Raw genomic sequence first — 41,518 nt, 5'->3', positions numbered from 1 at the left:
GAAGCTAGAAGCTAGAAGCTAGAAGCTAGAAGCTAGAAGCTAGAAGCTAGAAGCTAGAAGCCGAGAACGATTCTGTTTCCCTGGGGTTTCTTCCAGCCGCGTAGCGGCGTTCTTCCTTCTTCAAGACGCGTAGCGTCGTACTGACGTCTTCCCTCTCAGTAATTCGGCCAGACGCCGGGCGTGGCCAGTTCCAGCAAATGGCCGTCCGGGTCGCGAAAGTAGAGGCTTTCACCGCCTTTCGGCCAGTGCGTGCGGCCTTCGATGGGCACGTCGTGCGCGGCGAGCTGGGCCTCCCAGTCATGCAATGCATCGCGGGCGATGGCCAGCGCCAGATGCACGCGCCCGGTGCCGTCGTGGGGCGGTATGGTGCCCATGCCGTGCGGCAGGTTCACGGTTTCCTGGGTGCTGCCTTGTTGAAATAGCAGCAACACGCTGCCCGGCCCGGCCTCGTACGCGGTGAAGCGATGATCGGCAGTGAAGGCCGTCAGCTCCATCACGTTCTCGAAGAAGGCCCGGGCACGGGCCATGTCGGTGACGTAGAGGGCGGTTTCGAGAACACCTTGGATGCGTGGCATATCACTCCCCGTTTACCGCGACGCAATGCCCCCAGCATAGCCATCACACGGCAATGATCTCAACGTGGCGATAGCCAGAACCACCAGACGATGCCGGCGATCAATGCCAGCCCGATCAGGTTGACGAGGAACGTCATGCGGCCTCCTCAGACGTTTTGGCACTGTGTGCAGTGGATTTGAACAGCCTCAAGCGGTTGGCGTTGCTGACCACGGTGACCGAGGACAGCGACATGGCCACGGCGGCGACGATGGGTGAGAGCAACATCCCCGTCAGCGGATAGAACACCCCGGCGGCGATGGGAATCCCCAGGCCGTTGTAGCCGAAGGCGCCCCACAGGTTCTGTTTGATGTTGCGCAACGTGGCGCGGCTGATCTCGATGGCATCGGCCACGCCGTGAAGCGAGTTGCGCATCAGCGTGATGCCGGCCGATTCGATCGCGACGTCGGTGCCTTGACCGATGGCAAAGCCCACGTTGGCCTGCGCCAGGGCCGGGGCGTCGTTGATGCCGTCGCCGGTCATGCCGACGAGATGCCCGTCGCGTTGCAACTGCGCGACGATCTCGCGCTTTTCCTCCGGCAAAAGTTCGGCCTCGACGCGCGCGATACCCAGCGCCTTCGCCACAGCTTGGGCGGTATGCGCGTTATCGCCGGTCAGCATGACCACCTCGATGCCGTCGGCCTGCAAGCGTGCCACGGCGTCGCGGCTGTCCTCACGTAGCGGGTCGCTGATGCCGAAGACGCCCAATACCTGTCCGTCGGCGGCCAGATAGAGCGGTGTCTGTGCCTTGTCTTCGAGTTCGGCGCCCCAGGCCTGGGCCTGGCCCAGTTCGACATCGCCCTCGCGCATCAGAGCGGCGTTGCCCAGGCGCAACGACTGGCCGGTGTCGGTGACGGCGGTGACACCACGTCCGCTGAGCGCTTGAAACTCGCGTAGCTCGGGAAGCGCGGCCTGCGTGGCACCCTGCTGTTCGGCGTAGTCACCGAGTGCCTCGGCGAGGGGATGCTCGGAGCCACGTTCGAGGGCCGCCACCCAGCTCAATGCGGTGTGGGTATCCTCGGTGGCCCACTGGGCGGCGGTCACGCGCGGGCGCCCCTCGGTCAGGGTGCCGGTCTTGTCGACGACCAAGGTTGTCAGTTTGCTGGCGGTCTGCAGCGCATCGCCGTCGCGTACCAGGATGCCGTGCTCGGCGGCCTTGCCGACGCCAATCATGGTCGACATCGGTGTCGCCAGCCCCAGGGCGCATGGGCAGGCGATGATCAGCACAGTGGTGGCGGTAACCAGCATGTGGACCAATTGCGGCGCGGGGCCGAAGTTGAACCAGACCAAGGCCGTGAGGACGGCGATGATCAATACGCTGGGGACGAAGATGGCAGAAATCCGGTCGGCCAGGACACCGATGGGCGGGCGCGAGTTCTGGGCGCTGGCCACTTGCTCGACGATGCGCCCCAGGCGGCTGTCGGCGCCGATACGGGTGGCGATATAGACCAGCGTGCCACGACCATTGACCGTGCCCGCACTGACCTCGTCGCCGGAATGCTTGGCGACGGGCTGAGGCTCGCCGGTCAACATCGATTCGTCGACATGACTGTCGCCTTCCTCGACGCGGCCATCTACGGCCAGGCGCTCGCCGGGCCGCACGCGAATGCGGTCATCGACGGCGACGTCGTCGAGCGGCACGTCGCGCTCGTCGCCGTCGCGAATCACTCGAGCGGTGGGTGCCTGCAGGTCGAGCAGGCGATTGAGCGCCCGTGAGGTGCGCCCTCGGGCGCGCAGCTCCATGGCATTGCCGAGGCTGATCAGACCGATGATCATTACCGAGGCTTCAAAATAGAGACCGCGCGCGGCGACTGGAATCGCCTCGGGGATCAGTACCACCGTCATCGAATAGAGCCAGGCGGTGCCGGTGCCGACGGCGATCAGGGTATCCATGTTGGCCTGATGATGACGGAAGGTTTTCCAGACATTGACGAAGAAGCGACGCCCTGCCGTGGCCATGATGCCCAGCGTGACCACACCGATCAGCAGCCAGCCCCAGCGTTCCGGTCCGCTCAACTGCGGATGGTGGAACAGCATGCTGCCCATCAGCAGCGCCCCGGGGATGAGTCCCAGTGCGGTGTCGCGAAGTCGTTGACGGTATTCGCGCGCCTCGTTTTGTTCGCGAGTGCGTGCCGCCTGGCCGAGATCCTCGATGGGCTCGGCGCCGTAACCGACCGCCTCGACGGCTTCGACCAGTTGCTGGGCGCTTGTGTCGCCGACGACCTCGGCGGTATGCGAGCCGAAGTTGACGCTGGCCGAGCGCACGCCGGGCGTGGCATTCAGAGCTTGGGTGATGGTGTTGACGCAGCCGGCGCAGGTCATGCCCGAAAGCGATAGACGTACCGGCGCTCCGTCGGGCGTTGTCTCGGCGTCTGGCCGGTCGCCGCTCGAGGCCGTCGCTGATGCGCTGTCGTCAGCGGTACTGGTCGTCGTTTCCGATGGGGACGTTTCCGGTGGATAGCCGGCTTGCTCGAGCAATGCGCTCAGACGCGCCGCGTCCAGAGATGACTCGACGTCGAGACGCTTTTCATCGGGCTCGCCGGTGACTTCGGCCTGGGCGTCTTCAGCTCGAATCGCCTCGCGCATGCGTTTGACGCAACCCTGGCAGTTCATGCCGGGTACGCTGAATGAATGGGGAGCCGTTGTGCTCATCTTGCGTTCTCCGTTGGCTGCGCTCATGGCGACTGGCGTGAGAAATCGTCGTCACCTTCCATGGGCAAGCTCTCGATCAGCCGACACAGGCTATGGCCGTCGGGCGTGCCATCCGGCATGTCTCGCCAGGAGGACAAGGCGTGTTCCATGCGCGTTGCCAGGGCCTGCAACTCGCGGATGCGCGCCTGAATCTCCGGCAAGCGTTCGGCCAGCAGGTCGCGCACCATGGGGCACGGGGAGTCGCCGTGGTCGGCGTGCTCAAGAATCTCGCGCACCTCGCGAAGACTGAACCCCAGCGTGCGTGCGCGCTGTATGAAACGCAGGCGATTGAGGTCGTCGGCATCGTAGAGCTGATAGCCGTTGTCGGGATCGCGCTGCGGATGCAATAGCCCCTCGCGCGTGTAATGGCGCACCGTTTCGCCGGTGACGTCGGTGGCTCGGGCCAGATCGCTGACTTTCATGGCGCCCTCCTGAGTAGTATGGGAAGTTTAGAACCTTTGGGTAACACAAAGGTCAAGGTGATCCTGGACTCTTCCTGTGCTCTCCAGGCAAGAGACTGAAATGCATGAATAAATGAGGCTACTCCCCGGAGAGAGGCTAGGTGAGAGACGACTAATAAGACTAAAGGATGAGCGGTTTCAAGATTAAAACAAACGTTTGCTCTTGACTTGCAAACGGCCATCAGCCAAAACGAAGAGGCACGCCATTACTCGGGCAAGGGTAAAAATTCTAAGACGATTTTCGCCTCCACGTCTCCGCAGAAGAGGACGTTTTCATGCATAACAAGATCAACAAGCTCACGCTTGCCGTGACCCTGGCATCCGCCGTAATGGCGTCTGGCCATGCGGCAGCCTCGGGATTCCAGGTTCGTGAACAGAGTGCCAAGGTTCTGGGTAATGCCATGGCAGGTGCTGCGGCTGGCGCCGAGGATGTCAGCTACATGACCTTCAACCCAGCGGCTATCGGTAATGTCGAGGGCACCCAAGTAGCGGGCGGTATTTCCTATATCGATGCTAACTTCAAATTGACCGATGCGTCGGCGAGCCCAGCCGGGTCACCCTTGAGCTATGATCGTGGTGGCTCGCGCGAAGGCGGCGAGGAAGCCTGGGTGCCCAGCTTCGCCTTCAAGACGCGCTTGAATGAACGGTTCGACTTGGGGCTTGCGATCTCCGCGCCGTATGGCCTCTCGACGAAGTATGACAAGGAGTGGATCGGCCGCTATCACGCCGTTGAAACCGAGCTCGAGACCATCGATATCCAGCCGACGCTGAACTACCGCGCCACCGATCGTCTCAACTTGGCGGTGGGTCTGCGTGCTCAGTATGCTGACGCTACTCTGTCTAATGCCATCGATCTGGGGGGGCAGGGAGTTCGTGCGGGCCAGTTGCCGCCTTCGGCGATTGGTAATGCCGATGGTATGGCCGAAGTGACCGGCGATGACTGGGGATATGGCTACACGCTGGGTGCGCTTTTTCAGGCGACCGAACGTACCCGCCTGGGCATCAGCTACCGCTCGGAGGTCGAGCTGACGTTGGACGGTGATGTCGACTATAGCTCCGGCGATCCAGTCGGCCAGCAGGTTCTGGCAGTCTCGGGTCTGCAGGACGCTGGCGGCAAAGCGGATTTGACCACACCGGCCAACCTCAACCTCGGTATCTACCACCAATTGACCGATCGGCTCGCCTTGATGGCCAATGCCGAATGGACGGAGTGGAGCAGCTTCAAGGAGCTAACCGTCGAGTCTGGTGGCCGCGAATTGAGCACCACGACCGAAAACTGGGACGATACCTGGGCCTTCTCGGTCGGGGCCAACTATCAGCTCAACCAGCAGTGGTTGTTGCGCGCTGGCCTGGGAGTCGACGAATCGCCGGTGCCGGACAGCGAGCATCGTACGCCGCGCGTGCCGGATGCCGACCGCCGTTGGGCGACTCTTGGTGCGACCTGGATGCCGACGTCGGAGTTTGGCGTGACGGCGGGGTATATGCACGTCTTCGGTGATGATGGCGACATCGATCAATCCGGCACCAAACCCGAGAATGCCCGCCGCGGTGACCTTTCCGGAACCTATGAAGTCGATGCCAACGTCTTTGCGCTCTCGATGGATTATCGTTTTTGAGTCGAGAGTGGCAGCGCCCAAGTGAGTTATATAACAACGCACCCCGGCATTTGCCGGGGTGCGTTATTTCAGGCCGAGGGGCCAGCCTAAGGCAATGTCAGTGATAAAGGTGACGCTCGGCCTTTCTTTGAACCCCTTACTTGAGAGGCTTCAGGGCGCTCCAGTCCTTGCGGTTGGCCAGGAACTCTGGCCGCGGGCGGTTGCCGCAGTATGGGTCGTGCAGCGTGTTCTCGACACTGTTGTAGACGAAGAACAGGTTGCTGCGTGGCCAGCACGACATGTTGATGTTCGAGCCATGCATAGTGTTGCACTCGAACATCACTAGCGAACCGACAGGCCCCTTGGGCGCCTCGATATCGCCCTTGAGCATCAATTCGCGCAGGCTAGCATCGTCCGGTACGCCGATTTCCTGGCTCTTCAGCGACTCTTTATAGTTGTTCTCCGGCGTGCGGCCCACGCAGGGAACGAAGTAGTTGTGCGAGCCGGGCACTAACATTAGCGGACCGTTGAATTCACCGTTTTCGGTGAGGATGATCGAACAGCTCACCGAGCGCATGCGGGGCATGCCGTCCTCGCTGTGCCAGGTCTCGAAATCGGAATGCCAGTCGAAGCCCTTGCCTTTGAAGCCGGGCTTGTAGTTGATCCGCGACTGGTGGATATAGGCATCGCCGCCGAGGATCTGTTGAACCATCGCCAGCAGGCGCGGGTCGCGGGTCAGGCGGCTGAAGCGCTCGGATACCTCATGAATGCCGAAGATCGAACGAATTTCCTGCTTGCTGGGCTCGAGGATGGTGCCTTCCGAGAGTTTGAGGTCATCGTCGTTCTCGTAGTCGGCCAACTCATCCAGGAACGCGGCCATCTCGTCTTCGTTGAAGAAGCCCTCGAAGGAAAGGAAGCCCTTGCGTTCGAATTCGTCGAGCTCGGCTTCGCTGAGCGGCCCCTTGCGTTGCTTGCCCTCGCTATGCACTACCGGGTCGATGCGCTCGAACATCCCCAGTTTGCGTTCCAGGCGCGTCGGGAATAGATCTTGAGTCTCTTTCATTGCAAACTCCTCCATTAGTCTGCTGGGAACGGTGTTGTTGCCATCCCCCCTGTAAACGTAGTCGGAGAGATTAACGCCGACAACACAGTCGTATACGGTAGTAGCCTTCCTGGCTACCGTACCGAGGCTACGCCCCAATCCTGAGCTTGTATTTAGCGTGTGTTAAGGGGCGCCCATTCATTGCCGCCGCTGCAAGCGCAAGATGTTGGCAGCGGACTTTACGAGGTCGGGGTCAAGCGGCGTCGTTGGCGAAGGCGGCTCTCATCAATTCCTGGGTGTAACGTTCGCGCGGGTTGGCGAAGATATCCTCGGTGGTGCCCTGCTCGACGACCTGACCCTCCTTCATCACCACTACAGTGTCGGCCAAGGCGCGTACCACCGAGAGGTCGTGGCTGATGAACAGGTAGGTCAGGTCATGCTTTTGCTGCAGATCGCGCAGCAGGTCGATCACCGTGACCTGAACCGAGCGGTCGAGCGCCGAGGTGGGTTCGTCGAGCAGCAGGAATTTCGGTTTGAGTACCAGTGCCCGGGCGATGGCGATACGCTGACGCTGACCGCCGGAGAACTCGTGTGGGTAGCGGTTGCGCATCGCCGGGTCGAGCGCGACTTCCCCGAGCGTCTCGATCACCCGTGCCTCGCGCTGACGGCGGTTAAGCTCGGGGTGATGCACACGCAGGCCTTCGCTGATGACCTCGCCGACGGTCATACGCGGCGATAGCGAGCCGAAGGGGTCCTGGAAGACTACCTGCATGCGTGAACGCAGCGGGCGCATGCTGCTGGTATCGAGGGTGGCGATATCGCTGCCGTCGAAGCGAATCTCGCCGCGACTCTTGAGCAGCCGCAGCAACGCCCGACCCAGCGTCGACTTGCCCGAACCGGACTCACCGACGATGCCCACGGTCTGTCCGCGACGAATGCTCAGGTTGATGCCGCGTACCGCCTCGAAGTACTCGCTGGCGCGGAACAAGCGCTTCTTGAGCGCGAAGCGCACACGCAGGTCCTTCGCTTCCAGCAGCATCGGCATCGTCGCGTCGACGGGGGGCTTGCGACCACGCGGGTCGGCATCGATTAGCATGCGTGTGTAAGCGTGTCGGGGATTGCCGAACACTTCGCCGGTGGTGCCGGATTCGACGAGTTCGCCGTGGCGCATCACGCACACCCGGTCGGCGAAGTGGCGCACGATCCCCAGATCGTGGGTGATGAACAGTATCGCCATGCCGTAGCGCGCCTGCAGGTCCTTGAGCAGCGCCAGGATCTGCGCCTGCACAGTGACGTCGAGCGCGGTGGTCGGCTCGTCGGCGATCAACAGCTCGGGCTCACAGGCCAGCGCCATGGCGATCATCACCCGCTGGCGTTGGCCGCCGGAGAGCTCGTAGGGATAGCTATCGATACGCCGAGAAGGTTCGGGAATGCCCACTTGCTCGAGCAATTCGATGACCTTGGGGCGCGCTTGGCGCCCATTGAGGCCGAGGTGCTTTTCCAGCACCTCGGCGATCTGCCGACCGATGCGCTGCAAGGGGTTGAGCGAGGTCATCGGCTCTTGGAAAATCATCGAAATGGCGTTACCACGGATGCGGCGCATGCGTTTGGGCGTGACGCTCAGCAGGTCTTCGCCCTTGAAGCGAATGGCGCCGGACGTTTGCGCCAACTCGGGCAACAACCGCATCGCGGCGGTCGAGGACACCGACTTGCCGGAGCCGGACTCGCCGACCAGCGCCAGCGTCTCGCCAGGCTGGATGGAAAAGCTCACTTCCTTGACCGCCGAGACGATGCCGTTGGGCAGTTGGAAGTCAACGCTCAAGTTGTCGATTTCAAGCAGATTGTCAGCCACGGTCACCTCAGCGTGTTTTCGGATCCAGGGCATCGCGCAGCCCATCGCCCAGGAAGTTGAGACAGAACAGCGTCACGGCGAGAAATAGCGACGGCACCAGCAACAGCCACGGTGCGCTCTGCATCATGTCGGTGCCTTCGGAGATCAATACGCCCCAGCTGGTCAGCGGCTCCTGCACGCCGAGACCGAGAAAAGACAGAAAACTCTCGAGCAGGATGACCTTGGGCACGGTCAACGTGACGTAGATGATTACTGGGCCGATGGCGTTGGGGATCAGGTGGCGGGTGACGATTTTGCGGTCGCGGACCCCCAGTGCGTGAGCGGCTTCGATGAACTCGCGCTGTTTGAGCGCCAGTGTCTGGCCGCGCACGATGCGCGCCATGTCGAGCCATTCGACCGCGCCGATGGCGGCGTAGATCAGGAAGATGTTGCGCCCGAACACCACCATCAACAGGATCACTAGGAACATGAACGGCAGCGAGTACATGATGTCGACGAAGCGCATCATGAGGCTATCCACACGCCCGCCGACATAGCCGGAAATGGCGCCGTAGAGCACCCCGATCACCAGGCTGACGAAGGTGGCCACCAAGGCTACCGAGAGCGATACGCGGCCGCCATAGAGCGTGCGGGTCAGCAGGTCGCGACCGTTGGCGTCGGTACCCAGGAAGTGGCCGCTTTCGAAGCTCGGTGCGGCGTTGAAGGCGTTCCAGTCGACTTCGGCGAGTCCCCAGGGGAGTAGGTAGGGGCCGATCACACATACCGCGCTGATGAGAATCAGCAAGATCAGGCTGACCATCGCCGCTTTGTTCTGCTTGAGCCGTCGCCAGGCATCTTGTCCGAGGCTTTCGCCCGCCACGGGGTCGGGTTCGGCCGGCGGGTTGGGACTGCCGGGCGGCAGGTTGTGCCCGCTGTAGGGTGTTGTGTCCGTCGTCATGGTCATTCCTTGCCGGTCAGTCGTCATAACGGATTTGTGGATCGAGTGCGGAATAGAGCAGGTCGACGAGCAGGTTCATCAGCACGATCAGTGCGCCGTAGAACACCACCGTGCCCATCACCAGGGTGTAGTCGCGGTTGAGCGCGGCCTGCACGAAGTAGCGACCGATGCCGGGAATGCCGAAGATCTGCTCGATTACCACCGAGCCGGTGATGATCCCGGCGATCGCCGGCCCCAGGTAGGACGTCACGGGGAGCAGCGCCGGGCGGATGGCGTGGCGCCAGATCACCTGGCGCTCGGAAAGCCCTTTGGCGCGCGCCGTGCGAATGTAGTGGCTGCCCAGCACCTCGATCATGCTGGCGCGCATCATGCGTGCGATGTAGGCGATCTGCTGTATCGACAAGGCGATCACCGGCAACACCAGATTGGGCCATGCACCGCCGTTCCAGCCACCGGCGGGGAGCCAGGCAAGCAGGACGCCGAATACCAGCGCCAGTATCGGCGCGATCACGAAGTTGGGCACTGCGATACCTGCCAATGCCGTGCCCATGACCGTGTAATCGATCATCGTGTTGCGCCGCAGGGCCGCGATGATCCCCAGCGGGAGGCCGATCAAGAGTGCGAGAAGAATGGCCAAGCCGCCGATCTCGAGACTCACCGGAAAGCCTTGAGCAATCAGCTCGGTGACCGAGAAATCCTTGTACTTGAACGACGGCCCGAAATCCCCCTGCAGCAAATTACCCATGTATCGCAGGTATTGCTGGGGCAATGGCTCATCGAGGTGATAGGCCGCTTCGAGGTTGGCCTCGATTTCCGGGGGTAATTGGCGCTCGCCGTCGAACGGCCCACCCGGCGCGACACGCATCAGGAAAAATGAGATCGTGATCACGATCAGCAGAGTGGGAATCGCCATCAGCAGGCGCTTCAGGGTATAGGTCAGCATGGGGCATTCCGTACATCGTCTGCAGACGGGGCGGTATCACAGGGATGGACTGGTCCGATAGCAAGCCTGTGGGAGGGCGCTGTGAACCCATCCTTGGGCACTACATTCGTTGTCTGACCGCCATGGATGGCGGAAATGCCGGAAAAGTCGGGAACTGTTTTCCGGCCATGACGAATGACCCTCGCTTCGGTTCGCTCTCGGCGGCCACCTTTCACTTGTAGGTTGTGCAAAGGTGTCCTTACTCAGAGAACTTCACCCAGCGTGAGGGGTGGTCATCCTCGGCGTTATCCTGCCAACCGCTGATCTCGGGGTTTACCAGGTTGCGTGTCACGTAGTAGAGCAATGGCACCAGGGCGTAGTCGTCGAGGGCGACGTTCTCGGCCTTCTCGAGGAGCGCCTCGCGCTTGTCGAGATTCAGGGTGCTGGCGGCCTGGTCGAGCAGCTTGTCGTACTCGGCATTGTCATACCCGCCGTAGTTGTTGCCGACGCCGCTGCGCAGCAAAGTCAGGAAGTTTTCGGCATCGTTGTAGTCGGCGATCCAGCCGGCGCGAGCGACGTCGAAGTCACCTTCCTGGATGGTCTGGTAGTGGACGGTGGCTTCGGCGTTGGTCATTTCGACCTCGACACCCAGCGGTTTCCACATCGCTGCCAGGGCAATGGCGATCTTCTTGTGCTCGTCGGAGGTGTTGTAGCGCAGTTTCAGTTGCAGCGGATGGTCGGGGCCGTACCCGGCCTCCTCGATTAGCTGCTTGGCCTTGGCCAGACGTTTGGCATAGTCGCCATCGACGCCGTCCATTTGCTGGACGTCGTAATGGCTGGTGCCCGGCGGGACCAGGGAGTAGGCATCCTTGAAGCTGCCGGCCATGATCTGCTCGGAGAGCACCTTTCGGCGCGCCACCAGGTTCAATGCTTCCCGGACACGTTTGTCGGCGGTCGGTCGACCGTCGCGAGTATTGAGCACGTAGTAGTAGGACCCCAGCATCGGGCTCAGGTGGGTGGCCTTCGGCAGGTTTTCTTCGAGCCACTGGTAACGGCTCGAGGGATAATCGCGGATGATATCCAGCTCACCCGCGCGGAAACGCGAGATGGCAGCGTTGCGATCTTCGGTATTGAAGTAATTCACGCTGTCGAGGCTGACCTCGTCGGCATCGTAGTATTCGGGGTTTTTCTTGACGGTGATACGCGACTGCGAGATCCATTCCGCCGGCTCGAAGGCGCCGTTGGTGACGATGTTGTCCATCTTGACCCACTGCTTGCCGTATTCGTCGACGGCGTGCTTGGGCAGGGGATAGGCAGTGTAGTGGGTCAGTAGCTGTAGAAAGAAAGGGGTCGGCGAGTTGAGAGTCACCTTGAGGGTCTTGCCATCGTCGAGTGATTCCACGCCCAGGGCATCGAGCGGCTTGTCGCCAGTGCTGACAGCCTTTGCGTTCTTGATCGGGTAGAGCAGGTAGGCGTATTTCGAGGCGCTGGCCGGGTCGAGCAGATGTTGCCAGCCGAAGACGAAATCCTCTGCGGTGACCGGTTCGCCATCGGACCACGTGGCCTCGTCGCGCAGGTGAAAGGTGTAGGTCTTGCCGTCCTCGGAAATCTCCCAATCGGTGGCCATGCCGGGGATGGCCTCGCCCTCGGGGTTTTTCTTGAGCAGGCCTTCGTAGACATCCATCAACACCTGGGATTCCCAGACGCCGCCGGACACCTGCGAGGTGTCGAAGGACGCCAGCTCGCCCATTACGCCGATGTTGAGGGTATCTGCCTGGGCTGATGTTGCCAGGGCCAAGGATGACAGCGCCATGGCGCCGAGTAGGGTATGCGAGTGTCGAAGCATATTGTCTATTCCGCTTGTTGTTGTGTCGGATGCCGTGAAAGGCACCACATCTGTTGGATTACCTTCTCCCCGTCTGGTGAAACGTGTCTATTGCAAATTTCGTATATGCTTTTTCACATATTCGATAGAGCGCTATCCCATGCCGCGTAGCGCGGCATGGGATAGCCGCTCGCGCGTGCATTGGCTACAATGTGTCTCTTTTCTTCACCGTGTGCCGGCAAGCACGCCGCTGCGGTGCGAATCAGCGCACCTGCAAAGGATTCCCATGCAAGAGATCAACCCGATCAACCACCTCATCAAGGACCTGTCCGAACGGACAGACGTCCTGAGGGGGTATCTTTGACTATGCCGCAAAGAAAGAACGGCTAGAGGAAGTCACCCGCGAGCTGGAAAGCCCGGATGTGTGGAGCGATCCGGACTACGCGCAGAAGCTGGGCAAGGAGCGCGCCACTCTGGAGGCGGTCGTCGAAACCTTCGACGCGCTGGAACGGGGCCTGACGGATCACCAGGAACTGCTTGAGCTGGCGGTGATGGAGGAAGATGACGCCACCGTCGATGAAGTGAGAAGCGAACTCGAAAAGCTCGAGTCACAGCTCACCAAGCTCGAGTTCCGGCGTATGTTTTCCGGTGAGATGGACGCCAACAACGCCTATCTCGATATCCAGGCCGGGTCCGGCGGCACCGAGGCGCAGGACTGGGCCAACATATTGCTGCGCATGTACTTGCGCTGGTGCGAACATCACGGCTTCAAGACCGATATCATCGAGTTGTCCAGCGGCGATGTGGCGGGCATCAAGTCGGCGACCTTGCACATTCAGGGCGATTACGCCTTCGGCTGGATGCGCACCGAGACCGGCGTGCATCGCCTGGTGCGCAAGAGCCCGTTCGACTCGGGTGGGCGCCGGCATACCTCGTTCGCCTCGGTGTTCCTGTCGCCGGAGATCGACGACAACTTCGAGATCGAGGTCAATCCATCCGATCTGCGCGTCGATACCTACCGCTCCAGCGGCGCGGGTGGCCAGCACGTCAACACCACCGACTCGGCGGTGCGTATCACCCACGAACCCACGGGGATCGTGGTGGCCTGCCAGGGTCAGCGCAGCCAGCATGCCAACCGCGATTTCGCCATGAAGCAGCTCAGGGCGAAGTTGTGGGAGATAGAAATGGATAAGCGCAACGCCGCCAAGCAGGAAGCCGAGGACAATAAGTCGGATATCGGTTGGGGCAGCCAGATCCGCTCCTATGTGCTCGATGACCAGCGCATCAAGGACTTGCGCACCGGTGTGCAGTCCAGCAACTGCGAGAAAGTCCTCGACGGCGACCTGGATCAGTTTATCGAGGCGAGCCTGAAACAAGGGCTTTAAGAAAGCCTGAAGAGCGGCACTTCGTGCCTGGAAGCTGTAAGAGGGAAGCAAGATCAAAAGTCAAACTTCAAAAGCCGTTGAGTGATTGTGAAGTGATGGTTTGATCTTGGCTTCTAGCCTCTAGCTTCCAGCTTTCTTTTATTCTTTACAGGTAACGACATGGCCAACCAAGACTCCTCTCAACACGACGAGAATCATCTGATCGCGGAACGCCGTGCCAAGTTGGCGGCACGCCGCGCCCAAGCGGCAGAAGAGGGCGATAGCGCCTTTCCCAATGATTTTCGTCGCGACAGCCTCGCCGCCGAATTGCAGGCCGAGCTGGGCGATAAGGACAAGGCCGAGCTGGAAACGCTCGGCCGTCAGGCGTCGGTCGCCGGGCGCATCATGCGCCAGCGTGGGCCGTTCATCGTCATTCAGGACGTGTCCGATCAGATTCAGCTGTATGTCGACAAGAAAGGTTTGCCCGCCGAGGTGCTGGAAGACGTCAAGAGCTGGGATATCGGCGATATCGTCGCGGCGCGCGGGCCGGTGCATAAATCTGGCAAGGGCGATCTGTACGTGATGATGGGCGAGGCGCGCTTGCTGACCAAGAGCCTGCGTCCCCTGCCGGACAAGTTTCACGGCCTGACCGACACCGAGGCGCGCTATCGCCAGCGCTACGTCGATTTGATCATGAATCCCGAGTCGCGGCGCGTCTTCGAGGTGCGTTCGCGGGTGATCGCCGGCATACGGAACTTCCTGGTCGAGCGCGGCTTCATGGAAGTCGAAACGCCGATGCTGCAGCAGATTCCCGGCGGCGCCACGGCACGGCCGTTCGTCACGCATCACAACGCGCTGGATATCGACATGTATTTGCGCGTGGCGCCGGAGTTGTATCTCAAGCGGCTAGTAGTCGGCGGCTTCGAGCGGGTATTCGAGATCAACCGCAACTTCCGTAACGAGGGGCTGTCGACGCGGCATAACCCCGAGTTCACCATGCTCGAGTTCTACTGGGCCTATGCCGATTATCGTGACCTGCTCGATCTGACCGAGGCGATGATCCGCGACGTCGCCCACGACGTGCTGGGCACGACGACGGTCGAGTACCAGGGCGCGAGCTACGCACTCGGCGAGCCGTTCCGGCGACTTACCCTGCGTCAGTCGATCCTGGAATACGGCGAGGGTATCGGCGAAGGCGACATTGATACCTTCGAAGGTGCTCAGGCGACCTGTGAGCGTCTGAAGATCCCGGTCAAGCCGAACTGGGGTCTGGGCAAGCTGCAGACCGAAATTTTTGAGCACGTCGCCGAGGAAAAGCTCGATCAGCCGACGTTCATCACCGAATATCCGGCCGAGGTCAGCCCATTGGCGCGGCGCAACGATACCAATCCTCACGTCACCGACCGCTTCGAATTCTTCGTCGGTGGCCGTGAGCTTGCCAACGGCTTCTCCGAGCTCAACGATGCCGAAGACCAGGCCGAGCGCTTCGCCGAGCAGGCGGCCGAGAAGGACGCCGGCGATCTGGAGGCGATGTACTACGATGCTGATTACGTCCGCGCGCTGGAGTACGGCCTGCCGCCGACGGCGGGTGAGGGCATCGGTATCGACCGCCTAGTCATGCTGCTGACCGATAGCCCGTCGATTCGTGACGTGTTGTTGTTCCCGGCGATGCGCCCTACCGCCGAGTGAAGCGCTTGGCTAGTTTTGATCATGGTGCGTCACCTGCGTGCTTCGCATGGATGGGCGAGAAGCGCCCATGGCGGGGCTGTTCGGCCGGGGCGGAAATTGTTGGTAAGGGGCGCTTCGAGCGCCCATAATGGCGGCGTTTTAGCGTCGCGTCCCGTCTGTCCAGGAGAATCCCGATGAAACTGCTTAACCGCTCCGCGCTGAGCGTCAAGCCGACCCAAGCGTTCGTTGACTGGATCAACTCGCTGGAGCCCACCGTCGGTGAGGACGATCTGACCCTCGACGATGTCGAGCGGGAAAGCACCGTCTACCTGATCCCGGAAATGGATTCGCCCGAGGTGCTGGCCGCCTACGTGCGTGAGCGCCACCTCGATCTGCTCGAGAACGAGTTGAGCGCTTGGGAAGAAGACGTGCGCCAGTGGCCAGAACCGCTCGACTGGGCGCTGTTCGAGCAGTTCCTCGTCGTCGAACACAGCTATCTGGCGTTGGATCTCGATGATGAAGTGCCGCTTGAGATTTCCGAGATCGACGATGGGCTGCTGCTCGAAACCGAAGAGGATTGACGCGTTCGGTGAGCAGTGTAGAGAACCGGTACGCGGCGACTATTGAGTCGCCGGTGTGTCGTGAGACGAGAGCGTCGGTGATAAGCAAAGGCGTGGCGACGTGCTGATGCGGCGCCTTTTCGTGACACGCCCTGGCGATGAAGGCTTGCCCGGCCCCCAGCGCCGCCTGGCGATGTTGGTGATGGTGCTGGGGACGCTAATGTCGGTGCTCGATAACGGCATCGTCAATATCGCCTTGCCCACCCTGGCGCAAGAGCTGTCGGTGAGCGAGTCACGCGTGGTGTGGATCACCAACGTCTATCAGCTGGTGTGCGCGGCCCTGTTGTTGGGGTTTGCCGCTCTGAGCCGGCTTATTGGACGGCGACGCCTGTACTTGGGCGGTCTGGCGCTGTTCGTGCTGGCCTCGTTGTGTTGTGCGCTGTCGCGCAGTTTCGAGTGGCTGGTGGCATCGCGCATGCTGCAAGGCATCGGCGCTGCGGCGATGTTGAGCATTGGCCCCTCCATGTACCGCTTGATCTTTCCCTCGCGTCTGCTGGGCTCGGCAATCGGCATGGGCGCTCTGGTGGTGGCCTTCGGTATCGCTTTCGGTCCCTCGTTGGGCGGCATCATCCTGCATTTCGCGAGTTGGCCGTGGTTGTTCGCCATCAACCTGCCGCTGGGGCTGTTGGCCTTGATCCTGGGGATTCGCGCGCTACCCAGCGAGACCATCGAGTCGCGGGGATTCGATTGGCTGGGAGCTTTGCTGTCGGCCGCGATGCTCAGCGGTTTCGTGTTTTCGCTCGATCATATCGGCCACGGTGCGCGCGGCATCAGTGCCTGGTTGCCGTTGGTGCTCAGCGTGCTGTGCCTGGTGCTGTTCGTGTGGCGTCAACGTCGCGCGAGTGCGCCATTGGTGCCGCTGCCCATGTTTCGTGCCACGCGCTTTAGCATTGCCGCGATGATCTCGTTGATGGCCTTCGTCGCCCAAGGAATCACCTTCGTGGGGCTGCCGTTCATGTTTCAGACGGTGATGGGCGCGACGCCGCTCGAGGCTGCGCTGCTATTCACTCCCTGGCCGCTGGCGTTGATGCTGGTGGGGCCGCTCTCGGGGCGGCTCGCCGACCGCTTCAATCCAACGCTGATTTCGTCGCTCGGTCTGGGGATTTTCCTGCTGGGAATGCTGAGCCTGGTGACCTTGACGGCCGACTCCGGTGGCGTGTCGGTCGCCTGGCGGGCGGTATTATGCGGGGTCGGCTATGGGCTGTTCCAGGCGCCCAACAATCGCGAGATGATCGGCAGCGTGACGTTGACCTACAGCGCCAACGCCTCGGGCGTCTTGGCCTCGGTACGGACCTTCGGCCAGGCCTTGGGAACCGCCTCTGTGGGGCTGATGCTGGCGTTTTCCTGGGGGTCGCTGTCATATGCACTATGGCTGGGTTGTGCCAGTGTGGTGGTAGCGTTGGCGCTCAGCGTTTGGCGGATTCCACTGGCGCGCGCCGAAGCGTGAGCGATGCTTATTCCCCAACGCGGGAAACGTTACAATGACGCGTATCCGACAAAGGAGGAAGGTGTCATGAGTGTTCAGGCACGTATCGAAGAAAAGCTGCAGTCACTCGACCCCGAGCACGCGGCGGTCGAGAACGAAAGCCACATGCATCATGTGCCGCTGGACTCCGAAACGCACTTCAAGGTGACGTTGGTTGCCGAGCGCTTCGCAGGGCTGATGCCGGTCAAACGCCATCAGCAGGTCTACGCGTTGCTCGCCGACGAGCTTTCCGGCCCGGTGCACGCCTTGGCTTTGCACCTCTATACCCCCGAAGAATGGCACCAGCGTGACGCGGCACGTCCGGATTCTCCCAACTGCCGAGGCGGCGACGCACACTGACATGGTAGGCGACGTCCAGCGGTTGCAATATCTCGAGGCTATGGGGCTTGGCGCCTGGACCAGCCGTTATCGGCTGCCCAATGCGCTGCCCACCCCCGCGTGTGAATGGGAAACGCCGCCCGCCGAAGCGCCGACGAGCCATGGTGCGCGCTTGCAAGCGCTGCTCGACGATACGGTAAGGGCGCCGTCGACGGGGGAGACATCATCGGGGGCGACGCCATCGCGAGATACTGGCAAGCCGGCCTCGAGTGGGTCGGCGCGCGCATTGCTGCTGGGCGATGCGCCCACCGAGTCGTCGTCTTCGACGCCGGAGGTTGCCGCCGAGCCGGCGGCGCCGGCCGCTGACGTTGGCGAGACCGAGACCCAAGCGGCGCTGCGCTATGATCTGCAAGTCGCGGCCTTGGAAGGGCGCTGGTTGTTGCTGGTGCCCGAGGCGACGGTGCCTGACCGCACAGCGCTCGAACTGCTGGGCAATTTGTTGCGCGTGGCCGGCATCGCCGTGGACGCGGCGCTCGAGTTCCGCAGTTTTCAATGGCCGCTCGTCGACAACGCGCCGATGACGACGGCGCCTCTGGACGATGCGCGCGACGGCCTGCGTGCTTATCTCGCCGGCCAGGCACGACGTGGCTGGCGGCCTGAACGTCTGGTGGTGTTCGGCCAGGATGCCTCTCTGAATGAAGTGCTGGCTCTCGAAGAAGCCCGCAGCGAGACCCTGGACCTACCTTGTTGGACGCTACCGGCGCTGGCGACACTCAAGTCATCCGCCGCCGCCAAGCGTGCCTTGTGGCCGCAACTTACGGCGTGGCGCGAAGCCTGGGCCGGCCACGACGATGCGTCTTGAGCGGCTGACGCCCGCACATCTGGATGCCCTGGAGGCGCTCGAAGCAGCAGGGCAGGTACATCCTTGGAAGCGGGCGACCCTCGCGCGGGCACTCGCCGACGACACCCTGGACGTCTGGGGTGCGTGGCGTGACGCGACACTACTGGGGCATGCGGTGCTTGCCTGGCTGCCCTTCGAGGCCGAGCTGCAAGCGATCACCGTGGCGCCCCAGGTGCGCCGTCAGGGCGTGGCAGGCATATTACTTGCGCATCTCGTGACGCGCGCTCGGCAACGCGGCGCCGAGCGCTTACTGCTTGAAGTACGCGAGAGCAACGCGCCTGCCCTGGCGTTGTACCGTCGATACGGTTTCGACGAGGATGGGCGTCGACGAGGTTACTATTCCCCCGCCGAAGCGAGGGGAGGCGTCCGCGAAGCGGCCATCCTGATGTCGAGGCCGCTCGCGGTGCGAGCGGTCGACTGACGGCGCTCCCGTCTGTAGTTATCTGTAGTTACTGGTTTTGCGAGTTATCGCTGGCGTCGTTTTCGATATCCTGGAACTTGCCTAGCAGTCCGTTAAGACGGCGTTCCCATTCATCACGCTCCTGCTTGAGGCGCGTATTCTCCTCGCGCAGCTCTTCCGCCTCCATTTTCAGCATCTCGATGGTCTCGACAGCGTTCTGCACCTTCTGCTCGAGCTGGTTGAAAAGTTCGAGGCTCATGGACTTCTCCTACACGGTGGATGAGGCGATGCGAGTGGCACGGACGAATCTTGCCGAGCCGTTGGCGGCTAGCGTACGCGCGCGGCGCGCGCGCGACAAGCGTCTCCTGGCCCCGACAGGACGTCAGGCAGCGCGCTGGCGACGATAAAGACGCCCGATGCCATCGCCGGCGCGCACCTCGCGATGTAGTTGCCAGTTAGCGGGCACCCGAGGCTCGCACTCGTGCTCTATTTCCAGATAGATCAACGCCTCCTCACTTAGCCAACCGTGTTCCTCCAAGGCCTGGCAGGCGTCGGCGGCGTGGCCCTGGCGGAAAGGGGGATCGAGAAAGACGATGTCGAAGGGTGTGACGGGGCCAGCGAGAAACGCCATGGCGGTTTGGCGATGCACCTGGCCGTTGGCGTTCAGCGTGGCGATATTGGCGCTCAGGCTGGCGGCGACATCGCTGTCGGTCTCCACGAAAAAGGCCTGAGCGGCGCCACGCGAGAGAGCCTCCAGCCCTAGCGCGCCGGTGCCGGCGTATAAGTCCAGAACCTGCGCGCCGGTGAGCTCGAAGGCTAGCCAGTTGAACAGCGTCTCGCGGATGCGGTCCGGCGTGGGGCGTAGCCCGGGGCGCTCGAGCACGGGCAGCTGTCGGCGACGGTAGTCGCCGCCGATGAGGCGTAAGCGCCCGTTGGCGCGTGACGGCGAGGCGCGACGCGTGCCACGGGCAGGGCGCTTGGCGGAGGAGGAGCGACGTCGATTCATGATCGGCGGATTGTACCGCCACCCGCCGCACAGTGATAGGATGTGGCGATTCAGACACTTCAGGACGCCGGGCGTCTTCTCCGCCGTGTCGCGGGGAGCGTGGCGCGCGTCGTCCGCGTAGACGTAGATCACGCCCATGTTCGGTTTTTTAAAGCGCAAGAAGAAGCAAGAGTCTCCCGCCCAGGATGTCGATGAGTCGCAAGAAGACGCGGCGGCGCTCGACAATGAAGAGGGCGATACTGGCCACGAGGAAGCGACCGACGATGAGGCGCGCCGCGCCGTCGGAACGGTCGACCCCGATTCGGCCGAAGCGACCGAGGTTGTCCCCGAGCCGTACGAAACCCAGGCCGCGCGCGAAGCACTGGACGACCCCGAGGTAACGCCCCGCGATGGCGCCATGGGCGATGCTCGTCCGCTCGATCCCAATGCCGAGGCCCTCGCCGAGGACGTCGCCCCCGATGACGAGATGCCGCCAGCGTCTTCCCAGGCGGCTGCCGAGCCGGCGACGATTGCCGAGCCCGAGCCCGAGCCCGAGCCCGAGCCCGAGCCCGAGCCCGACACAGCGACGCAGATCGACGAGCCGGCCAGCGTGGCGCAACCTCAGGAGCGTCCCAAGAAGAAGAATTGGTTCGCGCGCATCAAGTCGGGGCTCGGCAAGACACGTGCCAATTTCACCGAAGGTCTGGCGGGTCTGTTTCTGGGCAAGAAACAGATCGACGATGAGTTGATGGAGGATCTCGAGACCCAACTGCTGATGGCGGATGTGGGTATCGAGGCGACCACCGAAATCATCGACCGCCTGACTGAGCGCGTCTCGCGCAAGGAATTGAAGGAGCCGCAGGCGCTTTACTCCGCCTTGCAGGAAGAACTCCAGGATCTACTCGACCCGGTTGCCCAGCCGCTGACGTTGCCGCCCAAGGGCGAAGGGCCGTTCGTGATTCTGATGGTCGGCGTCAATGGCGTCGGCAAGACCACTACCATCGGCAAGCTGACGCAGCGTTTCCAGAACGAGGGACGCAGCGTGATGCTGGCGGCGGGTGATACCTTCCGCGCGGCGGCGGTGGAGCAGCTCAAGGTATGGGGCGATCGCAATCAGGTGCCGGTCGTTGCGCAGCACACCGGCGCCGATAGCGCTTCGGTCATCTACGATGCGCTCTCCGCCGCCAAGGCGCGCGGTGTCGACGTATTGATCGCGGATACCGCCGGGCGCCTGCATAACAAGAGCCACCTGATGGAAGAGCTCAAGAAGGTACGTCGCGTCATGGCCAAGCTCGACGAGCAGGCTCCGCACGAGGTGATGCTGGTGCTGGATGCGGGGACGGGCCAGAACGCCCTTTCTCAAGCCTCCACCTTCAACGAGGCGGTGCCGGTGACCGGCATCACCTTGACCAAGCTCGACGGCACCGCCAAGGGTGGCATCATCTTCGCCCTGGCCAAGCAGCTGGGCACACCGATCCGTTTTATCGGCGTGGGCGAGACCCTTGATGACTTGCGGCCGTTCGCCGCCGAGGATTTCGTCTCCGCGCTGTTCGAACGCGACACGGGCGGAGACGCGTAGCGGTATGATCGTCTTCGAGCATGTCGGCAAACGTTACGGCGGGCGCTCCGAGGCCCTCGCCGATATCAACTTCCGGGTGGGGCGGGGCGAAATGTTGTTCCTCACCGGTCACTCGGGCGCCGGCAAGAGCTCGTTGCTGCGCTTGGTCATGCGCCTGGAAAAGCCCTCTCGCGGCCGCGTACTGGTGGCCGGCCACGACCTCGACCGCTTTCATCTCAGCCAGATTCCCTATTACCGCCGCCAGATCGGCGTGGTCTTCCAGGATCACCAACTGCTGTTCGATCGCAGCGTTTTCGCCAATGTGGCGTTGCCGTTGGAGATTCAGGGCGTGGAGCCCCGCGAGTCGGCGCGTCGCGTGCGGGCTGCACTGGACAAGGTTGGGCTGCTGTACCGGGAAACGGCGCTGCCCATCGAACTCTCCAGCGGTGAGCGCCAACGCATCGGCATCGCCCGGGCGGTGGTCAACAAGCCGTCGTTGCTGCTCGCTGACGAGCCCACTGGTAACCTCGATCCGCAGCTCTCCACCGATATCATGCGCTTGTTCGAGGACTTCAACCGTATCGGTACCACGGTGATGGTCGCCAGCCACGACCTGGCGCTGATCACGCGCCTGCGGCACCGGGTTCTGCGGCTGCGCGAAGGCCGATTGGTCGGCGACGAGGAGGCGACATGACGCGGCGCACGACGTCTTCGGAAAGCCAGCGCCCCGCGCGGCGTGGCGCCCGAGCCTCGCAGGTAGGGCTGGAAAGCCGCACGCGGGCATGGCTGCGTCATCATCGCGCGATGTGGCTCGATAGTGCTCAGCGGCTCGCCAAGCGCCCGCTGAGCAGTCTGTTGACCATGCTGGCGATCGCCATTGCTCTGGTGCTGCCCAGTGGGTTGTGGCTGGCGCTGGACAGCGCCCGACTGCTGGATGCCGAACTCGACGAAAGCGCGACCGTGACCGTCTATCTCGACACGCGCCTCGATGAGCGCGCGGCGATGGACGTCGCCGCGCGACTGCGCGATCAGGCACCCGTGGCGGGAGCGCGGCTGGTGACCGCCGCCGAAGGTCTGGCCGAATTCCAGCAGGGCGTGGGGCTCGAGGATGCGCTGGCCTCGCTGGAAGACAACCCGCTGCCCGCAGCGGTGGTGGTTACCCCGGCCGATACCGATCCCGATTCTGTGCGTGTGCTGGCGAGCAATCTCGAGGCGGTCGACGGCGTCGATGAGGCGCGCGTCGATCTTGCCTGGCTGGAGCGCCTGCGGCGTCTGGCCGAGTTGGGTCAGCGTCTGGCCCTGGCGCTGGCGGGGCTGTTCGGGTTGGGCGTGCTGCTGGTAGTTGGCAATACCATTCGCCTGGCGGTGGAGAGTCGTCGTCAGGAGATCGAGGTGGTGACGCTGATCGGGGCCACCCATGCGTTCGTACGCCGCCCGTTTCTGTATAGCGGTGCCTGGTACGGCTTGGGCGGCGGCGTGCTGGCGATCATATTGCTGGTACTGGGCGGCCATTGGTTGTCGGCGCCGGTCACCGCCTTGGCCGAAAGCTACGGGGCGCACTTTACGTTGCCGCGACTAGGCTTCGGGGGATCGGTTTTGCTATGTTTTTGTAGTACACTGCTTGGCTGGCTGGGTGCTTGGTTAGCCGTCGGCCGTCATCTTGCCGACATTAAACCCCGCTAGGCTTGACAAGCCTGATGGCATGTATTGAACTTTCGTTCAAGTTAGCCTTCTAATGGGTCATCCGTGCTATCAGGCACATGATTCCTTTGCCGTGCCGCCGTGGATGTTGGATACGCCACGCACGCAGGGTGAACAACCGATGGAGACATCTGCATGAGCAACAGTCTTCAGCCCGTGGGTCATCTTTCTCCCGGTCATGACCTGAATGGTTACATTCAGGCCGTCAATCGCATTGCTGTGCTGTCCTCCGACGAGGAGCGCGAGCTGGGCTTCCGCCTTTACGACCAAGGCGATCTCGAAGCGGCGCGGCGTCTGGTCATGTCGCATCTGCGCTTCGTGGTGCACATTGCGCGTAGTTATTCCGGCTATGGCCTGCCCCAGGCTGATTTGATCCAAGAAGGCAACGTCGGCTTGATGAAGGCCGTCAAACGTTTCGACCCGAATCAGGGCGTGCGCCTGGTGTCGTTCGCCGTGCACTGGATCAAGGCCGAGATTCACGAATACGTGCTGCGCAACTGGCGCATCGTGAAGATCGCCACCACCAAGGCCCAGCGCAAGCTGTTCTTCAACCTGCGTGGCGCCAAGAAGCGCCTGGCATGGCTCAATAACGACGAAGTCGATGCCATCGCCAAGGATCTCGACGTCAAGCCGCAGGTGGTGCGTGAGATGGAAGGCCGTCTCTCGGCGTTCGATGCCGGCTACGATGCCTCGCCTTCCGAAGATGAAGACCAGGGCTATCAAGCGCCGGTCCATTACCTCGACGACGAGCGCTACGATCCTGCCGCGCAGCTCGAAGCGGCGGACTGGGAAGAAGACTCCTCGCATCGCCTGCAGTCGGCGCTGGGTGAGCTCGATGAGCGCTCGCAGGATATCCTGAAGCGTCGTTGGCTTTCCGAATCCAAGTCTACGCTGCATGAGCTGGCCGATGTGTACGGTGTCTCCGCCGAGCGTATTCGTCAGCTCGAGAAGAACGCCATGAAGAAGATCAAGCAACAGCTCGGCGACGCCTTCGCCGCCTGAGTTTGAGTGCTAAAGTGCCCAGGTCGACGCTAAAAGACCTGCGCGCGAAAGCAACAATGCCCGGCCATGCGCCGGGCATTGTCGTCTGTGGCGTCTATACGTGGGCGGGGTGCGGTGTGGCGACCAGCAGACGAGCGGAGAGCATTTGCCACTGATCTTCCCAGTGCTCGGTGGGAAGACGCCGGAAGTCGCTGCGCACATATTGCGTGATCCGGCCATCGGCAGTGGCCAGCAGCAGGTTGGCAGCGGCCGAGACTTTTAGCGTGGTGCGCAAGCCTTCGTGAATCTCGGCTTCGCGCAGGATCTGCTTGAGCTGAGTTTCCAGGCGGTCGAAGAGCTGCGTCATGCGCACGCGTAAGCGCGCGGTTTCGCCGGTCAAGGCATCGCCAACGAGCAGCCGGCACAGGCCGGGGTTCTTTTCGGCGAAGCCCAGCAGCAGGGTCAGAATATGATGGCAGCGCGCTTGTGCCTGCGGCTCCTCATCGAGAATGCGACGGATGCGCTCGAACAGCGTCTCCTCTATGAATTCGATCAGCCCTTCGAACATCCGCGCCTTGCTGGGGAAATGCCGATAGAGGGCGGCTTCGCTGACGCCGACCTGGCGGGCCAGTGCGGCGGTCGTGATCCGCTTGCCGCTGTCCTCCTGCAACATCAGCGCCAGCGCCTGGAGGATCTGCTCCCGGCGAGTTTGCTTAGGTGTTTCCTGCGTCATCGATTTTCTTCTATTGGAATCGTGTTAGCCCATCCTAATGGGCTGCCGGGATGCCGACAAATCGTCGCGCATCGCGGCGCACCGTCCCGGGTGCGAGGGGAATTGTCAGTCAGTGGCGCCTTCGTCGCTGGCGATGTCGGTGATCAGCGTGCCGACCCCGGCATTGGTGAATATCTCGAGTAGCGTGGCGTGCGGTACGCGACCGTCGATGATATGCGAGCTGGCCACACCGCCTTTGACGGCATCCAGCGCGCAGCGAATCTTGGGCAGCATGCCGCCATGGATGGTGCCATCGCCGATCATTGCGTCCACCTGAGCGGTGGAAAGGCCCGTCATGACCTCGCCCTCGGCATTCATCAGACCGGCGACGTTGGTCAGCAGCATCAATTTCTCGGCGTTCAGCGCCTCGGCGACCTTGCCGGCAACCAGATCGGCATTGATGTTGTAGCTGTGGCCTTCGGCGTCGACGCCGATCGGCGCGATCACGGGGATGAAATCGCGCGCGGTGAGCATCTCGATGAGGTCGGTGGCGATGTGCTCGACCTCGCCGACATGGCCGATATCGATGATCTCCGGTGCGGTCATCTCTGGGGTCTGGTGTTCGACGCGCAACTGGCGTGCGGTGATCTGCGCGCCGTCCTTGCCGGTCAGGCCGATGGCCTTGCCGCCGCTACGATTGATCAGGTTGACGATGCTCTTGTTGACCAGCCCACCGAGGACCATCTCGACCACGTCCATGGTTTCGGCATCGGTGACGCGCATGCCGCCGACGAAGCGCGACTCGATGTTCAGGCGCTTGAGCAGGTCACCGATCTGCGGGCCGCCGCCATGCACCACCACCGGATTGATGCCGACTTCCTTCATCAGCACCATGTCGCGGGCGAAGGAGTCGATCAGCGTGTCCTCGGTCATGGCGTTGCCGCCGTACTTCACCACCACGGTCTTGCCGGAGAAACGCTGGATGTAGGGCAGCGCCTCCGACAGGATCTCGACCACTAGACGCGGGTCGCGTGCGTGTTCATTCATGAATGTTGTCTCCTTGAAAGCGGCCAGTGTTAAGGCACCGGCCGCCGAGTCTCAGAAGGGGAGATCGGCCTCGGGGGCGACCTGCTTGAGGGCGTCGCGGAATTGGCCCTGAATGCGGGTCAGGGCTTCCTCGGTCTTGCCTTCGAAACGCAGCACCAGCATCGGCGTGGTGTTGGACGCGCGGCACAGGCCCCAGCCGTCGGCATAGTCGACCCGGATGCCGTCGAGAGTAGTTTTTACGCCATCCTCGCCGAAATCGCCTTCTCGAGCGAGCTTGTCGACGATTGCAAACTTGTTCTCGTCGCTGACCTTGGCATTGAGCTCCGGCGTGCTGAGGTCCTGCGGGAAGCGTTCGAAGAAGGCGTCGGCGTCCAGCCCTTGTGTCGAACGTTGCCGCGAGAGGATCTCCAGCAGACGGGCGGCGCCATAGAGGCCGTCGTCGAAGCCGTACCAGCGTTCCTTGAAGAAGATATGGCCGCTCATTTCGCCAGCCAGCGCCGCGCCGGTTTCCTTCATGCGCGCCTTGATCAGCGAGTGCCCGGTGCGCCACATTTCCGGTGTGCCGCCGGCCTTCTCGACCACCTGAGCCAGGTTGCCGGTGCATTTGACGTCGAAAATGATGCGTGCGCCGGGACTACGCTGCAGCAGGTCCTCGGCGAAGGCCATCATCAGACGGTCAGGGTAGATCACCTCGCCCTTGGGCGTGACCACGCCGAGACGATCGCCGTCGCCGTCGAAGGCCAGGCCGATGTCCGCGCCGGTGTCCTTGACGGTACGGATCAAGTCCTCGAGGTTTTCCAGCTTGCCGGGATCGGGGTGGTGATTGGGGAAATCGCCGTCGATCTCGGCGAACAGCGGCGTCATCTCGGCGCCCAGGCGCTCGATCAGTTGCGGGCCGAGTTCGCCAGCCACGCCGTTGCCGCAGTCGACCACGGCCTTGATCTTCCCGCTCAGACTGATATCGCCGAGGATGCGCTCGAGATACGCCTCGCGCACATCCATCTCACGCAGGCTGCCTTCACCCTCGCCGAGCGCACCGTCCTGGATACGCTGATAAAGCGCAGTGATGGCGTCGCCGGAGAGCGTTTCGCCGCCGAGTACGATCTTGAAGCCGTTGTAGTCGGGTGGGTTGTGGCTGCCCGTGACCATGACGCCGGAGCTCGTGCCTTCCAGCGTGTGCGTGGCGAAGTAGAGCACCGGCGTGGGCACCATGCCGATGTCGATGACATCGCGTCCCGCGCCGCGCAGGCCGCGGATCAGGGCCGCTTGAAGACGTTTGCCCGAGTGGCGGCCGTCGCGAGCGACGACCACGGTAGCTTCGTCGCGGCTGGCGGCTTCGGCACCGATGGCACGCCCGATCAGCTCGACGCCTTCCTCGGTCAGGCTGTCGTCGACGATGCCGCGAATGTCATAGGCGCGGAAGATGGCCGCGCTGATGGAGGTGTTGGGAGCTTGTTGGCTCATGGTGAATCCCTTCGAGTCGATGGCCATATGGCCGTGAACATCGGGGCGACCTTCAGCGTCGCCCGCCCGAACTCAATGGCGGCCGGAGTGGCCGAAGCCACCTCCGGCGCGCTCGCTGGTGGCAAAGTCCTCGACGATGTCGAGCTTGGCCTGTACCACGGGCACAAGCACATATTGTGCCAGGCGCTCGCCCGGTTCCAGAACGAACGTCGTGTCACCGCGATTCCAGACCGAGATCATCAGCTCGCCTTGATAATCGGAGTCGATCAGGCCGACGAGATTGCCCAGCACGATGCCGTGTTTATGCCCCAGGCCGGAGCGCGGCAGGATCATGCCGGCAAGGCTCGGGTCGCCGATGTGCACGGCAAGGCCGGTGCGCACCAGCTCGCAGTCGCCCGGCGCTAAAGTCAGCGGGCCATCGAGCAGCGCGCGCAGGTCCATGCCGGCGCTGCCGGTGGTAGCGTAACCGGGAAGCGGGAAGTCGTGGACGCGTTCGTCCAGAATCTTCACCGACAAGGTGGTGTCGGAAGACAACGAGGCATCTGACATGGGAATGGGTCCGTCAGTCGTGCGCCGTGGAGGCGCGGTGGGCGTAAAGCGTCAATACCCGGTCGACGATGGCGTCGGCCAGGGTGGTCTTGGGTTGTGGCGGCAACGCTTGGCTGTCGGTGTCATCGCCGTCACGCCACAGCAACAGGGCAGCGTTGTCGTCGGCGCCGAAGCCGAGTCCGGCCTGGGAGACATCGTTGGCGACGATCATGTCCATGCCCTTGCGGGTCAGCTTGTCGCGTGCGTAGCGTTCCACGTCACGGGTCTCGGCGGCAAAGCCTACCACCAGCGGGCGCGGTGAACGCGCGGCGATCTTGGCGACGATATCGGGATTCTTGACCAGGGTGAGCGTCATCGTCTCGCTGGCGTCGGTCTTCTTGAGCTTGTGTTCGGCGACGTGTTCGGCACGGTAGTCGGCGACCGCCGCACAGCCGATGAAGATATCGCTCTCGGCGGCGGCGTGCTCGGCGGCGGTGAGCATCTCGCTGGCCGATGTTACATCGACGCGTTCGACCTCCGGGGGCGTTGCCAGGGTGACCGGCCCACTGATCAAGCGCACGTGGGCGCCTCGTCGGGCCCAGGCCTCCGCCAGGGCGTAGCCCATCTTCCCGGAGCTGTGGTTGGAAAGATAACGCACCGGGTCGAGCGCTTCATGCGTCGGTCCGGCGGTGATCGTTACCCGCAGCGCCTCGGCATCGCGTACCGCCGGCGTCTCCGCGAGATCGGCGATCAGCGCTTCCGGTTCGCGCATGCGGCCGAGCCCGACATCGCCACACGCCTGCTCGCCACCATCGGGGCCCAGTAGACGCCACCCCAAGGTGCGCAACGTCGCGGCATTGGCCTGAGTCGCCGGATGGCGCCACATGGCTTGATTCATTGCTGGAGCCATGACGCACTCCGCCTCGCTGGCCAGGCACAGCGTGGTGAGCAGATCGTCGGCATGGCCATGTGCCAGGCGCGCCATGAGATCGGCGGTGGCCGGTGCGACGAGGATCAGCTCCGCCCAGCGCGCCAGCTCGATATGCCCCATGCCGGCTTCCGCCTCTGGGTCGAGCAGCGACGTGCGCACCGGCTCCCCGGTGAGCGCTTGAAGCGTCAGCGGGGTCATGAAAGCCTGCGCGCCCTCGGTCATGACCACACGCACCTCGCAGCCCGCCTTCTTCAATAGACGCGCGAGTTGAGCGCTTTTGTAAGCGGCGATACCGGCGCTGATGCCGAGTAACACGCGCTTGCCGAAGAGTGTTGGCATGACGGGAATCCTGACCGTTTTGCAGGCCCTCTACCTTACCACCGTGCCCCGGCTTTGCGTAGCGGGCGGCACTACGTAGTCTCGTCTTAATGCGTTTTTACTGTTTTAATAATAATAAAAATAGATGCGAGGTATGAGTATGGGAATCCGCGATTGGCCGGAAGGCGAGCGCCCGCGTGAAAAGTTGCTTACCCTGGGGGCGCCGGTGCTGTCGGATGCGGAGTTGCTGGCGATCTTTCTGCGAGTGGGCGTGAAGGGGCGCTCGGCGGTAGATCTTGCGCGTGATCTGCTGGTCGCTTTCGGCGGTTTGCGGCCATTGTTGGAGGCGGATCAAGCGCGCTTTTGCGCGGAGCATGGCCTGGGCGAGGCCAAGTATGTGCAGCTTCAGGCCTCACTGGAACTTTCTCGGCGGCACTTGGGAAGTTTGCTGGAGCGTGGCGGCGCCCTGACGTCGCCGGCCTTGGTGCGCCAGTTCTTGACCTCGCAGTTGCGCCACTTGCCCCACGAGGCGTTCGCGGCGTTGTTTCTGGATACGCAGCACCGCGTAATCCGTTTCGAGACGCTTTCGGAAGGCACGCTCGACAGTGCCTCCGTCTACCCACGTGAGGTGTCACGCCGGGCGTTGGCACTCAACGCGGGGGCGTTGATCTTTGCTCACAACCACCCCTCGGGCGTGGCAGAGCCGAGTGACGCCGATCGTCGGATCACCCAGCGACTCAAGGAAGCGCTGGGGCTTTTCGATATCCGTGTGCTGGATCATTTCGTCGTCGGCGATGGTGAGGTAATATCGTTTGCCGAACGCGGATGGCTTTGAAACCGTGCTCGCGATGCCAGGCTGGCCGTCCGTCGAGCCTCCGCAAGCTTGCGGCATGGCTTGACGTCTGGTATAAAGTACGCCCTTTGAATCAGGGCAAAAGGCGGTAGCCTGCCATTCCCGGTTTGCCCGACAGGTTTTGAACAACTCGCCAGTGGTTGGAGGCTTCCATGTCCCAAGTATGTCAGGTTACCGGCAAGCGCCCGGTGACTGGTAACAATGTTTCTCACTCCCAGCGGAAAACCCGCCGTCGCTTCTTGCCGAACTTGCATACCCATCGTTTCTGGGTGGAAGGCGAAAAGCGCTTCGTCAAGCTGCGCGTTTCCTCCAAGGGCATGCGCATCATCGACAAGAAAGGCATTGAAGAAGTGCTCAGCGATATCCGCAAGCGTGGTGACCGCGTCTAAACAGCGCGTCCAAACAGGGAGTAACGAGTCATGCGTGATAAGATCAAGATGGTGTCCAGCGCCGGAACCGGCCATTTCTACACCACCGACAAGAACAAGCGGAACACGCCGGATAAGCTCGAAATGAAAAAATTCGACCCGGTCGTCCGCAAGCACGTGATGTATAAGGAAGCCAAGATCAAGTGATCTTGGTCCTCCTTCGCCACAGGTGACGTTCACCTGTCAGAAAAACCCGGGTCGCTCCGGGTTTTTTTATGCCAGCAAGAAAGGTAGCGGGAGGCCAGCATGCCCGAACTTCCCGAAGTCGAGACGACGCGTCGCGGTATTGCGCCCTATATAGAAGGGCGCGAGATTCGCGAGGTCATCGTGCGTCAGCCACGTCTACGCACGCCGGTGCCGGATGATCTGGCGGATACGCTCGTCGGTCAGCGAGTCGGTACATTGGGGCGGCGCGCCAAGTATCTACTCATGCCCGTTGGTGAGCGTACTCTGCTATGGCATCTGGGAATGTCCGGGAGCCTGCGCGTGGCGCGTCTTGGTGATATGCCCAGAAAGCACGATCATGTCGACCTGGTCGTGGAGGATGGCGCGATTCTGCGTTATCACGACCCACGGCGCTTCGGCTTCGTCGATTGGCTGCAAGGCTCGCTGCTTGAGGATCCGCGCCTGGCGCGTCTGGGTCCCGAGCCCTTGTCGCCGGATTTCGACGGCGAGCGTCTCTACCGGCTTTCACGCAAGCGGCGCATTGCCGTCAAGCCGTTCCTGATGAACAACGCCGTGGTGGTGGGGGTTGGTAACATCTACGCCAGCGAAGCGTTATTCCTGGCGGGGATCGACCCCCGGCGCGCGGCGGGGCGTATTTCCCGCGAGCGCTATGAGCGTCTGGCCGAGGCGGCACGCGAGGTGCTGGCGGCGGCGATCACGCAGGGTGGCACGACGCTGCGCGACTTCGTCAGCGGCACCGGCGAGCCCGGGTATTTCGCTCAGCGCCTCAATGTCTATGGGCGGCAAGAAGCGCCCTGCAGGCGTTGCGGCGAGCCGTTACGCTTGGCTACGCTGGGTCAGCGGGCCAGCGTTTTTTGTCCCCACTGTCAGCGCTGAGCGCTTCGCGCTGCGCGATGTCTTCGCCAAGAGGTTTTCCGTGACCGAACGTCTACGCCTAAAGAAAAACGCCGATCGGCGTCTCAAGGCGGGCCATTTATGGCTCTATTCCAACGAGATCGATATCGCGGTTACGCCGCTGAAGGATTTCGAGCCGGGTGCCCAGGCGGTCATCGAGGCTGCCAATGGCAAGCCGATGGGCATCGCCTATGTCAATCCGCACTCGCTGATCTGCGCGCGCATCGTCTCGCGGGATGTCGATGTGCGTCTCGACCGTTCGCTGTTGGTTCATCGCTTCAAACAGGCGTTGAGCCTGCGCGCGCGTTTGTTCGCCAAGCCTTTCTATCGCCTGGTGCATGGCGAGGGGGACTTGCTGCCGGGGCTCATCGTCGATCGCTTCGATGATGTGCTGGTCGTGCAGCTCAATACCGTGGGCATGGACCGGCTGCGCGACGAAGTCGTCGCCGCACTCGAGAAGGTGCTGGCGCCGCGCGCCATCGTGTTCAAGAACGATTCCTCCGGGCGTCGTCAGGAACAACTCGGCGACGAGGTCGAAGTGGCCTATGGCGAGCTGCCCGATCAGGTGCTGCTCGAGGAGAATGGCGTGCGTTTCGTGGCGCCGGTGCTGGATGGCCAGAAGACCGGTTGGTTCTTCGACCATCGCCCCAACCGGGCGTGGCTCAATGGCTTGGTCGCCGGTAAGCGGGTGCTGGATGTATTCAGCTACGTCGGCGGCTGGGGCGTTCAGGCGGCGGCGCACGGTGCCAGCGAAGTGCTGTGCGTGGACAGCTCCGCCCAGGCCCTGGAGCGCGTGGCCGAGAACGCCGCACTCAACGGCCTGACCGAGCAGGTGTCCGTCGGCGAGGGCGAAGCCTTCGAGGCGCTGGCGGCCTTCAAGGCGGAAGGCGAGCAATTCGACGTGATCGTGCTCGACCCGCCGGCTTTCATCAAGAAGCGCAAGGACATCCCCAACGGCGAACGTGCCTACGCGCGACTCAATCGCGAGGCGATCCGGCTGCTGGGGCGCGATGGCATGCTGCTCTCGGCATCGTGCTCGATGCACCTGGCGCCGGAGCGCTTGATGGAGTGCGTGCGCGGTGCGGTACGCCATCAGGATCGTCATGGGCAGGTCATCTATCAGGGCCACCAGGGGGCGGATCACCCCGTGCATCCTGCGATTCCCGAAACCGCCTACCTCAAGGCATTGGGGGTGCGGATCTTCCGCAACTGAACATGACGTTGGAGAGCGTTCGCGTCTTTCGTCACCCCAACGCGCTGCTGGTCAACCACGTGCATAACGTGCTGGCCAGCGCCGGGTTGGCGCCCGTGCTGCGTAACATGACTCTCGGCGGTGGCGCCGGCGAACTGCCGCCCGGCGAATGCGAGCCGGAGGTCTGGGTGCCGGTAGGCCATCGTCAACGCGCCGAGGCATTGGTCGAGGAGGCCCTCAATGGGCCCGCCGAGGATTGCCCTAACTGGCGTTGCCCTGCTTGCGGTGAATGGCTGGAAGGCGTCTTCGATACCTGTTGGCAGTGTGGTCAGGCTCGTCCCGTCTGAGGCGAGCATGGCATGCTCGGCGCAAATCGTTCGGCCATGGGCGCTGTCGGCGTAAAGTTTACTCTATAAGCGTGGCTTTGAAGCGCGTCATCCCGTTTTGTCTCCCTCCTCCCTCCGATTCCTGTGCGTGTGCTGTAATGAGTAGGTGTTGAGCCTATTTTATAGACACTCTCTAAAGTGGAGGCGCCATGAAAATCGCCATACCCAAGGAAATCAAGAATCACGAGTATCGTGTCGCCTTGACGCCAAGCGTGGTGCGCGAGCTGGTGGCGCGTGGGCATCGCGTGGCGGTGCAGGCATCGGCGGGCGAGGGGGCCGGCTTCCCCGATGCCGAGTATGAGGCGGCGGGGGCACGTATCGAGCAGGATCTTGACGCGCTATGGGATAACGCCGAGCTGATCGTCAAGGTGAAAGAGCCCCAGCCGGAGGAGGTCAAGCGCCTCAAACCGAGCCATACGCTGTTCACCTATCTGCACTTGGCCGCTGAGGAGTCGCTGACGCGGGGGCTGATGGATAGCGAAGCTACCTGCATCGCCTATGAGACGATCACCGATGACCAGGGGGCGTTGCCGCTTCTCGCTCCGATGAGCCGTGTCGCCGGCCGCATGGCCATCCAGGCCGGTGCACATAGCCTGGAAAAGGCGCAGGGCGGTGCCGGTATTTTGATCCCCGGGGTGCCCGGCGTGGCGCCGGCCAAGGTGACGGTGGTCGGCGGTGGCGTGGTCGGTGAAAACGCCGCGCGCATGGCGCTGGGACTGGGCGCGGATGTCACCGTGCTCGACAAGTCGCTGGAGCGGCTGGAAGCGCTCGACCATCGCTATCAAGGCCGCCTGAATACCGTGTATTCGACGGCGGATACGTTGGAGAAGGCGGCTCGCGAGTCGGATATCATCGTCGGCGCGGTGCTGGTGCCGGGGGCACAGGCGCCCAAGCTGATCACCCGCAAGATGCTCGGCGACATGCGTCCGGGCAGCGTGCTGGTGGACGTGGCCATCGATCAGGGCGGCTGCTTCGAGACCAGCCGCGCGACGACCCATGCTGACCCCACCTATGTCGTGGATGATGTGGTGCATTACTGCGTCGCCAACATGCCGGGTGCCGTGGCACGCACTTCCACTCAAGCATTGACCAACGCCACCTTGCCGTTCGTGCTGGCGTTGGCCGACAAGGGATGGCAAGGCGCCCTGGCGGAGGATGATCACTTCCTCGCAGGGCTTAACGTACATGCCGGACACATTACGCATCCGGCGGTGGCCGAGGCATTCGGACTCGATGCCATCGACCCCAAGAGCCTGATGGCATAGCGATGGACCACGACGTCCCGGCCGGGCCCGGTCGCCTTGGCCGGGACGTCGTTGTACACTGGGCGGATTCTTACATTTCGTTGCGATCAGCCCAATTCCATGACCAAGACACGCGTCCTGACCGGCATTACCACCACCGGCACCCCGCATCTCGGCAATTATGTCGGGGCCATCAAACCGGCCATCGAGGCCAGCCAGCGTCCCGATGTGGAATCCTTCTACTTCCTCGCGGATTTGCATGCGTTGATCAAGTGCCAGGATCCCCGGCGCGTGCAGCAGTCGCGCCTGGAAATCGCCGCCACCTGGCTGGCGCTGGGCCTGGATACCGATAACGCTACTTTCTATCGCCAATCGGATATTCCCGAGATTCCCGAGCTGACCTGGATGTTGTCCTGCGTCTGCGCCAAAGGGCTGATGAACCGCGCTCATGCCTACAAGGCGGCGGTGGCCGAGAACGAAGAGCTCGGTCATCAGGATATGGATAAAGGCGTGAGCATGGGGCTGTTCGGTTACCCGGTGCTGATGGCGGCGGACATTTTGATGTTCAATGCCAATAAAGTGCCGGTGGGGCGTGACCAGATCCAGCATATCGAGATGGCGCGCGACATGGGCGGGCGCTTCAACCACCTCTACAAGGGGCAGTATTTCACGCTGCCCGAGGCTGTGGTCGACGACAAGGTGGAAGTACTCAACGGGCTCGATGGCCGCAAGATGTCCAAGAGTTACAACAACACCATCCCGCTTTTTGTCTCGGAGAAGAAGCTTCAGAAGCTGGTGCGCAAGATCAAGACCAACTCCCTGGAGCCCGGTGAGCCCAAGGACCCTGACAGCTGCACGCTGTTCCAGATCTTCTCGGCGTTTGCTTCCGCCGAAGAAACCGCGACCATGCGGACTGACTACGAGAACGGCATCGGCTGGGGTGAAGCCAAGGATCGGGTCTTCGAATACCTCAATGTGCACCTGCGCGAACCTCGCGAGCGCTATAACGCCTTGCTCGAGGATCCCGGGCATATCGAGAACGTGCTCAAGCAGGGCGCCGAAAAGGCGCGTGCCGAGGCGCAGCCGCTCATGGAGCGCGTGCGTGAGGTCGCTGGCCTGGGACGTTTCGTGTAACGCCTCATCTGTCACTTTTATCGGTACGCTTTTGCGCGCTCTGCCAAGCCCCGTGTCTCGCGACACGGGGCTTTGTTTTTATATTGCCAAACGCTATAGCGGGAATGTGTTTTATGAATTTTTAAAAGGGCGGGTTAGGCACTAAGCTAGTTAGCAATTTCCATTCGAACGATAACAGGAGGTTGCGATGCCTGACGCATCCAGCGTTTCATCCGCTTCGCCGACGCCGCGTCGCGGCGTACCGCCGTTGGCATTGGCGGCGGCGATAGTCTTGCTCCTGGGCGCTCTGGCCGTGGGAACGACCTTTGAGGCGACCACGGGGTTGCTCATGATCGTGGGGGGCGCCCTGGGCATGGTGCTCTATCATGCCGCTTTCGGCTTTACCTCCGCGTGGCGTGTATTCATCACTGAGCGTCGTGGGCGAGGTCTGCGCGCGCAGATGGTCATGCTGGCGTTGGCGGTGGTGCTGTTCTTCCCGGCGCTTGGCGCAGGGACTCTTTTCGGTACGCCGGTCTCGGGTTATATCGCGCCCATCGGGGTCTCTGTCCTGGTCGGTGCGTTCCTGTTCGGGCTCGGCATGCAGCTCGGCGGTGGTTGTGCCTCGGGCACCTTGTTCACAGTGGGCGGCGGTAATGCGCGCATGGTGATCACTCTGGTGTTCTTCATCATCGGCTCCCTGGTCGGCACGGCGCATTTTGCCTGGTGGCAGACGTGGCCGGCGTTCCAGCCGACGTCGCTGCATGGCTTGTTCGGCGTGGGCGGCGGCATCGTTGTGAGTCTGGTGTTGTTCGCCGCGATCGCCGCGCTGACGGTGGCCATGGAGAAGCGTCGGCACGGTCAGCTCGAACGGGCGCCGCAGGTCGAGGCCGGCCGCTCGCGTTGGCTGCAAGGTCCCTGGCCGCTATTGGCCGGTGCGATAGGGCTGGCAGTGCTCAATTTCATCACGCTGGCGCTCGCCGGACGCCCATGGGGCATTACCTCGGCGTTCGCACTGTGGGGTGCCAAAGGTTTCGAGGCGCTAGGCGGCGACGTCAGTGGCTGGGGCTATTGGCAGGCGGCCGGCAATGAGGCGGCCTTGAACGCCAATGTCTGGAGCGATATCACCACGGTCATGAATGTGGGCATCATTCTGGGGGCGATGGCCGCTGCGGCGCTGGCGGGCCGTTTCGCGCCGAAATTCAACATTCCGCTACGCTCCGTGGTGGCGGCGGCCTTCGGTGGCTTCTTGCTGGGTTACGGAGCGCGTCTGGCGTTTGGCTGCAATATCGGCGCCTATTTCGGCGGCATCGCCTCGGGCAGCTTACATGGCTGGCTGTGGCTGGTCGCGGCGTTTGCCGGCAACATGCTGGGCGTGCGGCTACGCCCGTGGTTCTTCTCGGGCCCGGCACGCCCGGTGGCGCGCAGTGGCTGATCGGTAATCGCAAGCGCCAATGATGCACGGCGTCCTTCGGGGCGCCGTGCGTCGTTAGGGCGTGCGCGAGTGGCAAGGTGGCGTGCGCGAGTGGCAAGGTGGCGTGATATAGTGAAATACGAGCCGTGCGGAGCCTCAGGGCTTCGAGTTCCGTCACCTGCGTGAGGCAAACGATGAGCGAAACATCCAAGCGTCCCCTTTATATTCCTTATGCCGGCCCCTCACTGTTGGAGATGCCGCTACTCAACAAGGGTAGTGCCTTTACCAGCGAAGAACGTGTCGAGTTCAACCTGGTGGGCTTGCTGCCGCAGAATGTCGAAAGCATCGAAGAGCAGCTCGAGCGCGCTTATCACCAGTACACTCTGTGTCAGAACAACCTCGACAAGCACATTTACCTGCGGGCGATTCAGGACGACAACGAGACGCTGTTCTTCCGTCTGCTGGAAGAGCATCTCGAGGAAATGCTGCCGATCATCTATACTCCCACGGTGGGCGAGGCATGCGAAGAGTTCTCCAATATTTACCGCAATCACCGCGGGCTCTTCATCTCGTATCCCGATCGCCACCGCATGGACGATATCCTGCGTAGCGCCACCAAGGACAAGGTGCGTGTGATCGTGGCCACCGACGGCGAGCGTATTCTGGGGCTGGGCGATCAAGGCATCGGCGGTATGGGCATTCCCATCGGCAAGCTGTCGCTGTATACCGCCTGCGGCGGTATCAGCCCGGCCTACACGCTTCCCATCGTGCTCGACGTGGGCACCAACAATCAGAAGCTGCTCGACGATCCCATGTACATGGGCTGGCGCCATAAGCGGGTCAGTCAGGAAGAGTACGACGAGTTCATCGGCATGTTCATGGAGGCGCTGCAACGGCGTTGGCCCAACGTGCTGTTGCAGTTCGAGGACTTCGCCCAGACCAACGCCATGCCGCTGCTAGAGCGTTATCGCGACCAGCTGTGTTGCTTCAACGACGACATCCAGGGCACGGCGGCGGTGTGCGTGGGGACGTTGCTGGCGGCTTGCAAGACCAAGGGCGAGGCGCTCAAGGATCAGACCATCGCGTTCCTGGGGGCCGGCTCTGCGGGCTGCGGTATCGCCGAGCAGATCGTCGTGGCGATGACGATGGAAGGCCTGAGCGAGGCCGAGGCGCGCCGTCGAGTGTATATGATCGACCGTTTCGGGCTATTGACCAGCGATATGGACGGGCTCTACGACTTCCAGCAGCGCCTGGCGCATGAGCCTGCCACCTTGAGCGACTGGGACACCCAGAGTCGTGATCTCCTCGACGTGGTGCGCAATGCCAAGCCCAGCGTATTGATCGGGGTATCCGGGCAAAGTGGCCTGTTCACCGAAGAGGTGATCAAGACGTTGCACGCGGGCTGTGCCCAGCCGCTGGTGATGCCGCTTTCCAACCCGACGTCGAAGGTCGAGGCCGTCCCCCAGGATATTCTCGAATGGACCCGGGGCGAGGCGCTGATAGCCACGGGCAGCCCCTTCCCGCCGGTACGCGTCGGCGAGCGCGACGTCGCGATCGCCCAATGCAACAATGCCTATATCTTCCCTGGCATCGGCCTGGGCGTGGTGGCGACCAACGCGTCTCGCGTCACCGACAAGATGCTGATGGCGGCTTCCAATGCCTTGGCGCAGGGTGCGCCCATCGTCAAGACTGGCAAGGGCGCGCTGTTACCCTCATTGGGTGACATCCGCGAGATCAGCAAGGACATCGCCTTCGCCGTCGCCAAGCAGGCCCAGGAGGAAAACGTCGCGCTGTCCTCCAGTGACGACGCGCTGTGGGACGCCATCGAGCGTCACTTCTGGTATCCGCGTTATCGTGCCTATCGGCGCCGCGCCTTCTAAACGCCCGCCTCTCGATTACCCATACAAAACACCCCGCCGGCAATGCCGACGGGGTGTTTCTTTATGCTGCTAGATAGCGCTAGCTCAGCGCGGAATGATTACAGCATGCTACGCAGCACGTAGTGCAGGATGCCGCCGTGACGGTAGTAGGCCATCTCGTTGGCGGTATCGATGCGGCATAGCGCCTCGATCTTCTTCTCGCCTTTACTTGATGCGATGGTCACCTGGACCTTGGCGCCGGGCTCGATATTGGCGATGCCCTCGATGGAAACCGTTTCGTCACCGGTCATGCCCAGTGAATTGCGGTCTTCGCCCTCGGGGAACTGCAACGGCAGCACGCCCATACCGATCAAGTTGGAACGGTGGATACGCTCGTAGGATTCGGCAAGGACGGCGCGCACGCCCAGCAGGCGCGTGCCCTTGGCCGCCCAGTCACGGCTGGAGCCAGTGCCGTATTCCTTGCCGGCCACGATGACCAGCGGCGAATCGTTCTCGACGTATTTCATCGCTGCGTCGTAGATCGCCATCTGCTCGCCGCTGGGCACGTGGCGGGTATAGCCGCCGACGACACCGTCGAGCATCTCGTTTTTGATGCGTACGTTGGCGAAGGTGCCGCGCATCATCACTTGGTGATTGCCGCGCCGCGAGCCGTAGGAGTTGAAATCCGCAGGCTTGACGCCGTTTTCCTGCAGGTAACGGCCGGCAGGGCTGTCCGGCTTGATCGCGCCAGCAGGCGAGATATGGTCGGTGGTCACCGAATCGCCGAACATGGCCAACACGTTGGCACCTTTGACGTCTTCCAGCGGCGCGGGCTCTTTACCCATGCCTTCGAAGAACGGCGGATGCTGGATGTAGGTGGATTTGTTGTTCCACGCATACACATCGCTTTCGGGTACATCGAGCGACTTCCAGATCTCGTCGCCCTCGAAGACCTCGCTATACTCCTTGCGATACATCTCGGTCTTGACTTGCTCGACGGCCTCGGCGATCTCTGCTTGGCTGGGCCAAAGATCCTTGAGGTACACCGGGTTGCCGTCCTTGTCATTGCCCAGCGGTTCCTTGGAAAGGTCAATGCGCATGTTGCCGGCCAGGGCATAGGCCACGACCAGGGGCGGTGACGCCAGCCAGTTGGTGGGCACCAGCGGATGGATGCGGCCTTCGAAGTTGCGGTTGCCGGAGAGCACCGAGGCTACCGTCAGGTCGCCTTCGTCGATGGCTTTCTCGATCGGCTCGTGCAAGGGGCCGGAGTTACCGATGCAGGTGGTGCAGCCATAGCCGACCAGGTTGAAGCCCAGCGCATTGAGATCGCTCTGGGTGCCGCTGGCGTCGAGGTAGTCGGTGACCACCTTGGAGCCCGGTGCCAGTGACGTCTTGACCCAGGGCTTGGTGGTGAGCCCTTTCTCGACCGCCTTGCGCGCCAACAACCCGGCGGCCAGCATCACGCTGGGGTTGGAGGTGTTGGTGCACGAGGTGATGGCGGCGATGACTACGGCGCCGTGGTTGAGCTTGAAGTTTTCGCCATCGACCTCGCAGTGCTGGCTATCTTCGTTCTCCACGCTTTCGTCGGTGCCCACGGCGGTCTGGCCGCCTTCGGAAAGCCACTTGCCTTGCTCGGTGGGCGCGGCGTCCGGCTTGCGGTCGCTGAGGATCTTCTCGAAGGTGGACTTCATGTCGGTCAGGGCGACACGGTCCTGCGGACGCTTGGGCCCGGCGAGGCTGGATTCGACCTCGTTCATGTCGAGGTGCAAGGCATCGCTGAAGATCGGCTCGGCGCCGGGTTCGCGCCACAGTCCCTGCGCCTTGGTATACGCCTCGACGAGCTCGATCTGGTGTTCGTCGCGACCGGTCAGGCGCATGTAGTTGAGGGTTTCCTCGTCGACCGGGAAGAACCCGCAGGTGGCGCCGTATTCGGGGGCCATGTTGCCGATAGTGGCGCGATCCGCCAGTGGCAGGTCCTTGAGGCCATCGCCGTAGAACTCGACGAATTTACCCACCACGCCTTTCTCGCGCAGCATCTGAGTGACCGTCAGCACCAGATCGGTGGCGGTGATGCCTTCGCGTAGCTTGCCGGTAAGCTTGAAACCGATGACCTCGGGGATCAGCATCGAGACCGGCTGGCCAAGCATCGCGGCCTCGGCCTCGATACCGCCCACGCCCCAGCCGAGCACGCCCAGGCCGTTGATCATGGTGGTGTGGGAATCGGTGCCCACCAGTGTGTCCGGATAGGCGAACGTCTTGCCGTTTTCTTCCTTCGTCCACACCGTCTTGCCGAGATACTCCAGGTTGACCTGGTGGCAAATACCGGTACCCGGCGGCACGACGCGGAAATTATCGAACGCCTGCTGGCCCCAGCGCAGGAATTCGTAACGTTCGCGGTTGCGCTCCATCTCGATGGCGACGTTGTCCTTGAACGACGTCGGGTCACCGTAGTGATCGACCATCACCGAGTGGTCGATGACCAGGTCGACGGGGGACAGCGGGTTGATACGCTCGGCGGATGCGCCGAGACGCTTGACGGCGTCGCGCATGGCGGCCAGGTCGACGACCCCGGGAACGCCGGTGAAGTCCTGCATCAGCACGCGTGCCGGACGATAGCCGATCTCGCGAGTGGAGCGACCTTCCTTTTGCCAATCGACGAGAGCCTGCATGTCGTCGGAGGAGACGCTTTCATCGTCGCCGTAGCGCAGCTGATTCTCGAGCAATATCTTGAGTGTCATGGGCAGGCGCGAGGCGTCGCCGAACGCCTGGGCAGCCTTGTCCAGACTGTAATAGTGATAGGTATGATCGCCGACATCGAGTGTCGATAACGTATTCTTTGGAGCTTCGGACATTGGAGCCCTCCCCCTCATCAATGCTGGACGGTTTTTCATGGCGAACGCCGAACCAAATTGTGCCTGAAAATGCCGGAGAGGCCAGCGGACTATCCAGCGGCCCGGTTCGCCGCGAGTCAGGTTCCTTCGACAATGTCTACAATATCATCTATAGCGGAGACATGGTCATGATAAGCCTTTA

Annotated in this window: 38 protein-coding genes; 22 read left to right on the top strand and 16 right to left on the bottom strand. The window is 62.4% G+C overall.

The features are described 5' to 3' along the window. Positions 1–155: 155 nt before the first annotated feature. The 3 genes from L1071_RS15440 to L1071_RS15430 all read right to left on the bottom strand — a co-directional run bounded on the left by L1071_RS15440 (position 156) and on the right by L1071_RS15430 (position 3,725). Positions 156–575 carry a VOC family protein gene (locus L1071_RS15440; RefSeq protein ID WP_246976732.1) on the bottom strand — a complete coding sequence of 140 codons (420 nt, stop codon included), beginning with the start codon at positions 573–575 and terminating at the stop codon, positions 156–158. A gap of 133 nt (positions 576–708) precedes the next feature. Then, positions 709–3,264 carry a heavy metal translocating P-type ATPase gene (locus tag L1071_RS15435; protein ID WP_246976728.1) on the bottom strand — a complete coding sequence of 852 codons (2,556 nt, stop codon included), beginning with the start codon at positions 3,262–3,264 and terminating at the stop codon, positions 709–711. Between the two features lie 23 nt (positions 3,265–3,287). Further along, positions 3,288–3,725, bottom strand: coding sequence for a MerR family transcriptional regulator (locus tag L1071_RS15430; RefSeq protein ID WP_246976724.1), 438 nt, complete (start codon positions 3,723–3,725; stop codon positions 3,288–3,290). 314 nt (positions 3,726–4,039) lie between these two features. On the opposite strand from L1071_RS15430, the gene L1071_RS15425 reads away from it, so the two are divergent. Next, positions 4,040–5,380: an OmpP1/FadL family transporter gene (locus L1071_RS15425; RefSeq protein ID WP_246976721.1), complete on the top strand. Its 1,341-nt coding sequence runs from the start codon at positions 4,040–4,042 to the stop codon at positions 5,378–5,380. A gap of 136 nt (positions 5,381–5,516) precedes the next feature. Here the strand turns inward: L1071_RS15425 and thpD are convergent, their stop codons facing one another. The 5 genes from thpD to L1071_RS15400 all read right to left on the bottom strand — a co-directional run bounded on the left by thpD (position 5,517) and on the right by L1071_RS15400 (position 11,958). Further along, positions 5,517–6,422, bottom strand: coding sequence for an ectoine hydroxylase (thpD, locus tag L1071_RS15420; RefSeq protein ID WP_246976718.1), 906 nt, complete (start codon positions 6,420–6,422; stop codon positions 5,517–5,519). A gap of 232 nt (positions 6,423–6,654) precedes the next feature. Continuing rightward, positions 6,655–8,253 carry an ABC transporter ATP-binding protein gene (locus L1071_RS15415; protein WP_246976715.1) on the bottom strand — a complete coding sequence of 533 codons (1,599 nt, stop codon included), beginning with the start codon at positions 8,251–8,253 and terminating at the stop codon, positions 6,655–6,657. A 7-nt stretch (positions 8,254–8,260) separates the two neighbouring features. Further along, the gene (locus L1071_RS15410) at positions 8,261–9,190 is read right to left on the bottom strand and encodes an ABC transporter permease subunit (RefSeq protein ID WP_246976713.1); all 930 of its coding nucleotides are present in this window, start codon (positions 9,188–9,190) and stop codon (positions 8,261–8,263) included. Between the two features lie 16 nt (positions 9,191–9,206). After that, positions 9,207–10,133 carry an oligopeptide ABC transporter permease OppB gene (gene oppB, locus L1071_RS15405; RefSeq protein WP_246976710.1) on the bottom strand — a complete coding sequence of 309 codons (927 nt, stop codon included), beginning with the start codon at positions 10,131–10,133 and terminating at the stop codon, positions 9,207–9,209. 238 nt (positions 10,134–10,371) lie between these two features. Next, complete coding sequence (locus tag L1071_RS15400) at positions 10,372–11,958, bottom strand: peptide ABC transporter substrate-binding protein (protein WP_246976707.1); 1,587 nt, start codon at positions 11,956–11,958, stop codon at positions 10,372–10,374. A 265-nt stretch (positions 11,959–12,223) separates the two neighbouring features. On the opposite strand from L1071_RS15400, the gene prfB reads away from it, so the two are divergent. From prfB to rimI, 7 genes are all read left to right on the top strand, one after another. Next, positions 12,224–13,322 (top strand): peptide chain release factor 2 gene (gene prfB / locus L1071_RS15395; protein WP_246976704.1). Its coding sequence is split into 2 segments (ribosomal slippage): positions 12,224–12,298 and positions 12,300–13,322, totalling 1,098 coding nucleotides; the frame shifts between segments, so codons are not numbered across the junction. 159 nt (positions 13,323–13,481) lie between these two features. Beyond that, the gene (lysS, locus tag L1071_RS15390) at positions 13,482–14,990 is read left to right on the top strand and encodes a lysine--tRNA ligase (protein ID WP_246976702.1); all 1,509 of its coding nucleotides are present in this window, start codon (positions 13,482–13,484) and stop codon (positions 14,988–14,990) included. Positions 14,991–15,163: 173 nt separating this feature from the next. Next, the gene (locus tag L1071_RS15385) at positions 15,164–15,550 is read left to right on the top strand and encodes a hypothetical protein (RefSeq protein WP_246976700.1); all 387 of its coding nucleotides are present in this window, start codon (positions 15,164–15,166) and stop codon (positions 15,548–15,550) included. A 106-nt stretch (positions 15,551–15,656) separates the two neighbouring features. After that, positions 15,657–17,036, top strand: coding sequence for an MFS transporter (locus L1071_RS15380; RefSeq protein ID WP_246976749.1), 1,380 nt, complete (start codon positions 15,657–15,659; stop codon positions 17,034–17,036). Between the two features lie 66 nt (positions 17,037–17,102). Next, complete coding sequence (locus L1071_RS15375; protein WP_246976698.1) at positions 17,103–17,414, top strand: BolA family protein; 312 nt, start codon at positions 17,103–17,105, stop codon at positions 17,412–17,414. A 1-nt stretch (position 17,415) separates the two neighbouring features. Then, positions 17,416–18,255, top strand: a complete 840-nt coding sequence (locus L1071_RS15370; RefSeq protein WP_246976696.1) for a hypothetical protein — start codon at positions 17,416–17,418, stop codon at positions 18,253–18,255. Continuing rightward, positions 18,245–18,715 (top strand): ribosomal protein S18-alanine N-acetyltransferase, encoded by a 471-nt coding sequence (gene rimI / locus L1071_RS15365; protein WP_246976694.1) that lies wholly within the window; start codon positions 18,245–18,247, stop codon positions 18,713–18,715. The genes L1071_RS15370 and rimI overlap by 11 nt, the downstream gene beginning before the upstream one ends. 28 nt (positions 18,716–18,743) lie before the next feature. On the opposite strand, the gene L1071_RS15360 is transcribed toward rimI, so the two are convergent. Together L1071_RS15360 and rsmD are read right to left on the bottom strand one after the other, a co-directional pair. Then, positions 18,744–18,953: a cell division protein ZapB gene (locus L1071_RS15360; RefSeq protein ID WP_246976692.1), complete on the bottom strand. Its 210-nt coding sequence runs from the start codon at positions 18,951–18,953 to the stop codon at positions 18,744–18,746. 123 nt (positions 18,954–19,076) lie between these two features. Further along, the gene (rsmD, locus tag L1071_RS15355) at positions 19,077–19,700 is read right to left on the bottom strand and encodes a 16S rRNA (guanine(966)-N(2))-methyltransferase RsmD (protein WP_246976744.1); all 624 of its coding nucleotides are present in this window, start codon (positions 19,698–19,700) and stop codon (positions 19,077–19,079) included. A 136-nt stretch (positions 19,701–19,836) separates the two neighbouring features. Between rsmD and ftsY the strand changes: the two genes are divergently transcribed. From ftsY to rpoH, 4 genes are all read left to right on the top strand, one after another. Continuing rightward, complete coding sequence (gene ftsY, locus L1071_RS15350; protein WP_246976690.1) at positions 19,837–21,258, top strand: signal recognition particle-docking protein FtsY; 1,422 nt, start codon at positions 19,837–19,839, stop codon at positions 21,256–21,258. 4 nt (positions 21,259–21,262) lie between these two features. Further along, positions 21,263–21,931: a cell division ATP-binding protein FtsE gene (gene ftsE / locus L1071_RS15345; RefSeq protein WP_246976687.1), complete on the top strand. Its 669-nt coding sequence runs from the start codon at positions 21,263–21,265 to the stop codon at positions 21,929–21,931. Then, positions 21,928–22,920, top strand: coding sequence for a permease-like cell division protein FtsX (ftsX, locus tag L1071_RS15340; RefSeq protein WP_246976684.1), 993 nt, complete (start codon positions 21,928–21,930; stop codon positions 22,918–22,920). The genes ftsE and ftsX overlap by 4 nt, the downstream gene beginning before the upstream one ends. A gap of 153 nt (positions 22,921–23,073) precedes the next feature. Further along, the gene (gene rpoH, locus L1071_RS15335; protein ID WP_246976681.1) at positions 23,074–23,940 is read left to right on the top strand and encodes an RNA polymerase sigma factor RpoH; all 867 of its coding nucleotides are present in this window, start codon (positions 23,074–23,076) and stop codon (positions 23,938–23,940) included. 94 nt (positions 23,941–24,034) lie between these two features. Here the strand turns inward: rpoH and slmA are convergent, their stop codons facing one another. The 5 genes from slmA to coaBC all read right to left on the bottom strand — a co-directional run bounded on the left by slmA (position 24,035) and on the right by coaBC (position 28,940). After that, positions 24,035–24,652 carry a nucleoid occlusion factor SlmA gene (gene slmA, locus L1071_RS15330; protein WP_246976678.1) on the bottom strand — a complete coding sequence of 206 codons (618 nt, stop codon included), beginning with the start codon at positions 24,650–24,652 and terminating at the stop codon, positions 24,035–24,037. 105 nt (positions 24,653–24,757) lie between these two features. After that, entirely contained in the window at positions 24,758–25,678 is a 921-nt protein-coding gene (gene argB, locus L1071_RS15325) for an acetylglutamate kinase (RefSeq protein WP_246976675.1), read from the bottom strand. A gap of 51 nt (positions 25,679–25,729) precedes the next feature. Then, positions 25,730–27,142, bottom strand: a complete 1,413-nt coding sequence (locus L1071_RS15320) for a phosphomannomutase/phosphoglucomutase (protein WP_246976672.1) — start codon at positions 27,140–27,142, stop codon at positions 25,730–25,732. Between the two features lie 72 nt (positions 27,143–27,214). Continuing rightward, positions 27,215–27,691 (bottom strand): dUTP diphosphatase, encoded by a 477-nt coding sequence (gene dut, locus L1071_RS15315; protein ID WP_246976669.1) that lies wholly within the window; start codon positions 27,689–27,691, stop codon positions 27,215–27,217. Between the two features lie 13 nt (positions 27,692–27,704). After that, positions 27,705–28,940 carry a bifunctional phosphopantothenoylcysteine decarboxylase/phosphopantothenate--cysteine ligase CoaBC gene (coaBC, locus tag L1071_RS15310; protein ID WP_246976666.1) on the bottom strand — a complete coding sequence of 412 codons (1,236 nt, stop codon included), beginning with the start codon at positions 28,938–28,940 and terminating at the stop codon, positions 27,705–27,707. 139 nt (positions 28,941–29,079) lie between these two features. Here coaBC and radC point away from each other — a divergent pair, with 139 nt between their 5' ends. The 10 genes from radC to L1071_RS15260 all read left to right on the top strand — a co-directional run bounded on the left by radC (position 29,080) and on the right by L1071_RS15260 (position 38,506). Next, a complete protein-coding gene (gene radC / locus L1071_RS15305; RefSeq protein WP_246976741.1) occupies positions 29,080–29,754 on the top strand; it encodes a RadC family protein in 675 nt (224 codons plus the stop codon). Between the two features lie 170 nt (positions 29,755–29,924). Continuing rightward, positions 29,925–30,161, top strand: coding sequence for a 50S ribosomal protein L28 (rpmB, locus tag L1071_RS15300; protein ID WP_246899057.1), 237 nt, complete (start codon positions 29,925–29,927; stop codon positions 30,159–30,161). 30 nt (positions 30,162–30,191) lie between these two features. Further along, on the top strand, positions 30,192–30,347 hold the full coding sequence (gene rpmG / locus L1071_RS15295; RefSeq protein ID WP_011508261.1) for a 50S ribosomal protein L33: 156 nt from the start codon (positions 30,192–30,194) through the stop codon (positions 30,345–30,347). A gap of 99 nt (positions 30,348–30,446) precedes the next feature. After that, positions 30,447–31,262, top strand: a complete 816-nt coding sequence (gene mutM, locus L1071_RS15290; RefSeq protein WP_246976663.1) for a bifunctional DNA-formamidopyrimidine glycosylase/DNA-(apurinic or apyrimidinic site) lyase — start codon at positions 30,447–30,449, stop codon at positions 31,260–31,262. A gap of 40 nt (positions 31,263–31,302) precedes the next feature. Then, complete coding sequence (locus tag L1071_RS15285; RefSeq protein ID WP_246976660.1) at positions 31,303–32,493, top strand: class I SAM-dependent rRNA methyltransferase; 1,191 nt, start codon at positions 31,303–31,305, stop codon at positions 32,491–32,493. 2 nt (positions 32,494–32,495) lie between these two features. Then, positions 32,496–32,819, top strand: a complete 324-nt coding sequence (locus tag L1071_RS15280) for a putative signal transducing protein (RefSeq protein WP_246976657.1) — start codon at positions 32,496–32,498, stop codon at positions 32,817–32,819. Positions 32,820–33,007: 188 nt separating this feature from the next. After that, positions 33,008–34,123: an alanine dehydrogenase gene (ald, locus tag L1071_RS15275; RefSeq protein WP_246976655.1), complete on the top strand. Its 1,116-nt coding sequence runs from the start codon at positions 33,008–33,010 to the stop codon at positions 34,121–34,123. Positions 34,124–34,222: 99 nt separating this feature from the next. After that, positions 34,223–35,236 carry a tryptophan--tRNA ligase gene (gene trpS, locus L1071_RS15270; protein ID WP_246976653.1) on the top strand — a complete coding sequence of 338 codons (1,014 nt, stop codon included), beginning with the start codon at positions 34,223–34,225 and terminating at the stop codon, positions 35,234–35,236. 187 nt (positions 35,237–35,423) lie between these two features. Continuing rightward, on the top strand, positions 35,424–36,647 hold the full coding sequence (locus L1071_RS15265) for a YeeE/YedE family protein (RefSeq protein WP_246976650.1): 1,224 nt from the start codon (positions 35,424–35,426) through the stop codon (positions 36,645–36,647). A gap of 173 nt (positions 36,648–36,820) precedes the next feature. Next, positions 36,821–38,506, top strand: coding sequence for an NAD-dependent malic enzyme (locus L1071_RS15260; RefSeq protein WP_246976647.1), 1,686 nt, complete (start codon positions 36,821–36,823; stop codon positions 38,504–38,506). Between the two features lie 98 nt (positions 38,507–38,604). On the opposite strand, the gene acnA is transcribed toward L1071_RS15260, so the two are convergent. Then, on the bottom strand, positions 38,605–41,337 hold the full coding sequence (gene acnA / locus L1071_RS15255; protein WP_246976644.1) for an aconitate hydratase AcnA: 2,733 nt from the start codon (positions 41,335–41,337) through the stop codon (positions 38,605–38,607). Between the last annotated feature and the right edge of the window lie 181 nt (positions 41,338–41,518).

The sequence above is a fragment of the Chromohalobacter sarecensis genome (assembly GCF_023061135.1).
Taxonomy (GTDB): Bacteria; Pseudomonadota; Gammaproteobacteria; order Pseudomonadales; family Halomonadaceae; genus Chromohalobacter; species Chromohalobacter sarecensis.
Note: the sequence above shows the minus strand (reverse complement) of the source record. Positions and strands in the feature narration are given on the sequence as shown.

What these genes read in the sequence shown, in the direction of transcription:
- ftsE (WP_246976687.1), top strand. Translation starts at nt 21,263, where the DNA reads ATGATCGTCTTCGAGCATGTCGGCAAACGTTACGGCGGGCGCTCCGAG.
- dut (WP_246976669.1), bottom strand. Translation starts at nt 27,691, where the DNA reads ATGTCAGATGCCTCGTTGTCTTCCGACACCACCTTGTCGGTGAAGATT.
- L1071_RS15380 (WP_246976749.1), top strand. Translation starts at nt 15,657, where the DNA reads ATGCGGCGCCTTTTCGTGACACGCCCTGGCGATGAAGGCTTGCCCGGC.
- L1071_RS15320 (WP_246976672.1), bottom strand. Translation starts at nt 27,142, where the DNA reads ATGAGCCAACAAGCTCCCAACACCTCCATCAGCGCGGCCATCTTCCGC.
- rpmB (WP_246899057.1), top strand. Translation starts at nt 29,925, where the DNA reads ATGTCCCAAGTATGTCAGGTTACCGGCAAGCGCCCGGTGACTGGTAAC.
- L1071_RS15265 (WP_246976650.1), top strand. Translation starts at nt 35,424, where the DNA reads ATGCCTGACGCATCCAGCGTTTCATCCGCTTCGCCGACGCCGCGTCGC.
- trpS (WP_246976653.1), top strand. Translation starts at nt 34,223, where the DNA reads ATGACCAAGACACGCGTCCTGACCGGCATTACCACCACCGGCACCCCG.
- rsmD (WP_246976744.1), bottom strand. Translation starts at nt 19,700, where the DNA reads ATGAATCGACGTCGCTCCTCCTCCGCCAAGCGCCCTGCCCGTGGCACG.
- argB (WP_246976675.1), bottom strand. Translation starts at nt 25,678, where the DNA reads ATGAATGAACACGCACGCGACCCGCGTCTAGTGGTCGAGATCCTGTCG.
- ftsX (WP_246976684.1), top strand. Translation starts at nt 21,928, where the DNA reads ATGACGCGGCGCACGACGTCTTCGGAAAGCCAGCGCCCCGCGCGGCGT.
- L1071_RS15400 (WP_246976707.1), bottom strand. Translation starts at nt 11,958, where the DNA reads ATGCTTCGACACTCGCATACCCTACTCGGCGCCATGGCGCTGTCATCC.
- L1071_RS15440 (WP_246976732.1), bottom strand. Translation starts at nt 575, where the DNA reads ATGCCACGCATCCAAGGTGTTCTCGAAACCGCCCTCTACGTCACCGAC.
- acnA (WP_246976644.1), bottom strand. Translation starts at nt 41,337, where the DNA reads ATGTCCGAAGCTCCAAAGAATACGTTATCGACACTCGATGTCGGCGAT.
- mutM (WP_246976663.1), top strand. Translation starts at nt 30,447, where the DNA reads ATGCCCGAACTTCCCGAAGTCGAGACGACGCGTCGCGGTATTGCGCCC.
- thpD (WP_246976718.1), bottom strand. Translation starts at nt 6,422, where the DNA reads ATGAAAGAGACTCAAGATCTATTCCCGACGCGCCTGGAACGCAAACTG.
- rpmG (WP_011508261.1), top strand. Translation starts at nt 30,192, where the DNA reads ATGCGTGATAAGATCAAGATGGTGTCCAGCGCCGGAACCGGCCATTTC.
- oppB (WP_246976710.1), bottom strand. Translation starts at nt 10,133, where the DNA reads ATGCTGACCTATACCCTGAAGCGCCTGCTGATGGCGATTCCCACTCTG.
- slmA (WP_246976678.1), bottom strand. Translation starts at nt 24,652, where the DNA reads ATGACGCAGGAAACACCTAAGCAAACTCGCCGGGAGCAGATCCTCCAG.
- L1071_RS15260 (WP_246976647.1), top strand. Translation starts at nt 36,821, where the DNA reads ATGAGCGAAACATCCAAGCGTCCCCTTTATATTCCTTATGCCGGCCCC.
- L1071_RS15410 (WP_246976713.1), bottom strand. Translation starts at nt 9,190, where the DNA reads ATGACGACGGACACAACACCCTACAGCGGGCACAACCTGCCGCCCGGC.
- L1071_RS15385 (WP_246976700.1), top strand. Translation starts at nt 15,164, where the DNA reads ATGAAACTGCTTAACCGCTCCGCGCTGAGCGTCAAGCCGACCCAAGCG.
- L1071_RS15360 (WP_246976692.1), bottom strand. Translation starts at nt 18,953, where the DNA reads ATGAGCCTCGAACTTTTCAACCAGCTCGAGCAGAAGGTGCAGAACGCT.
- lysS (WP_246976702.1), top strand. Translation starts at nt 13,482, where the DNA reads ATGGCCAACCAAGACTCCTCTCAACACGACGAGAATCATCTGATCGCG.
- L1071_RS15280 (WP_246976657.1), top strand. Translation starts at nt 32,496, where the DNA reads ATGACGTTGGAGAGCGTTCGCGTCTTTCGTCACCCCAACGCGCTGCTG.
- rimI (WP_246976694.1), top strand. Translation starts at nt 18,245, where the DNA reads ATGCGTCTTGAGCGGCTGACGCCCGCACATCTGGATGCCCTGGAGGCG.
- L1071_RS15370 (WP_246976696.1), top strand. Translation starts at nt 17,416, where the DNA reads ATGGTAGGCGACGTCCAGCGGTTGCAATATCTCGAGGCTATGGGGCTT.
- coaBC (WP_246976666.1), bottom strand. Translation starts at nt 28,940, where the DNA reads ATGCCAACACTCTTCGGCAAGCGCGTGTTACTCGGCATCAGCGCCGGT.
- L1071_RS15425 (WP_246976721.1), top strand. Translation starts at nt 4,040, where the DNA reads ATGCATAACAAGATCAACAAGCTCACGCTTGCCGTGACCCTGGCATCC.
- ald (WP_246976655.1), top strand. Translation starts at nt 33,008, where the DNA reads ATGAAAATCGCCATACCCAAGGAAATCAAGAATCACGAGTATCGTGTC.
- ftsY (WP_246976690.1), top strand. Translation starts at nt 19,837, where the DNA reads ATGTTCGGTTTTTTAAAGCGCAAGAAGAAGCAAGAGTCTCCCGCCCAG.
- radC (WP_246976741.1), top strand. Translation starts at nt 29,080, where the DNA reads ATGGGAATCCGCGATTGGCCGGAAGGCGAGCGCCCGCGTGAAAAGTTG.
- L1071_RS15375 (WP_246976698.1), top strand. Translation starts at nt 17,103, where the DNA reads ATGAGTGTTCAGGCACGTATCGAAGAAAAGCTGCAGTCACTCGACCCC.
- L1071_RS15430 (WP_246976724.1), bottom strand. Translation starts at nt 3,725, where the DNA reads ATGAAAGTCAGCGATCTGGCCCGAGCCACCGACGTCACCGGCGAAACG.
- L1071_RS15435 (WP_246976728.1), bottom strand. Translation starts at nt 3,264, where the DNA reads ATGAGCACAACGGCTCCCCATTCATTCAGCGTACCCGGCATGAACTGC.
- rpoH (WP_246976681.1), top strand. Translation starts at nt 23,074, where the DNA reads ATGAGCAACAGTCTTCAGCCCGTGGGTCATCTTTCTCCCGGTCATGAC.